Raw genomic sequence first — 53535 nt, forward strand, 5'->3', positions numbered from 1 at the left:
AAACTGCGGCGTATCTGGCAGGAAACGATGAACGTCTGCCTGGCCCACAATGCCGAGCTGTCTCATCACCACGGCGGCGGGCTGATTCGCTCCCCCTACGCCCGCCAGTCGCTGGGATCGGCACATCTGCTGCTGCGTCGCGTCAAGCAGGCGCTCGATCCTAATGCCATTCTCAATCCCGGCAAGCTGGGTTTGTAACGGAGGATTGGCGCCATGTGGTTTCTCGGCATTGATATCGGCACCACCCATATAAAGACCGTCGGCATGGATGAAAATGGCGGCGTGCTGGCGGTAAGAAAATGCCTGACGCCGGTGCTTCAGCGCGACGGCCTCAGCTTTCATGACGCGCAGTCGGTATGGCAAACCCTAACGGGATTGATTGCTGAATATGCGCGCAATGACGCCAAAGCCCACGGCCCGCTGGCGGCGATCTCGATTGGCACCTTCGGCCAGGAAGAGTCGGTGGCGGTCAATAGTCGCGGCGAGGTGATCTATCCGTCGCTGGCGTGGTGGCAAAACTATGGCGACGACGCGCTTGCGCCGCAAACGCAACAGTGGCTCGACAGCGCCGGACATTACGCCATCTCCGGCATGCGTTCACGGCCCAATCAAAGCCCGTCACGCCTGGCATGGCTGCGTAAGCATCAGCCGGCAATCTGGCGGCAAACGGCGCGCTGGGTGGATTTCGGTAGCTTTATCATGTGGCGCTTAACCGGTGAATGGCGCGCCGCCAGTTCGCAAATTACCCATTCACAGTGCTTCGATCTGCGCAGTATGCAGCCGCATCAGCCGACGCTGGAACGGCTCGATCTGCCTGCGGAGCTGTTTCCCCCGGTCGCCAATACCGGCGAGTGCTGCGGAGAAATCCTCAGTGCCAGCCTGCCCGGCGTGAGGCTGGCGCCCGGCGCCAGCCTGTTTATCGGCGGTCACGATCAAATTCTCGCCGCCTGGGCGGTGCAGAGCCGCCAGCCGACCAACGTGTTTGATTCGATCGGTACTTCGGAATATCTGATGGTGCTGACGCCGCATCTGCCGGACAGCGCCATCGCCTGGCAGCTGGGCGTGGATATTGAGCGCACCTGGCAGGCAGGCGAATACGTCATGGGCTGTGCCACGCCGTCCGGTAAAATTATTCAGACGCTGGCGGAACTGCTGTACGCCGGCGATTATCAGCGGCTGTTTGCCGACCTGCGGCGCGGCGACATCACGCCCGAGCTAACGGTTTCCATTAATGAAGATGACGATCGCGGCCTGTTTTCACTGCACCATCTTAACGCTGGCCTGACGCCTGCCGACGTGGTTCATGCCACGCTAAATCATATCGCTGATCGTGCCTTTGACCTGCTGGGCCGGATGTGCGAAATCGGGGCGATCCGCCCGCAGGATGCGGTGCTGATGGGATCGCTGTTTCAACGCGCGGAAATGTTGGAGCACCGCCAGCGCCGCTGGCAGATACCGCTGTTTATTAGCGAACTTGCCGAGCCGGTCGCCACCGGCGCCGCGATGGTCGCCCGCGAAAGCTGGCTCATCGCCAGCAACCAGGAGGATCGCCTGTGAAGGTACTTATCGCCTCGCTGAATACCGCCATCGAACGCCTGCTGCTGGTGGAAGAACAGCATCCAGGCCAGGTACATCGTCTGCTGGATGACAAAACCCTGGCCGGCGGCAAAGGCGTTAACGTTGCGCGGGTGCTGCGCCAGCTGCAAAGCCGGCTGGACAATGCCCCTGCCCCGCTGCTTTTAGGGTTTCTCGGCGGCGCAAGCGGCCAGCTATGCCAGGAACTGCTGGCGCGCGAGGATCTGGCCGGATGCTGGTGTCAAATCGCCGCCGATACCCGCATTTGCGAAGTCATCACTGAGCGTAAAAACCCGCAAAAAGCCAGCGTCTACAACGCTGCCGGACCCGCGATCCAGCCGGAGGAACGCACAGGTCTGCACGCCATGCTAAGCGATGAGCTTGACCGGGCCGGGGCGCTGATCTGCACCGGCTCGCTGGCGCGAAATCTGGCGCCGGATGAATACGGCTTATGGATCGATCAGGCCCGTAGCCGGGGTGTTTTGACGCTGCTGGACAGCCACGGCGCGGCGCTGCTGCAGTCTGCCCGCGCGCTGCCTGACATTATCAAAATTAATCGCGATGAATTGCGTCAGGCAAGCCTGGAATCCGGGCTGGATTTGCCCGGCGCGTGGCTGGCTCAGGGAGTACACTGCGTGATTATTACCGACGGCCAGCAGCCTACGCTGGCGCTGACCCCCGACGGAGATTATCAGATAACACCGCCAACGGTGACGACGCTCAGCCCGGTCGGCTCCGGCGATGCTTACTGCGCCGGTCTGGTCGCCAGCCTGCTTTCCAGACCTGACGAGGGCTGGGCGGCGCATCTGACGCTGGCCGCCGCCTGCGGCGCCGCCAATGCCGCCAGCCCGACGGCGGGCCTGGCGGAGGGGAGCGATATCTTTGCCTTACAACAACGCTGCGCGGTACGCGCTGTTTCGACCCCGCGACGCTCACCTGCTTAACGGAGAGTACTTATGGTCAGTCATGCAGATATCACAGCAAAAACCGGCTGGATGCGTAACGTCCTGCTGATCTCACTGGTTACCGCCGTCGGCGGCTTCCTGTTTGGTTTTGATAACGGCAGCATTTCCGGTTCGGTTGGCTTCCTGCAAAGTAAATTCGCCCTCGATGCCGACAGCACCGGCTGGGTAACGTCGTCGATCATCGTCGGCTGTATCATCGGCGTGGCGCTGGCTGGCCCGCTCTGCGATGCCATCGGCAGAAAAAAGGTCCTGCTGCTAACCGCGCTGATTTTCATCTTTGGCGTGCTGGGAGAAGCGATGGCCAGCTCGGCAGAAATGCTGGTCTGGTTCCGCATTCTGGTCGGCGTTGGCATCGGGGTGGAAACCACCATCGCTCCGCTGTATATCGCCGAGGTTTCTCCTGCGGCTATTCGCGGACGGCTGGTTTCGCTTAATCAACTGTTTAACTGCATCGGCAACCTGGCGATTTTCTCCATCGCCGCGCTAATCGCTAACGGCGCCAGCGAGGCCTGGAACGTTGAGCACGGTTGGCGCATCATTTTTGCCACCGGCATCGTACCGGCCATCCTGTTCCTGCTATTGCTGGCGAAGGTACCGGAAAGTCCGCGCTGGCTGATGCGCAAAGGCCGTGAAGCAGCCAGCCTGGCGGTACTGGAAAAAATAAATCCGGATCAGGCCAGCGCGGCGCAGCAGATGGCAGCGATTAAAGCGGCGTTGCACAGCGAACGTCAGCCGCGCCTGAGCGATTTGTTCTCACCACGGCTGCGTAAAGCGCTGATGGTCGGCTTTGGCGTCGCGCTGTTTCAGCAAATAACCGGCATTAACGCCATTTTCTATTATGCCCCGGAGATATTTAAAACCGCCGGGGTAAACCTCAGCGGCGCCATGTCTTTTACCGTACTGATTGGCCTGACACTGGTGCTAGCCACGCTGGTATCAATGTGGATTATTGACAAAGTCGGCCGCCGTTCGCTGCTCATTTTTGGCTCCATCGGCATGGCACTGACCCTTGCCGGCGTCGGCCTGCTGTTTCGCCTCAACGGTTCAACCACCCTGCTACTGATTTGCATTCTGACTTACGTAGCGGTATTTGCCGTTTCCTACGGCACCGTTGCCTATGTGGTGATTTCAGAAATATTCCCGATTCACGTACGCGGCGTAGCGGTTTCCGTCGCGACCTTCGCTCTGTGGGGCGGTAACTTTTTCGTCTCACGTTTTTTTCCGCTGCTGGTAGAACACATCAGCGCCGCCAACACCTTCTTTATTTTTGCCGCCATCGCCGCCGTCGCCCTGATTTTCGTACTGGCGATGGTGCCGGAAACCCAGGGGAAAACCCTGGAAGAAATCGAACTGGAAATGCATCACTAACGGTCAGGAGATAAATCATGAGACGCGATCGCATTCTGCATCCGCAGCTGGCGCAAGCCTTAGCTACCCTGGGCCACTCCGACATTTTGCTGGTTACCGACGCCGGTTTTCCTATTCCCGCCGACGCCCGGCGCATCGATTTGGCTTTTTATCCCGGCATGGTCGACGTACTGGATATTTTGCAGGTGCTGCGCCAGGAGATGTTTTTCGATGAGATCCGTATGGCCAGCGAAGTACCGCAGTGCAACCCGCAGCTGTATGACGATGTGCAGCGCATTTTTACCGGCTCCGGCGCCGATTTTTCCGCTCTGCCTCATGCACAGTTTTTACAGCAGGTTCCGACACGCGCCAAAGTGGTCATTCGCTCTGGCTCTCTCAATCCATGGGCAAACTTCGCCATGACCGCCAGCACCGATCCGTTCGCCTGGTTTAGCGAGGGAATGACGCCGCTGGCGGAGTACGTCGAGCGCTGTCGACGCATTGAAGAAAACGTGGTGCCTGAGCTGCACTGATCCTACCGACAGTAACGCCCACAACAGCCAATGCGATTGGCGCACTCCTTAACCTGTAAAAGAGGCGAACCCATGAAAACGGTGAATTTCCAGCTAGCGCTGATCGTATCGCTGGGCGGACTGCTGTTTGGCTACGATACGGCGGTAATTGCCGGCGCGATTAAAAATCTGACCCTTTACTTTTCCCTCAGCGACGGTGAAACCGGCTGGGCAGTTTCCAGCGCGCTGGTTGGCTGTATGGCGGGCGGGCTTATCGGCCAGTATCTGACTGACCGCTGGGGACGTAAAAAAGCCCTGATCTTTACCGCCTGGCTGATCTTTATCGCCGCCATCGGCACCGCCGTGCCGCGTACTTTCAGTGAGCTGGTGCTGTTTCGGATCGCCGGCGGCGTCGGTATCGGCATGGCCTCACTGGCCGCCCCGGTTTATATCAGTGAAATCTCGGCAAAAGAAGTGCGGGGAAAAATGTCCGGTCTCTATCAGCTCATGATTTCCGGCGGCATGCTGCTGGTATATATCGTTAACACGCTGATTTCCGAACTGAGCGACAGCCCGCAGTGGGCGATTAACGCCTCCTGGCGCTGGATGTTCGCCTCGGAAATAATTCCGGCGGCGCTGTTTCTGGCACTACTCTATCGGGTTCCCGAATCGCCGCGCTGGCTGGTAAAAAAGCGCCGCGATGCAGAGGCCGCCAGCGTTTTGCGCCAGATCAACGGGCCGCAGTGCGAGGCAGAATCGCTTATTCGTCAAATCAGGGCAACCTTTGAGGACTCACAGGGTAAGGTCATCCGCGAGCCGCTGCTGGCGAAGCACAACCGCCGCGTGGTATTCGCCGTGCTTTGCATGGCGACGCTCGCTAACCTGTGTGGTATTAACGCCGTGCTCTACTATGGCAACGTGCTGGTAGAAAGCATTGGCATCGCCAGTGAAAAAACCGCCTTCTGGCAGCAGGTGATCATCGGTCTGGCGTTCTTTCTCGCCGCAGCCTGGGCGGTAAAAGAAGTGGAAAACATCGGGCGGCGCAAGCTTCTGCTGTACGGCAACCTTGGCTGCCTGGCGAGCATCCTGCTGCTTGGCGTACTGGTGTGGATGAAAATCACCAGCCTGTGGATGCTGGGCATCATCGTGGTCTATATCCTGCTGTTCGGCGGCACCGTCGGTCCGGTGCTATGGATTATCCTGCCGGAGCTATCGCCAAACGCCATCCGCGACCGGCTGATGGCGCTGGCGGTATTTCTTATCTGGGCCGCGAACTTTGTGGTGGCGCAAACCTTCCCGCTAATGAATGGCGATCCCTGGCTGCGAGCCACCTTCAACGGCGGTTTCCCCTTCCTGGCCTACGGTTTCTTCTGTCTGCTGTGGTATCTGCTGACGCTGTTTTTCATTCCGGAAACGCGCAATAAAACCCTGGAGCAGATTAGCAGCGAAATGCAGCGCGGCGTCGGTAATACATCGCCCGCGACGCCGCAAAGGGGATGATGATTTCGCACTCAGCCCAGCACGGCGGTACTTAACCGGCAGGTGCAGGTGCGCCGCCCACGCTCATCAAACAGCGCCACCTCCCAGCTTTGATGCTGGCGGCCAAGGTGCAGCGGCTGGCAGACGCCGCGCACTTTGCCGCTGGTGACCGCGCGGTGATGGGTGGCGTTTAGCTCCATGCCGACCACGGTTTGCCCTTCGCTGGTCATCATATAACCCGCCATTGAGCCGAGGGTCTCCGCCAGTACTGCCGAGGCGCCGCCGTGCAGCAGGCCAAACGGCTGAAAGGTACGGCTATCCACCGGCATTTCAGCTTCAAGAATGCCATCCGCCACGCGGGTATAGACGATCCCCAGATGCTCGACCAGAGTATCGGCACTGGAGGCGTTCAGTTCCTCAAGCGTATAAGGGCGTTTCCAGTTCATTTATGCTCCCAGAGTTGAACCACCATCGACCACAATGTCCTGCAACGTTATATGGCTGGCGTGGCTGGATGCAAGAAACAAAATCGTATTAGCGATTTCTGCCGGACGGGCGATCTTGCCCAAAGGGATGCCCAGCTTGAACTGTTCGCCAAAGCCGCGAATACGCTGCTGCTCAGCATCGTCGCTGCTCCAGAGCGTGCGCTGCATATCGGTATCGGTTGAGCCCGGCGAGACGATGTTACAGCGCACGCCGTACGCCGCCAGTTCAAGCCCTACCGTCTGCGTCAGACTTTTCAGCGCCGCTTTTGACGCGCCGTAGACGCTCATACCAATACGCGGCGTATGCGCGGCATCAGAGGCCACCGTGACGATCGCCCCGCCCTGCTGGCGGCGAAACTGCGCCATGGTGTGCTGATAAAGATTGAAGGCGCCGCCGACGTTAACGGCAAAAGTTTGCTGCCAGTCTTCCGTCGACAGCGTATCGGTAACGCCCATGCGCAGAATGCCTGCCGCGTTGACCAGCACGTCCAGCCGCTTGCCCTCTGGCAGCAAACGGCGGCACACCTGCGCCACCTGCGCGCCGTCGGCCACATCCATAATTTCGGTCACAAAAGGGTAAGGCCCAGCGGAAAAAGCCAGATCGAAGCCGGTAACCTCGGCCCCTGCTTCAGCAAACGCCAACGCGGCAGCGTAACCGATCCCTTTGCCCGCACCGGTTACCCATACCCGCTGACCGTGAAAATCCAACGCCGCCATTACTTCACCTCACGCGACAGCAGCGCCCACCAGGCATCAATGGTGGGATTTTTCGCCAGCATGACAAAATCAATATCCTGATGGGCTTTGCGCCAGCGCGCCGCCAGCGCCATCATACGTACGGAGTCGAGACCGTAATCAATCAGATTTTCGTCATCCAGCGGCTGGTCTGACTCATCAAGCAGCGGCAGGATCAGCGCACGCAGCGCGGCTTTGGAACCGGGGAGCGGCAGCAGTTCTTCGGTCATCACCACGCGACCGGCGCGGCCGGCAACGAATTTCAGCGCCATTAAATGCTCGTCGCGGCTAAAGTCCGCCAGCGCATCGGCTACCATAAAGGGCTTGATATCGCGCATAAATGCATCGATGGCGGTCGTCATGCAGCCGATGTGGGCGTAAACCCCGGTAATAATCAGCTGGTCGCGCCCGGTTTCTTTGAGCATTTGCTCCAGCGGCGAACGGTGAAAAGCGCTATAGCGCCATTTGACCAGCATGGTGTCCGATTCATCGGGCGCCAGCGCCGCCACGACCTTTTGCTGCTGCGGCGAGCGGGTCAGACCCGGTCCCCACATATCGTTCAGCAGCGCGCGATCTTCATCGCTCTGCGTTGAAGGCTGCGCGGTATAGTAAACCGGGATATTTTGCTGCTTACAAAATTGGCGCAGCGCCGCGATATTCGCCACCACTTTGTCCATCATCGGGCTGTCATCGCCCCAGAAGTTGAGAAAGTAATCCTGCATATCGTGGATCAACAGCGCGGCGCGCTGCGGCTCGAACGTCCAGCTGACTTTATTCAGCGGCACGTCTTGCGCCGAGGGCAGCGTGTAGGACTGTAATTTTGGAATAGCCATGATAATTCTCTCTGATTCAGGCCTGCGGGCGGCGATCCAGCCGCTGGCGTAAGCGTTTTTTATCTACTTTACCCACCGGCGTCAGCGGCAGCTCATCCACCAGCTCAACGCGATCCGGCAGCTTAAATTCGGCGACGCCCTGCTCGCGCAAAAAACGGCGCACGTCTACCGCGCGCAGCGGGGCTTTCACCACCAGATAAGCGCAGCTTTTCTCACCCAGCAGGCTGTCGTCGATGCTAACCAGCGCCGCGTAGATCACCGCGTCATGGCGCAGCAGCAGGTTTTCGATCTCTTCTGCGGCGATCTTCTCGCCGCCGCGATTGATCTGATCTTTTTCCCGTCCCTGCACGGTGATGTAGCCCTGCTCGTCGATCGAGATCAGATCGCCTGAGCAGTAGAAACCGTGACGATCAAAAGCCTGAGCATTATGTTCCGGGCTGTTGTAATAACCGCGAAAGGTATAGGGTCCACGCGTCATCAGCCGTCCGACTTCGCCGTTTGGTAAAGGGTTGCCGTGTTCATCGGCGACCCATACTTCATCATCAGGGCTCATTGGCCGGCCCTGCGTATTGATAATGCGGTCCGGAGGATCGTCCAGCCGGGTATAGTTAACTAACCCCTCCGCCATGCCGAAAACCTGCTGCAGCTGACAGCCGATTTCATCCTGAATACGCGCGGCCAGGGTGGCAGACAGCCGCGCGCCGCCGACCTGTAGCAGCGTCAGCGAAGCCAACGGCTGATTGCCTCCCCACTCCCTGATGGCTTGCAGCCACAGGCTTACAGCAGGTGGTACCAGCGCCGTCACGTTAATCTGATGGCGTTCAATCAACGCAAAACACAGCGTTGCGCTGGGATCGGCCGCCAGCACTACGCAACCTTGGGCGAGAAAAACCCCCAGCGCGCCCGGTGAACTCAACGGATAGTTATGGGCGGCGGGCAGCGCGCAAAGATAGCGCGTATTGTGATCAAACTGGCAAATCTCGTTACTGCGGCGAATGCTGTAGTCATAATCGTTGTGGGTGCGGGGGATAAGCTTCGGCGTGCCGGTGCTGCCGCCGGACAGCTGAAAAAAAGCCACTTCATCGCTGGCAGATGGCGAAGCGACAAAATCAACGGCCGGTCGTTCAATGGCAGCATCCAGATTATATTCACCGCTGTCGTTGCGCAGCAGCACCACGCGCAGCGAACGCTGCTCATCAACTAAGACGTTCAAAAACGCGTTATCGGTGAACAGCGCGTGTTGGCGATCGGCAATCAGCAGCGCCGGTTGAATTTGCGTGGCATAGGCGGTCAGCTCGCTGCGCTGATGGCTAAACAGCGCATTAACCGGCGCAACACCGATTTTCAGCAGGGCAAACAGCGTAATGTAGAACTCGGCAACGTTGCCAAGCTGCACTAAGGCCGTTTCCCCCGCCTGCAAACCCGCACGTTTCAGCGAGCAGGCCAGGTTATCAGCCGCCTGGTTTACCTGGCGATAGCTGAAATGCCGTTCACCCTCTATCAGCGCCAGCGCATCGCTTTCACCGTGGCGGGAAAGGATGTCGGTCAGCGGTAAATCCTGCCAGTAACCTTTTTCACGATAGCGCGCTGCCAGATCGTCCGGCCAGCGGCTGTAAGGAATACGCATATTTTGCCTTTTATTTATTAGTGCAAACCGAAAACGTTAAGCATGGTGGCCAGCTTGACGCCGGTTTCCCGCCACTCGGACTCCGGGGAGGAGGCCGGTACAATGCCGGCGCCGGCAAACAGACGCACCTGATTTTCACGCAGACGGGCGCAGCGGATGGTAACAACCCATTCGCCGTTGCCCTGGTCGTCGCACCAGCCAACAATGCCGCCGAACAGCTGGCGGTCAAAAGGCTCAAGCTCATCAATCAGCCGTTTCGCCGTCTGATGCGGAAAGCCGCTTAGCGCAGGGGTAGGATGCAGCAGACAGGCAAGCGCCAGCGCGTTTTGCCCGGCATGGGCAGTGCCTTCAATCAGCGTTGCCAGATGCCAGAGTGTGGGCGTGGTGATCAGCTGTGGAGAATCGGGAACGCTCAGCCGTTGGCAGCAGGGATCCAGCACCCGGCGCATCGCCTGGATAACCAGCTGATGCTCATGGCGATCTTTTTCTGAGGCCAGCAGCCTGTCTCCCGCCTCTCTGTCCAGCGCCGCATCGCCCTGCCGGCGTGCCGAGCCTGCCAGCGGCAGCGAACTGAAGCGGTCCCCTTGTTTACGCAGCAGCAGCTCCGGGCTGGCGCCTAACAGCACGCCGCCATCCGGCAGCGGTACGTGAAAATTAAAGCTGGCCGGATTCTGCGCAACCAGCCGCGTCAGCAGCTGGCGGCTGTCGGGGGCTTTATCAGTAGTAATGTCAATCAGCCTTGAGAGCACCACCTTATCCACCTCTGGCGTGGCGGTCAGGCCGGCGGCGCTGGCTACCATCGACTCGAAGCGCTGCTGTGCCGGAATTTCCTTACGCTCGATAATATTCATCGCCGCAGGCTCTGGCGCCTGTGCGGCCGCCTGCTGTTCTTCGCTGCGCGTGAAGGATTCACAGCGTTGCGGTATGAACAGCGCCGAGGGCTGGCTGGTATCGAAAGGAATCGCGCCGACGACAACCGGATTAACGATGCCGGCCGCTCTGGCCTGTGAAAAGGCCTCAGCTGTCTGCCGCTGAAAAGCGCCGTCCATATTACCGCCATCGGCAGCAGGCAGAGACAAGCGCCGGAAGCAGCCGGAGGTGGTAAAACAGCGATGGGGCGACATAAAGAAAAAGCTGTCGGGCTTCAGCGATGCTGAAATCCCCCGGATGGTGCCTGAACTTGACGTTTCCATACTACCCCCACAGAAACGATAACGGTATTAATAATGGTTATCATTTTTATTTTGGTTTGGTAACCTAAATTTAAACGTCCTGTATGTCAACCTTCTGACCGCATACAGCGCGAACGAAGCTTGCTTCTCCAGCAGCTGATAACCAAAATGCGATGTTTTCATCGGCACAATAAGGATCTTATCCGTGAACTTCTCTTCTTTATGGCGCAACGTCTGGCTGGCAGCGGCTCTGCTGGTTGTCGGAACTGGTGCCGCCCGGTCTGCTGACTGGCCACGGCAAATAACCGATAGCCACGGCAGCCATACGCTGGAACATAAGCCGCTGCGTATTGTTTCCACCAGCGTCACCCTGACGGGATCGCTGCTGGCCATTGATGCGCCGGTCATCGCCAGCGGCGCCACCACGCCCAATAATCGCGTCGCTGACGACCAGGGGTTCCTGCGCCAGTGGGGCAGCGTCGCGAAAGCGCGAAAATTGACGCGCTTATATATCGGCGAACCCAGCGCTGAAGCGGTCGCCGCGCAGATGCCCGACCTGATTCTGGTCAGCGCCAGCGGCGGCGACTCGGCGCTGGCGCTTTACGACCAGCTGTCGCAGATTGCGCCAACCATTGTGGTCGATTACGGCGATGAAAGCTGGCAGGCCCTGCTCACCCGACTCGGTGCCATCACCGGCGAGGAAAAACAGGCTGCCGCCCGCATTGCCAGCTTCAATCAGCGGCTAGCCGAAGTAAAACAGCGTATTAAACTGCCGCCTCAGCCGGTCAGCTCTCTGGTGTATACCGCTGCGGCGCGCAGCGCCAATCTGTGGACGCCGGAATCGGCTCAGGGAAAACTGTTGCAGCAGCTGGGAATGACCCTCGCAACGCTGCCGGCGGGCCTGCACGGCGGCCACAGCCAGGGCAAGCGCAGCGATATTATTCAGCTGGGTGGCGAGAATCTGGCGGCGGGGCTGAACGGCCAATCGCTGTTTCTGTTCGCGGGCGATAACAAGGACGCCGACGCGATCTACGCCAACCCACTGCTTGCTCATCTGCCTGCGGTACAGCACAAGCGTGTTTATGCCCTGGGCAGTGAAACCTTCCGCCTCGATTATTACAGCGCCATGCTGATACTCGATCGCCTCAACACCCTGCTCGCCCCCGGTCAGTAATCGCTACCCGACAGGCCACGCGGCCTGTCTGGGGCTATGACTGCGGCACCATCGTCTGACGAAACCGCCGCAGCTCGCGCAGCAGTAGCAATAACATGACGCCGCACAACACCAGCGCCCAGCCGCTGGCGCTGGCCGATCCGGCTGGCGTCATAATCGCGCCCAGCCCGCCGATCAGCGCCGCGCCGATAGCGTCGCCGGTCACGTTTTGCGCCGTCCACAGGCCGTTAATCCGCCCCAGCATCGCTTCCGGCGTCTGAGTTTGGATCAGCGTGTATTGCAGCAGCGAGCTAATGGCGCTGAGCCAGCCGAACGCCGCCAGAAACAACGCGCCCAGCCCCCAGAACGGCATCAGGCTGAACAACGCAATAGCGATAAACGAGCCAATAGTGGTTAACAGCATCACCCGGCCGGGACGAGATGTTTGCGCCAGCTGCCCGCTGGTCAGCGCGCCCAGCGCCGCCCCCAGCGGAATGGCGGCATACAGAATGCCAATCGCGGCGGTGGACATCTGCCAGTGAATAGCCAGCGCCGGGTAAAGCACCCGCACCGCACTGGCCATTGTCAGCAGCGCGCCCAGCAGCGCAATACCGCCAATCAGCGGGCTGTTGAACAAAAATCTCACGCCCTCAAGCAGCGACTTCAGGGGATGAACGCGCTGCTGAGGCGGCGGCGGGATCGCGGGTAAACGCAGCAGCGTCAGGGTGGTGATAAAGGTGCCGGCGGCGGCAAGGGCGTAGTTCCAGCTCAGCCCGCAGGTCGCCAGCAGCAGGCCGCCGATCATGGGTGAAATCACCGATCCTAAACGCACGGTCAGCATGGTAATCGCCCCGGCCTGCATCAGGTTATCCCGGCCAACCAGCGCCGGCGTGGCCGCCAGCAGCGCCGTTACCCCGATAGAGGCGAAAAATCCATCCCAGATCCCCAGCAGATAAATGGCAATCAGCGAAGGCTGAGGCAGCTGAGCATTTAGCCACAGGCCGATAAAGCCGAGGCCGCAGGTAGCGCGCGCCAGCAGGATGAGCTTTTTGCGCTCGTAGCGGTCCGCCAGCACCCCGCCGGCCATCATGCCGATAAACATCGTGCAGCCGGTTAAGGTGACCGCCAGCCCGACCTGCCAGGTAGAGTGCGTCATCATCTGTAGCTGAACCGGTACCGCCACCCCTAATAAGCCCAGCGATAAAATGGAGATAAAACGTGCCAGAAAGACCGCACGAAAAGCCGGATTGGTTTTCAGCAGGCTCATATTTAACAGCCAGGATTGTCGATTCATCTACTGCGCCCTGATACTTTTTTCATACTGTTCCGCAAGCGCGCATGCTAACATAAACGAATAAGATAAATAACGATAACTATTATCATTATCAATGCCACGGAAGCTGTTATGTTGTTTTCTCCGACCGTGATGCGCATCGTTAACGTATCCGCGTTGCTAATATTGTTGCTGCTAGCCGTCTTACTGAGTCTGGCTATCGGCGCAAAACCTTTACCCCTGTCGGTGGTGACTAACGCTCTGGTCGGCAGTTGCCAGAGCTCAGATTGTATTATCGTGCTGGACGCCAGGCTGCCGCGTACTCTGGCCGGCCTGCTGGCCGGCGGCGCGCTGGGCCTTTCCGGCGCGCTGATGCAGACCCTGACCCGTAATCCACTGGCCGACCCGGGTATTCTGGGGGTCAACGCCGGCGCCAGCTTTGCCATCGTGCTCAGCGCAGCGCTGCTGGGCGTTTCCTCGCCGCAGGGGCTGCTGCTGGTCGCCTTCTGCGGTGCCCTGGCCGCCTCGCTGCTGGTCGCCTTTACCGGTAGCCAGGGCGGAGGACAGCTCAGTCCGGTGCGCCTGACGCTGGCAGGCGTCGCTTTCGGCGCCGTGCTGGAAGGGCTTTCCAGCGGTATCGCCTTGCTCAACCCTGACGTATACGATCAGCTACGTTTCTGGCAGGCCGGTTCGCTGGATATTCGCACCCTGCAAACGCTGAAAATTGTCTTAATTCCGGCGCTGATTGCCGCCGCGCTGGCGCTGATGTTAAGCCGCTCGTTGAACAGCCTGAGCCTGGGCAATGATGCCGCCACTGCGCTCGGCAGTCGGGTGGCGCGTACCCAGCTTGCCGGTCTGCTGGTGATTAGCGTGCTGTGCGGCAGCGCCACCGCGCTGGTCGGTCCCATTACCTTCATCGGCCTGATGATGCCCCATATCGCCCGCTGGCTGGTGGGCAGCGATCACCGCTGGTCGCTGCCCGTCACCCTGCTGGCCACGCCGGTTCTGTTGCTGTTTGCCGATATCATTGGCCGCCTGCTGGTTCCCGGCGAGCTCCGCGTCTCGGTGGTCAGCGCCTTTATCGGCGCGCCGGTGCTCATCTGGCTGGTGCGCCGCCAGGCGGGAGGACGCAGACGATGATCGCCACCTCCCGCCGCTTAATCATCAGCGGCTTGCTGCTGCTGAGCGCCAACCTCTTGCTGAGCTTATGGAGCCTGCGCAGCGGCAGCGTGTCGCTGGAGCTTAATCAGGTGCTTGATGCGCTGCTGGGTAACGGCCCGCACGCGGTCAGGCTGGTGGTGACCGAGTGGCGCCTGCCGCGCGTGCTGATGGCGCTGTTAATCGGCGCCGCACTTGGCGTCAGCGGCGCCATCTTTCAGTCATTGATGCGCAACCCGCTCGGCAGCCCTGATGTGATGGGCTTTAACACCGGCGCCTGGAGCGGCGTACTGGTGGCGATGGTGATGTTCGGCCAGAACCTGACCGCCATCGCGCTGGCGGCGATGGCCGGTGGCATACTCACTTCGCTGCTGGTCTGGCTGCTGGCCTGGCGCAACGGAATTGAAACCTTCCGGCTGATTATTATCGGCATCGGCGTGCGCGCCATGCTGATTGCCTTTAATACCTGGCTGCTGTTACGCGCGACGCTGGAGACCGCGCTGTCGGCTGGCTTGTGGAATGCCGGTTCGCTCAACGGACTGACCTGGGCGAAAATCTGGCCCTCAGCGCCGATAATGGCCTTAATGCTGCTATGCGCCGCGCTGCTGGCCCGTCGCATGCGCATGCTGGAAATGGGCGATGACAGCGCCTGCGCGCTCGGAGTGCGGATCGAACGTTCGCGCCTGCTGCTGCTGCTGGTCGCCGTTACGCTGACGGCCGCGGCCACCGCGCTGGCCGGGCCGATCTCCTTCATTGCGCTGGTGGCGCCGCATATCGCCAGGCGCATCAGCGGCAGCTCACGCTGGCTGCTGCTGCAGTCGGCGCTGTGCAGTGCTTTGCTGCTGCTGCTGGCAGATTTTTGCGCCCAGCGGCTGCTCCTTCCCTACCAGCTGCCCGTCGGCGTCGTGACGGTCAGCATCGGCGGCATTTATCTTATCGCGTTGTTAATTCAGGAGTCCCGTAAACGATGAGCGAAACCGAGACGCGCCTGCGCGGCGAGCGGCTAACGCTGGCGTATGGCAAAAAGCGCATTGCGGAAAATCTGACGGTCGCCATTCCCGACGGTCAGTTCACGGCGATTATCGGCCCTAACGGCTGTGGTAAATCAACGCTGCTTCGCACGCTGAGCCGCCTGATGACCCCGCAGCACGGGCAGGTTTATCTTGATGGCGAACAGATCCAGCGCTACGCCAGCAAAGAAGTAGCCCGCCGCATCGGCCTGCTGGCGCAAAACGCGACCACGCCGGAAGATATTAGCGTGCGCGAGCTGGTGGCGCGCGGGCGCTATCCGCACCAGCCGCTGTTTACCCGCTGGCGCGACGAAGATGAACGGGCGGTAGTCCAGGCGATGGAGGCTACGTCCATCACCAGTCTGGCAGAGCAGAGCATGGATACCCTGTCCGGCGGCCAGCGCCAGCGCGCATGGATCGCCATGGTGCTGGCGCAGCAGACCGCCATTATGCTACTGGACGAACCGACCACCTGGCTTGATATCAGCCATCAGATCGATCTGCTGGAACTGCTGAGCGAGCTAAACCGCGAGCGCGGCTATACGCTGGCTGCGGTGCTGCACGATCTTAATCATGCCTGCCGCTACGCCACACATCTGATTGCACTGCGCGATGGACAGGTGCTGGCACAGGGCGCGCCCGGCGACATTGTTACCGCCGGGCTAATCGAGGCAGTTTACGGCCTGCGCTGCACCATCATCGACGATCCGGTCAGCCACACGCCGCTGGTTGTACCGCTGGGGCGCCGTCAGTGACAGCCCTGGCGATCATACCTGCGCCCCGCCGCCGGGTCTGACGGCAATCTCGCAGGCGGGCAGCTAAGCCGCGCCCGGCTGCGCCGCTGCTATCTTTTACGCCACTAAGCCTGATTCAGCAGCTGACTTAACACCGGTCCAATCGCCTCAAACGCCGCTGGCGAGATAATATCCACGTGCGCGCAATCCTGACGGTAGATATCCAGCTCAGCGATCCACGGCGCCCAAACCTCCGCCGGGTCCATGCCTGTCTTAAGCGTGCGCTCTGCCACAAACAGCGTGGCTTTCCCGGCAAAGTTGGCGCTGCGGGCCGTGGTTAACAGCCGCACCGCATCGTCATAATTGCCTTCAATAGCGCTGAACAGCGCTTCAGAGGTCTGCCCCTGCTGCTGCGCGGCCAGAAACGCCTCGCGCTCGCGATTAATTTCCGCCAGCACTGCCGGGTCCGGCCCTCTGGCTTGTTTATCCGTCCAGTTCTGCGACTCTGGCGGCCAGGTATCCAACAGCCCAAGGAAAGCCACCTTTTCGCCACGGGCGCCAAGCCGCGCGGCGATACCCTGAGCCAGGGTGCCGCCCAGCGAGTAGCCGAGCAGATAATAGGGACCGCGCGGCTGCTGCTCCAGCAGGGTCGCCAGATGGCGATCGCACACCTCATCAAGGGTTAACGCTTGCTGCATCGGTCCATCCGGGCGCGGCGACTGAATGCCGGTAATCGACCAGCGCGCATCGAGATAGCGCGCCAGCACGCTAAACTGCCAGGCAAAGCCCGAAGCGGGATGAAAACAAAATAGCGTCGGCCCGCTACCTTCACGCAGCGGCAGCAGCGCTTCATGCCCCAGACGCTGAGCCTGTTCGTCGCTGAGGGCGGAGTCCAGCAGCGCGCTCAGCTTCGCCACCGTCGGTGCCACCATCACCTGCCCCGGCGTGACCTGGCGCCCGCCTGCCCGACTGAGCTGCGCCGCCAGCCGCATGGCCAGCAGCGAATGGCCGCCCAGGGCGAAGAAGTCGGCGCCCACGTCGTTAATTACGCAGCCCAGCAGCTGACTGAACGCCCGGGCAACCAGCCGCTCATTATCAGACTGCGGGGCAACGCCGACGGCGTTTGTCTCCAGCGTCGGTAACGGCAGCGCCTTCCGATCCAGCTTGCCGTTGGCGCTGAGCGGCAGCGCCTCAAGTTGCAGCAGCACCGCAGGCACCATATGCGGCGGCAGCTGCTCGCTCAGCTGCTGACGAAGCTCGCTCAGCGCCAGCGGCTGCCCCGACGCGGAAACCAGATAGCCCACCAGCTGACGCCCGTCGCCGTCGCCGGCGACCGCCTGATTAATCACGCAGGCGTGAGATACCGCCTGCGCCACATCCGACAGCCCGGACATTACCCGGTCAATTTCACCAGGTTCGATGCGCTGGCCGCGGATTTTCAGCTGATCGTCGCTGCGCCCCAGATACTCAACCGCGCCGTTCTCCAGCCAGCGCGCTACGTCCCCGGTGCGATACATCCGCTCGCCGGGTGCAAAGGGGTCAGCGATAAAGCGGCTGGCGCTGAGATCCGGTCGTCCCAGGTAGCCCTGTGCCAGCTGGACGCCGGTCAGGTAAAGGTCGCCGGCTACGCCAAACGGCGTCGGGCACATCATGGCATCAAGAATGCGCAGGCCTGTGTTCCACACCGGATAGCCGATCGGCACGCTGCTGCCGCCAACCGCCGCCAGCCCGTCGCCGTACGCCGGATACCAGCTCACATCCACCGCCGCTTCCGTCGGACCATACAGATTATGTAATGCCACCCCAGTAAGCTGCTGCCACTGCCGGCACAGTGCCGCAGGCAGCGCTTCGCCGCTGCAAAAAACGCGCTTCAGCGTGCGGCAACAGCCGCTGTTTTCCGACGTCAGCGCCGCCACGAACGCCGCCAGCATTGAAGGCACAAAGTGGGTGGTCGTCACGCCGAAGCGCTGAAAGAAGCGCTGCATAGCCAGCGGATCGCGGTGGGCGTCCGGCGGCGCCATAACCAGCTGAGCGCCGGCGATAAACGGCCACCAAAATTCCCAGACCGACACGTCAAAGCTGCTGGGCGTCTTTTGCGCCACGACGTCCTGCGCCGTCAGCGGATAGCTGTCCTGCATCCAGAGCAAGCGGTTAACAATAGCCGCTTGTCCCACCATGACGCCTTTCGGTCGCCCGGTAGAGCCGGATGTGAAGATGACATAGGCGCTATGCTGCGGTCGCGACAGCGCCAGCGGCGAACCGTTGTCGGCTGACAGCGGTTCCTCATAGCAAAGGGTTTCCAGCCCGGCAAGATGACTGAAACGGGCTCGCTGATAGGCCGAGGTTATCAGCAGCGATGGCCGGGCATCCTCCAGCATCATCTGCAAGCGGTCATCGGGATAGCCGGTATCCAGCGGCAGCCAGGCCGCGCCAGCCTCAACCACGCCGTGCAGTGCCAGGGTTAAAAATACCGAGCGCGGCAGCGCCACCGCCACCACGTCGCCGGGCTTCACTCCGCGCTGGCGCAGCAGGTTAGCCAAGGCAACCACCTGTTCGCGCATTTCCCGATAGCTAAACTGCCAGTGGCCATCTGTCAGCGCCGGCGCATCGGGGGTTTTCTCCACCTGCTCCGCGACCAGCGCGCTAAGGGTAATTTCCCGCACCGGGCGCGCGGTGTCATTAATCCTTGTCAGCCGCTGATGTTCCTCAGCAGAGAGCAGATCGACCTCGCCACAGCACAGCTGCGGCTGGCGCTCAAACTGGGCGATCATCGCCTTCAGACGCGCGACCTGTGCAGCCAGCGTCGGCTGGTCATAGCGTTCACGGTTAGCCAGTACTTCGATAATCAGCGCCCCGGACTCCTGCGGTAGCAGCGCCAGCTCAAGATCGTTGACCGGACCTGAGGCGAGGGTATGGGTGACGGCGCTGATGCCCTCAAGCCCCAGCTGATTTTCAAACACTTTAATATTGAATACCGGCCCGAATAGCGCTTCACCAACCCCGGCTTTACCGCTGTCGCGCACGATTTGCTCAGCATCATAGCGCTGATGACGACGTATTTTTTTCAGCTGCGCGGCAAGGCGTAGCGCCAGCTCCGGCAGGGTTTCCGCCGCGTTCAGGCTGACCGCCAGCGGCAACACGTTTAGCACCGGACCGCTGGCCGTTAACGCCACCGACCCCATGCGCCGCATAAAAATAAAGCCCGCAGCGTAGTCGGTGCGGCCGCAAAGGCGGCCTAACCAGAGCGCCGTTAGCGCCAGCGCCAGATCGGTCAGTTGACAGCCGGGGGCTTGTTCAGTCAGGCGCTGAAGCCCCTGACCGACGGGGAACTTCATACGCCAGACGGCGCTGGTTGACGGCCGTCCCGGCAGCGGCGCGGAGGATAACGATGCCGGGGCGGGCAGCGCGCGGCGCTGCTGCGCCCAAAACAGCTTATCGCGCTGCCAGGCCTCGCTCTGGTAGTAGCGCTGATACTCTTCCACCACCTCTTCAAACGCAACAAAAGGCGAAGCTGGCGTCGTTTCTTCCCGCTGCCAGGCGCGATAGATGGCGGCGATCTGGCGACTGATAGCGGCGAAGCTGAAACCATCGACTAAAAGATGGTGATAACGCTGATACCAGAACCAGCGATTATCGCCCAGCCGTAGCAGCTGATGTTTCACTAACGGTCGGCCGCTTTCAATGCGCAGTTCAGCGGCAATATCCGCCTCCATCAGCGCCAGCGCAGCCGCATCAGGCTCTGCTTCGGCGCGCAAATCACGCCACTGCGGCAGCGCAAAATCCGTCGTCTTATCGACCCACTGCCAGACTTCCCCCTCCTCTGCGGTAAATCTCATGCGCAGGGTATCAGCCTGTTCAAGCCCGGCGGCAATCGCCTGACCAAACAGCTCGACGTCCAGGTGCCCCTCCAGCTCAACGTAATGCGCGACGCACCAGGCATTTGGCAGGTTTGACAGTTTTTCCGCCATCCAGATGCCGGGCTGCGCCGCCACCAGCGGTAAACGCTTCATCATTACGGCTCCTTAGCGGGCAAAACTGGCGGGTGACAGGGTTGTCCAGTGGCGATTAAGCCATGCCTGGCAATCCTCTGCCGATTGGGGTTGCTGAACGATGTCCCATCCCGCCGGCAGAGCGCACTGCTGCGGCCAGAGGCTGAACTGCTGGTGAGCGTTGCGTAAAATATAGAAGTGCCCTTGCGCATCATCGAAAGGGTTAGTGAATTGCATAGCGATCTCCTGTCGTCGCTGCTGTTTGTTACGCCGCAGGGAGCAACGGTTGCCATAGCTGCATCAGTCCGGAGGTCAGCCCTCCGCGCCAGCAGAGCGCATCGTGGCCGCCGTCGACCTCACGCCAGAATACCGGCTGTCGCAGGCGCTTCAGCTGCGTCAGCAGCGACTGATTAGCAGCAAAAATGATCGGCTCACGCACGCCAGCCTCCAGCCAGATACGTAGCCCCTGGGGCTTAAGCTCTCCGTTCTCAAGCTGCTGAATAAGCTGTCCGGACTGATGACCGTCGCGCTGCGGCCACCAGTAAGATCCCGACTGGCTGAGCACGCAGCCAAAGCGCTGCGGCCAGTTCAACCCGGCAAACAGCGCCGCCAGCCCGCCGAAGCTTTGCCCGGCGACCAGCGTGCGTTCCGGGCGATCGCTAAACGGCGCGATAGCCGCCACCTGCGGCAGCAGCTCCTGTTGCACAGCCAGCCAGAAATCGTTATTGCAGGGAAGTTCAAGGCCGCGCCGGGCGGTATCAATCGCATCGATCAGCAGATAAACCGCCGCGGGCAGCTGATTGTCAGTGGTCAGCGACGCCAGCGCAGGCCATACCGGCATGCTTTGCGCCCAGAACTGACCGTCGAGCAGGATGGCCAAAGGCCGCTCTTCCACGGCCTGTTCTCCGGTGGTGTAAATCCACACCCGGCGTACGTTATTAAGCCGCGCGCTGCGCCATTCAATCTGTCGCGGCGGCGTAAAGGCGACGTCATGGTTCTCCCAGCCGGGCTGTTGCGCCGCCTGCGGCATGGTCAGCGCCGATACGCCATGTCCGCGCCCGCCCTGCCAGCTGTGAGGATTTAACGGATCGGCCACGGCGCGCGGCAGCAGATGGCGCCAGCCTGCGCGCAGCGCTGCCGAATCCGGCGCGCCGGAGAACGCCTGCGGGGGAAAATCATCCTCCCGCGTGGAAGGAATAAAGCAGTAGCTACCGCGCCAGCCCGGGGTCATACGCGTCTGCCAGCGCCAGACGTCGGTACCGGCAATGCGCGCTAAGCTTTGCGGAACCGCATTTTGATGGTGATCGGTAACGCCCGTAATGTATATCCACACGCGGCGAACGGACGACGTCTGCTCCGTTCCCGCCGGGTCTCGCCACCAGAAAGTTACCTGACAGTCGCCATTTTCCTCGCACCACTGAGGCCCATTCAGGGTATCCCACCAGGCGTCACTTCCGATCGTTAACAGATCCCGCACTATAACCCCATGTTTAATCTGTGTTTTCCATTATACCATTCAAAACAATTGATAATATTATTGATAAGTATTTGCATTTGCAATAGCGTATTACCGCGCTTTTACCATAGGCGCCAGAAAACATAATCATGTCAGGGATTGCCTGTGCTCTCGTGGTGCACTTACGCAAATTTCTGACGTTCATTGAGTCGTCGCCCTTCCCATTCGGGACGGAGTCGCAGGGACAGACGCAATCGAAAGCAGGAATGACAATGAAAAAAATTAGCTCCCTGACCTTATTGGTCAATCTGGGAATTTACGGCGTGGCATTGCCTCTGCATGCCGGGGAAACGAGTAGCAGCAGCACTCCTCCGGAAGCGACCATGGTAGTCACCGCCGAGCAGCAAAACCTTCAGGCACCGGGGGTTTCAACCATTACCTCCGATGAAATTCGCAAACGCCCACCGGCGCGCGATATATCAGAAATTATTCGCACCATGCCGGGCGTTAATTTAACCGGTAACTCAAATAGCGGTCAGCGCGGTAATAACCGCCAGATTGATATTCGCGGCATGGGTCCGGAAAACACCCTTATTTTAATTGACGGCAAGCCCGTCACCAGCCGCAATGCGGTACGCCTTGGCTGGCGCGGCGAGCGCGATACCCGTGGCGATACCGGCTGGGTACCGCCGGAGCTTATCGATCGTATTGAAGTCATCCGTGGTCCGGCCGCGGCGCGCTACGGCAACGGCGCTGCCGGCGGCGTGGTGAATATCATCACCAAAAAAGGCGGCGATGAATGGCATGGTTCCTGGAATACCTACTTCAACGTCCCGCAGCATAAGGATGAAGGCGCGACCAAACGCACCAACTTCAGCCTCAGCGGCCCGCTGGGCGACGATTTCAGCTTCCGCATGTACGGTAATCTTGCTAAAACGCAGGCCGATGCCTGGGATATCAACCAGGGACATCAGTCCGAGCGTACCGGCATCTACGCTGACACCCTGCCCGCCGGGCGCGAAGGCGTGGTGGATAAAAATATTAACGGCGTGCTGCGCTGGGAATTTGCGCCGATGCAGTCGCTGGAACTTGAAGCCGGTTACAGCCGTCAGGGCAACCTGTACGCCGGCGATACGCAAAACACCAACAGCAACCAGCTGGTAAAAGAGAACTATGGCAAAGAGACCAATCGTCTCTACCGCCAGAACTACTCGCTAACCTGGAACGGCGGCTGGGATAACGGCGTCACGACCAACAACTGGGTGCAGTACCAGCATACCCGTAACTCGCGCACTCCCGAAGGCCTGGCCGGCGGCACGGAAGGGATTTTCGATCCGAACGCTACCGAAAAATATACCGATATCGATCTCAATGACGTCATGCTGCACAGCGAAGTCAGCATTCCGTTTGACCTGTTGGTCAACCAAAACCTGACCCTCGGCAGTGAATGGAGCCAGCAGCGGATGAACGATACCTCATCCAACACCCAGACTTTTATGGGCGGCAACATTCCAGGCTTCAGCAGCAACGATCGTAGCCCCTATTCACGCGCAGAGATCTTCTCGCTGTTCGCCGAAGACAATATGGAGCTTACCGACACCACCACCCTGACGCCAACGCTGCGCTTTGATCACCACAGCGTCGTCGGCAACAACTGGAGTCCGGCGCTCAACCTGTCACAATTGCTGGGCGACGACTTTACGCTGAAAATGGGTATCGCCCGCGCCTACAAAGCACCAAGCCTTTACGAGACCAACCCTAACTACATTCTCTACAGTAAAGGACAGGGCTGCTACGCCAGCGGCAACGGCGTTGGCTGCTATATGATGGGGAACGATAACCTTGATGCCGAAACCAGCGTCAACAAAGAAATTGGCCTGGAGTATAAGCATGAAGGCTGGTTAGCCGGCGTGACCTGGTTCCGCAACGATTATCGTAACAAGATTGAAGCGGGCTATGCGCCGATCGGTCAGACCTCTGTCACCGGCCGCGGCGGCACAACCTATACCGATATCTACCAGTGGGAGAACGTGCCGAAAGCGGTGGTCGAAGGGCTGGAAGGGACCTTTAACATTCCGGTCAGCGATAGCGTCACCTGGACCAACAACATTACCTGGATGCTGCAAAGCAAGAATAAGCAAACCGGCGAGCGCCTGTCGATTATCCCGCAGTATACGCTCAACTCCACCCTGAGCTGGCAGGTGCGCCAGGATCTGTCGTTGCAGTCGACCTTTACCTGGTACGGCAAGCAGCAGCCGAAAAAATTCAATTATCAGGGACAGCCTGCCACCGGGCCGGAGACCACCGAGCTTAGCCCTTACAGCGTTGTCGGTCTGAGCGCCACCTGGGATGCCACGAAGAATGTCAGCCTGACCGCCGGCGTGGATAACCTGTTCGACAAGCGCCACTGGCGCGCCGGTAATGCGCAAACCACCGGCGGCGATCGCGGCTACATGGACGGTGCTGGCGCAGCGACTTACAATGAGTCCGGTCGGACCTGGTACCTGAGTCTCAATACTCACTTCTGACAGGGTTGCGCCCTCCTCCTTGCGGGAGGGCGCAGTAAAATCATCGCTGGCAAAGAAGGGTAAATATGGACGTGCAGCACACCGTCTTCTCTGTTGCCGGTTACCCGCTTCACCGTATCGATTTTAATCCGCAAACCTTCAGCGACGCGGATTTGCTCTGGCTTCCCCATCACCATCAGTTGCAAAACGCCGTCAGAAAGCGCAAAGCGGAGCACCTTGCCGGACGCATTGCTGCGGTCCACGCCCTGCGCGATCGCGGCCACAATCAGATACCTGCCATCGGCAGCCAGCGCCAGCCGCTGTGGCCGCCCGGGCTGTTTGGCAGCATCAGCCACTGCAATAGCACGGCGCTGGCGCTGGTTGCGTCTCATCCCGTCGGCGTGGATATTGAAAACATCATGACGCCGACGCTATGTGAGGAGATCGCCTCCATCATCCTCAACGAGGATGAACGCCGAATCCTGCTCGCTTCGCCGCTTCCCCTGACAACTGCGTTAACCATCGCTTTCAGCGCCAAAGAGAGCCTGCTTAAAGCCTTGTGCGCGCTGGCGCCGCCGCTGGGAGATTTTACCGCTGCGCGCCTCGTTGCCATCAGCGCAGACAGCGTTCAGCTGATTATTTACCCGACTGAAAACCCGCGCTTTAACGGACGCCGCTATCGGGTATGCTGGCAAAGCGACCACCACCATATCGTCACCCTCTGCGCCGCCGCCTGAATCCGGCCCGCCCGCTTAGCGGACGTTGCTATCGCGCGCCATGCAGGCTATCTCTATTACGATGGCAAAACCAGCGCGCAGCCTAAACACCGGACGGGAATAGCAATGCAAACCTATGACGTTAAAAGGATCCTGGAGAAAGCGGCGCGACCGCAGGCGTTTTATCCCTTTTTCACAAGCTATATCCGCCGGGACGATATCAGTCTGGCTCACGCCCTGGACGTTTTGCGCGTCTCAGGCATTTATCTCAACCGCTTTTCAGTGCAAACGCTAACAGCTTATAACGATAATTTCAGGGTTTGCATCGACGCGCTGTTGCAGGTTTTTCCGCAGCAGCATCAGGAAATAGCAGCCTTCGAACAGCAATGTCGGATGATGCACGATCTCAACAACGCCTTTTTCCAGTCAATTACCGGCAATAACATCTGGAATAAACGTCACAGCCAATCGCGCTCGCTGGCGGTCAATTTCATTGTCTTTTGCGAAATATATCTGTCATCCATCAATGCCGTACTGATGAGAGCCGACCCGCGCCGGGTTGAAAAGGCCTTCCCGCTGTTTATTCTGCCGCCGAACATTGCCAACGAGAGGCATGCGGATGTGGAGAAACTGAAGGTTATCAGCCGGGCAATTGATGAAATCGTTTTCTATACCGGCAAAATATTCGCCTTTATTCGCGGCGCCGACCCCATGAAGCTGAGCGTTGCGCTGGAAAAAAGATCCCTGCTGTCATCGGTGAAATATCTCAACGAGTGGAACCAGTTTGATTCACTGAGCCGCATCAGCGATTACTTCCGCTTAAGCAAGGCGACAATTACTCCGCTAAACGATCGGGAATACCGCCTCGATACCGATAATGCCTGCCTGTACAAAGATTACGAAGTCGCCCGCTGCCGGCTGATGATGCGGGCGATAAATCTGGATAATGAATTGCGTAATGCGATGGGCAATAACGAGCCGATCGTCGACACCGTGCCGTCTTACCTAACGCGCGACGGCCTGTTCGACGCCGTCTTGCTAAGCCAGCTGGAAAACATGGCTCCGCAAGATCTGCACGAGCAGTACGGCGGCGTATCGCTGTATGACTGGGTTCATGCCTACCGCAGCCTGGTGGCGCTGGCGGCGGCGGAAATGAAAAGCAGGCTGTCCGCCAGAAAGCCTATCCCCCTTGATGCCCACCGCTGGCTGATAGTAAAAAGCCGCCGCGGCTGGATAGATCTGTTTTGCAAACGGGGCCTGTCAGCAGCGGCCGCCGCGCTGGTCACCGATTACTTCACCTTCAACAAGCAGGCTCAGGATCTCAACGACTGTCCGTTTATCGCCTGCGAAGGCGGGCTGTGCCTGATGCCGGCGCTGGTCGCCAGCAGCTCGGCCACCCGCTCTTTAATGTCACTCTTCAGCGCGAAAAAAATTAACCTGACCCGTAAAGGCAAGTTTCACGAACAGCAATTTCTGCAGATGGTGCAGCAAGCGGGGATCCCGGCCCGATCGCTTGATGCTCATAAAGATTTTGAATGCGATTGCCTGATGATTATCGACGATCATCTGGTGTTTACCGAACTGAAATCGAACGGCAATCCCCTCCATTACGGCAGGTACTACCAGACAGTCTGCAATATTACCGGCGACGCTTCGCGCATCCCTGACAACAAAAATAAAATGATGCGCTCCTGTGTCGACCAGCTTAACCGCTGCGCCGATCATTACCTGCAGCATCCCGAGGTGATTACCGCAGCCTTTGGCCTCGCCGCTTCATGGCGGGCAAAAGGCGTGGTAAAAGTCATTGTCACCACCACCACCCTCGGCGGCGTCTACCATGTTGATGACTGCTATGTTATCGACAAGCTCTCAATAACCAGCTTTTTTCACCGGGCGTCGGGAACGGTTTACCGCGCAGCAACCCGAGAAGAGGTGGCGAAAATTCAGCAGCCGGGCTATCAGTTCTGCGAGGGCAGGATAACCATCGACAAACTGCGAGGCTACCTCGCGGCGCTGCCCAGCATTAACTTTACCCGCCAGCATGTAAAAAAGCTGACTTATAACGTCGGGTTCGGCGACATACTGATCCATTATCCTTACTACGACCCCTGGCCCGCGGCGCCCTTTATCCAGACTGGCGAGCTGAACAGCGCCGACGATCGGTAACGCGCCAGCGCGGCGTCGGCCCGGCAGCAACATCACATCCCGCTGACGTAGCCGCCGTCAACCGGCAGAACCGCGCCGGTAATATACTGCGCCGCATCGCTGCTGAGAAATAAGACCGCGCCGACCAGATCTTCAGCCCGTCCCCAGCGTTTCAGCGCGGTGCGATTGCTGATATGTTCTGCCGCCGCGGGATCGCGCCACAGCGGCTGCGTCATATCCGTTTTATGGTAGCCCGGCGCTACGGCATTGACGCGCACGCCCTGCGGACCATAGCGATGCGCCAGCGCGCGCGTTAAGCCCGTTACGCCGCTTTTGCTGGCGCAGTAGGCCGGCACCAGCGCATCGGCCAGGTAGCTCAGCATCGAGGCCACGTTGACAATCGATCCCCGACTGGCCAGCAGCTGCGGCATGACCTGCTGACTCAGCCGCATCACGCTGTTGAGGTTGACCTCCATCACCTGCATAAAGGTCTCCTGCTGGTATTCGGCCTCCGGCCGGGCAATGCCGGCCGCGTTAACCAAAACATCCAGTCGCGGCAAATCCTTCAGCGCCGCGTCAACCTGCTGCCCATCGCTGACATCTATCAGACGAAACTCAATGGCGCGGTCCGCCGCGTCCTGGCGCCGGGAGGCCAGCTTCTGCGCCGAGCTTCCGCTCGCTATCGTTGTGGCCCCCAGCCGGGAAAAGCCACGCGCAATCTCCAGCCCGATACCGCTGCTGCCGCCGGAAACCAGTACCGTTTTACCGGCAAACAGGCCGTGGTGAAACACCTCTGCAAACATGCTGCCTCCTCTTAGTTCCGCAGTTGCTCCAGCGCGGCAATGACTTTTTGCGGCGTGATCGCCACCGCCTCGTTATAGATAATCTCGCCGGGCCGGCAGGCGCGTTCAGCGATCAACGCCAGCTTTTCCGGCGTCGCGTCGGCGATCCCCAGCTGAGCAAGGCTAACCGGCAGCCCTACGCTTTGGCAGAACTGTTTAACCTGCTGAAAAAATGCCTCGGGCGCCTGCTGGAGCTTCAGCTCGGCCAGGGTACCGAGCGCCACCTTTTCGCCATGCAAAAAATCGTGCGTTTCATGTAGCTGGCACAGGCCATGATGGATGGCATGCGCCGCCGCCACGCCGCCCGATTCAAAGCCGATGCCGCTCAGCAAAATATTGGCTTCAATAATACGTTCCAGCGCATCGCCCGGCCGCTGTTCGCGGCACTCTGCCAGCGCCTGCGCCCCACAGGCAAACAGCGTATCAAGGCACTGGCGCGCCACGGCCCAGGCAACCGGCAGCCCGCGAACGCCAAAAGAATTATTGCTGTTGCTCAGGCGGCAGGCCTCTGCCTCGCAAAACGTCGCCAGCGCATCGCCCATGCCGGCGACCAGAAAACGCGCCGGCGCCTGGGCAATCAGCGCGCTGTCGACCAGCACTAAATCAGGATTGCGCGGCAAAAACAGATCATATGCCACGCTGCCGTCCGGGTTATAGATCACCGCCAGCGCGCTGCAGGGCGCATCAGAAGCGGCGATGGTCGGCACGATAATGCTGGCGCAGCGCTGATGCCAGGCCACCGCTTTGGCGGTATCCAGCGCCTTGCCGCCGCCGAGGCCCACCACAACGTCGGCCTGATAGTCCACGGCTGCCTGACGCAGGCGGTTAATCTCCTGTTCCGTGCAGTCGCCGCCGTGGCGCTCAAGCTGCACCGCCGCCAGATTTTTACAGGCCGCGCGCAGCGGCTGCTGCCAGTTATCCCAGACCCCGCGATCGACAATCAGCAGCGCCCGCTGGCCGAAAACCGCGATTTCCTCGCCCAGCCTCGCCAGCGCGCCGGCCCCCTGCAAGTAGCGTCCGGGAAAGCGAGCGCCTTTAATCGGTGTGAGGTTACCAGCAGACATAGCCACCATCCGCCAGCACGATTGAGCCGGTCATCAGGCTGGCGGCCTCGCTCGCCAGAAATAACACCACCGATGCCACCTCATCAGGGCGCCCCAGGCGCTGCATCGGCGTACCGCCCACCCAGTAATGATGCATCTCAGGATCCTCGTTAACATAGGCAGTCATCTCGGTAGCGATGTAGGTCGGCGCCACCGCATTGACGCGCACGCCGCGTCCGGCCCACTCAGCCGCCAGCGAACGCGTCAGATGATGTACCGCCGCTTTCGAAGCGTTGTACTGCGACTGCTCCTGCGGCCGGTTGACGATATAGCCGGACATTGAACCGATATTCACCACCGCGCCGCCGCCCGCTTCCAGCATGCCCTTGCCGAAAGCGCGGCAGCACCAGAAGACACCGTTCAGGTTAACGTCGATCACCTTCAGCCAGTCGCTGTCGCTCATGGTTTCCGCTTTTTCGCAGATAGAAATGCCGGCGTTATTCACCAGAATATCGATGCGCCCATAGCGCTGCGTCAGCCGTTCGCTCAGCGCATTCACCGCATCCGGCTTGGTCACGTCCAGCCCGTAGCTGTCGACCTCGTACCCTTTATCGCGCAGGCCGCTTGCCGCGGTTTGCGCTCGCTGCTCATCAATATCGGTAATCGCCAGCTTTGCGCCCGCCTCAGCCAGCGCCTCGGCAATCGCCAGACCGATACCGCGCCCCGCGCCGGTTATCACCGCACGCTTGCCGCTGAGATCAAATTTTTCCAGATACATGTTTTCTCCTGTGGATCAGTCGCCGTTTAGCGCCAGCGCATCAAGCTGGTGGTACAGGGCCTGACTATTGAAATAGATCTGATTGAACACCGGCTGCATACGCTGATAGATAGCCTGCCACGCCGGATCGGGTTGAATTTCGTCGCTGTAACGCACGAAGCGGTCCGCCGCCTGCTGTGCGCTGGCGGCGTGCCCTACCGCCACCGCCGCCAGCGCGGCACAGCCCAGTACGCTGCATTCCGCCTCCTGCGGAACCACGATCGGCACGCCGTAAATGCTGGCTTTGATTTTCAGCCACAGCGCCGAGCGCGCGCCGCCGCTCGACGCGACAATGCGCTCCAGCTTTTGTCCGGTGGCCTGCTCCATCACCGCAATGTGGCGCGCGGCGGCAAAAGCAACCCCTTCCATCACCGCCCGGTGCAGCTCAGGCAGATGATGGTTCGCCGCCAGACCAAAGAATTGCGCGCGGGCATTACGATGCTGCCCGAGTCGCTCACCGGTCAGATAAGGCAGGAAGAACAGACCGCGAGCGCCCGCAGGCGCCCGGGTCGCCAGCTGGTTTACTTCGGCATAGCTCAGAGTGTTGTCATGCAGGGAGCGTCGCGCCCAGCGCATACCGTCACCGCCGGTTTCCAGCAGCACAAAGGGACCCCAGTCGCCCTGACAGGTGGCGACGTTGGAGATTTCGGCGTCCAGCAGCGGCTGCGACGCGATAGTGGTGATAATGCAGGAAGTACCGGTAACGTCGGAGCCAAGACCGGGACGCGAAACGCCCGAGCCGAGTAGCGCCATCGGATAGTCGCCGCCCCCCACCAGCACCGGGGTCTGCGGGCGCAGGCCCAGCATGGCGGCCACCTCTGGCAGTAATCCGCCCAGCAGCTCGGCCGGCTGGCGGATCGGCGGCAGCAGATCCGGCGACAGACCCATTCTGTCGAGCATCACGCCAGACCAGTCGCCGGTTTGCGGATCCATCAAAAAACTGCAGGAGGCTTCGGTGCGATCCTGCGCCAGCTCCCCGGTCAGACGAAAGTTAATAAAATCTTTCGGCATCAGCACCACGGCGGTGCGCGCCAGCGCGTGCGGCTGATGATCACGCAGCCACTGCAACTTAAATCCGGGCCAGGCCGGCGTGGCGGGGTTACCGCTGTGCCGCAGATAATCCTCAGCGGCAAACTGCTGTTCAAACGCCTGTACCTGCGGCGTGGTGCGCTTGTCATTCCATAGCATCACCGTGGGATTTACCAGTTCGCCATGGCTATCCAGCAATACGGTACCGTGCATCTGACCGCAGGCGCAGATGGCGACGATGCCGTCGCGCGCGTCGGGATACTGGCTGATCAGTTGGCGGATGCTGACCACCACACCTTGCCACCACTCTTCCGGCGCCTGTTCTGACCAGCCGTACTGCGGCACCCGCTGCTCATGCTCGTGGCTGGCAATCGCCACAATATCGCCCTGGCGGTTAACCAGCGCCGCCCGGGCGCTGCCGGTGCCGACATCTATTGCGAGGTAGTAATCCATCATTCACTCCTCAGCGTTTCAGCCAGCCGGTGCCTTTTTGCAGCAGCATCGCCACCACGATAATCACGCCCATGCAGACCTGCTGGTGATAACCCGGCACGTTGATCAGATTCATAATGTTGCCGATCACGCCGAACACCAGCACCCCGAGCAGGGTATTGAACACCCCGCCACGTCCGCCTGCCAGGCTGGCGCCGCCAATCACCACCGCCGCAATCACGTCCAGCTCAGCGCCGACGCCAACGGTGGCGGAACCCACGCCGGAGCGGCTGGTGATAATGATACCGGCCAGCGCCGCCAGCGCGCCGGAAATGGCATAGACCGCCAACACGTAGCGCGCCACCGGAATGCCGGAGAGATGTACCGCTTCTTCATTCGATCCAATGGCTTTGACCAACCGGCCAAAGCGGGTGAGATTCAGCAGCACGGCGGCGGCGGCAAAAATCGCCAGCATCAGCACCACCGGTAGCGGCACGCCCAGCACGCTGCTGGTGCCAAAATCAGTAATCACGTCGCCTTTCTCGCCCATCATGATTGGCTGACCATTGGAGATGATCAGCGCCAGCCCACGCGCAACCGCCATCATCGCCAGCGTCATCACGAAAGGCTGTAGGCGCAAATAGGCCACCAGAAAGCCGCTCATCAGGCCGCAAAGCATGCCGGCAATCAACACCATCAGCACTGAGGCGCCGGGGCTGTACTGATTGAGGATAATCGCCGACAGCACGCTGCCCAGCGCGGCAATCGATCCGACCGAAAGATCGATGCCGCGCGTGAGGATCACCAGCAGCATGCCAACCGCCATAATGCCGGTGCCGGACACCTGGCGCAGCACGTTCATAATGTTGCGTTCGCTAAAGAACGAGGAAGAGAGCGAGGAAGCGAAAATCACCAGCACCAGAAAGATGATGGCCGTACCATAGCGACGAAAAAAATCACCGGCGTCGAAGCGGACCTTACGCCCGCTGGAGCTTACAGAAAGGGAGCTCATCAGAAATTCTCCGCATTTAAAAGGGATGTACGATTGGTCATCGCCATAGAGAGCAATTTTGCTTCGGAATAGTCGGCAGGCTGCAGCTCGCCGCAAATAGCCCCTTCAGACATCACCAGTACGCGATCGCAAAGGCCGAACAGCTCAAGGTGTTCTGAAGAGATAACGATCACCGCCAGCCCCTGATCGGCCAGTTCAGCAATCAGCTGATAGATTTCACGCTTGGCGCCAACGTCCACGCCGCGCGTTGGCTCATCAAGGATGATGACCTCGCCGCCGTGATTAAACCATTTAGCCAACACCACCTTCTGCTGATTACCGCCGGAAAGGGATGAAACCGGCGCATGCAGTCCGGCGCACTTGAGGCGCATCTGCTGCGCCAGCTTGCCGACCACCGCGTTTTCACGGCCGGACTGAATGAAGCCCAGCGGCGCCATAACCTCGCGGTCATTTGCCATCGTCACATTGGCTTTGATCGGCATATCCAGCACCACGCCCTGGCGTTTACGATCCTCGGGCACCAGCGCGATGCCGGCGCGCACCGCATGTTGCGGCGTCCGCAATGCAACCTGCTTGCCGTGAAGAAAAATGCTGCCGCTGTCGCTGCGATCGGCGCCGAAAATCAGCCGGGCAACCTCGGTGCGACCGGCGCCAACCAGTCCCCCCAGCCCGACCACCTCACCGGCATGAACGCTGAAGCTGACGTCACGGACTTTATGGCGGGCATTCAGCCCCTCAACCCGCAGAATCTCCTTGCCGCGCTGCCGGTTTTCCCGCTCGCTGAACAGCTGATCGACGGGACGGCCGACCATCTGGCGAATCACCTGCGACAGGCTGGTTTGCTGCGGCGTTTCGGTGGCGATCCACTGACCATCTTTCATAATGGTCATGCGGTCGGCGATGCGAAACACTTCATCCAGTCGGTGGGAGATATAGACGATAGCCACCCCGACGCTGCGCAGATCGCTGATGATATCCAGCAGGCGATTGGCATCCTGGGTAGAAAGAACGGCGGTCGGCTCATCAAACACGATCACTCGCGCATCCTGCGACAGCGCCCGGGCGATCTCGACGATCTGCTGATGCGCCACGCTCAGATCGCCGACGGTCGCCGCCGGGTCGATATCAAAACCCAGCCGGCGCAGAATATTGCGCGCTTTGGCCCGCAGTTTCGGCCAGGAGATAAACCCCGGCAGATCGTGCAGATAAATGTTTTCCGCGACCGTCAGCTCCGGCGCCAGCGCCATCTCCTGATGGATTAGCGTGATGCCGCGCGCCATCGCCTGCTTTGGCCCTTTAATCTGCACCGCTTCGCCGTTATCAAACAGGGTGCCGCTATCCGGGGCAATCTCCCCGCCCAGTACCCGCATCAGGGTGGATTTTCCGGCGCCGTTCTCCCCCAGCAGCGCGTGGACCTCGCCTTTTGCCAGCTGCAGTTGAGCACCTTTCAGGGCATGAATGCCGCCAAAAGATTTGCTGATATCTCGCAGTTCAATCAGTGGCTGAACCATAACGCTTTTTCCCGGTTGCAGGCGGCGGCAATCAGGCCGCCGCCGGTTAATCAGAAGATGGAATCAGCTTTGTAGAATTTATCCACATTCTGCTGGGTTACCGCCGCCGGTTTGGTATAAAACACCTTCGGCTGATCGGCAGGCAGCTTGCCCTGCAGCGCCTGTACGCCAAACTGTGCGGCCAGCGTGCCGATCTGGTTTGGATCGTTAACGCCGGTGGTACCGTACTTGCCTTCTTTAATCAGACGATAAGCCTCTTTCTGGCCGTCAGCGGCGGCCATCAGCACCACTTTGTCGGCCTTACCGGCGGATTCAAGCGCCTTGCGCGCCCCCAGCACCATCGAATCATTTTCGCCCAGCACCACGTTAATATCCGGGTGAGCCACCAGCAGATCTTCCATCGCCTTCAGACCGCCCTCCTGGGTCCAGTCGCCCCAGCCCTGTCCGACGATCTGAAAGCCGGCGGCGCCGCCCTGCTGCAACTGCGCTTCAGTCAGCCCGCGCACCACGCCGAGACGGCGCTCTTCGCCAACTACGTTGCCCTTACTGCCGGAAATCAGGGCGATTTTCATCGGCTGGCCTTTCATCTTATTCGCCAGCCATGCGCCGGTCAGGCGGCCGTTCTGATCGTTAGAGGATTGCACCAGGGTAATGTAGTTAGCACGCTGATTCAGCGCACTGTCGAACACCACCACCTTAATGCCAGCCTTGCTGGCCGCATTGACCGCCGGCACCAGACCTTCCGGATCGCGCGGGTCGATCAGCAGCACGTTGATACCGCGCGCCACCATGTCTTCCACGTCGCTAATCTGCTTGGACATATCGTTACGGCCGTCGGACGTGGTGACTTCGCAGCCCAGCGCTTTGGCTTTTTTACTGGCGGCATCCAACGCAGCGGCATAGTAAGGCGCGCCGAGCGTAAACATAGAGATACCCACCAGGCAGGAATCCGCAGCGCGGGCGGTACCGGCAAACAGGCTGGTGAGCGCAAGGGCATAACAAGAAAGGCGGTAGGGCAGTCGCATGATGTTCTCCTGTGTCATCGGGGAAAGGCAACCCCGGACGCGTATCGTTATTGTGGTTCACTCACTTGCCTTTCGGTATTATTATTACCAAATAGAAAACATAAAAAATCATAATTGTTAAAATTATGCTCAAAATCACAAAAAAACACCCTTAATATAAAATTTAACTGTGATTAAAAATCCTTTTATGTATTTTTATTACCAAATGAACACAACAGGAGTGCCGGACGATGAAATGGGTTGAACCAATTAGCTGTCAGGTTGACCTGCAGCAGGGGCTGATGCACAACGCCAGCGGTCATTATCAGAAGCGGCTCAGCGATTTGGCCGGGCTGTACGCCGATGATGCGGCGTTTAAAGCGGAGCTTAGCCATGGCGGAGACCGGGTGGTTTATGAAGTGACCGAATGGCGACCGCCGGCGCGCAGCGGCGATATGATCTTCGGTCTGACGCGGATGAGTCCGGGAAAAATCGGCGAGGAGTTCTATCTGACGCGCGGCCATATTCACGCCGTCGCCGATCGGCCGGAAATTTATTACGGCCAGCGCGGTGAAGGGCTGATGCTGCTGGAATCGCCGGACGGGGAAACCCGCATCGTCGAGATCAACGCGCAAACCGTTTGTTATGTCCCGCCCTACTGGATCCATCGTTCGGTAAACACCGGCAGCGATGAGTTTGTCATGCTGTTTTCTTATCCGGCCGATGCCGGTCAGGACTATGACATCATTGCACACTCCGGCGGCATGCGCCGCCGCATAATGGCTGATGGCACGGGCGGCTGGAAGCAGGTGGATAATGCCGCATGGCAGGCGCGCAGCGCGCAAACGGTAGCAAAATTACTGGATCAGCAGAGCGCGGGGGTAACCTTATGAGCGGCATATTTGAACGCATTGCCGCCATCGGCGTGGTGCCAGTGATTGCCATCGATCGCGTCCAGGATGCCCTGCCGCTGGCCGATGCTCTGCTGGAGGGCGGCCTGCCGCTGGCGGAAATTACCTTTCGCACCGAGGCCGCCGCGCAGGCGATCGCCGCCCTGACGGCACAGCGCCCGGAGCTGCTGGTTGGCGCCGGCACGCTACTGGACGCCGGAGCGGTGGCGCAGGCGGTATCCTGCGGCGCCGCTTTCGGACTGGCGCCGGGCTTCGACCCGACAGTGCTGGATGCCGCCAGCCGCCAGCAGCTGCCCTTTGCGCCCGGCGTGATGACGCCCAGCGATCTCTCGCTCGCCGCCGCGCGCGGCCTGCGGGTGGCGAAGTTCTTTCCGGCGGGCATCGTCGGCGGCCCGGCGGCGCTCACCGGCATCAGCGCGCCCTTTTCCCACCTCGGCATGCAGTTCATTCCTACCGGCGGCGTAAGCCAGGCGACGCTGGCCGACTGGCTGCGCCTGCCACAGGTGCTGGCGGTTGGCGGCACCTGGATTGCCCGCAGCGAGGATATCCGCGCCGGTCACTTTGGCGAGATCACCCGGCTGGCGCGCGCCGCACGTCAGCAGGTTGCGCAAATCAGGGAGAATGCATGATGACCGCCTATGTTCCCGCAGAGCGCCCGACGCTCTATTTTATTGGCGTGACCACTACCCGCAGTTCGATCATGAAGGTCTTCCCCGCCTGGGCGGAACTGCTGCAGCTGGGCGAGGTGGCGATTAAAGGTATCGATTTCCCGCCCGGCGCGCCGGCAGAGGAGTACCGCGAGGCGGTACGGTTTATCAAACGGGACCCGCTTTCACTGGGGGCGCTGGTCACCACCCATAAGATCGATCTGTTTAATGCCTGTCGCGATCTGTTTGACGTCATCGATCCGGTGGCCGGGCTACTGGGTGAAACCAGCTGCCTGGCAACGCATCAGGGGCGTCTGCACTGCTATGCGAAGGATCCGATCTCATCCGGCCTGACGCTGGCGCGCTTTCTGCCGCCGCAGGCGTTTGCCGCCAGGCCGCCAGCGCTGATCTTCGGCGCCGGCGGCGCCTGCATCGCCATCAGCCAGTATCTGATGCAGCCCGAACGCGGCGCTAACCGGCCGGCCAGTCTGATCGTCAGCGATCGCAGCGCATCGCGGCTGTCTGAGCTAAAGCGCCTGCACCAGCAGTTTGACGCCAGTTTTCCGGTCAGCTATCAGCACATCGACTCCACCCGTCAGAGCGATGCGCTACTCGCCGGGCTCCCCGAGGGCGCGCTGGTCATTAACGCCACCGGCATGGGGAAAGATTTGCCCGGCTCGCCGATCGGCGATGAGGCGTGCTTTCCGCAGCGCGCCATCGTCTGGGAGCTTAACTATCGCGGCGAACTCACCTTTTTGCAGCAGGCGCAGGCGCAGCAAGCCAGCCGTCAGCTACAGGTGGAAGATGGCTGGGACTATTTTATTCACGGCTGGACCCAGGTCATCGCCGAAGTCTTTGAGCTGCCCGCCGACGCGGTAGCAGGAGACGCCTTTAATGCACTTTCCGACTGCGCACTGCGCGTTACCCGTCAGGGAGCCACATCATGAACCGTATTCTGGTTACCCCACGCTCGCTGACCAGCGGCGGCCATCCGGCGCTGGATATGCTGACTCAGGCTGGCTTTGAAGTGGTATTCTCACCGGCGGGCAGGCTGCCCGATGAGCAAGCGCTGCTTGAACGACTGCCGGACTGCGTTGGCTGGCTGGCGGGCGTCGAACCCGTTTCTGAAAGGGTGATTGCAGCGGCGGCCCATCTGAAGGTTATCAGCCGTAACGGCGTCGGCGTAGATAATCTGCCCGTCGATGCGCTGCGCCAGCGCGGCATTCAGGTCTGCACCGCTGACGGGGCCAATGCCTCCGGCGTGGCGGAACTGGCTATCGCACTGATGTTTGCCAGCCTGCGCCATATTCATTCCACCAGCAGCGGCATTAAACAGGGCGAATGGCCGCGCTTTCAGGGTAATGAAATTCGCGCCCAGCGGCTGGGGGTGATCGGCTGCGGCGCCATCGGGCGCGAAGTCGCCCGGCTGGCCTGCGCGCTCGGCTGCAAGGTGCTGGCCTTTGACCCGATGCGCCCGCCGCTCGATCTGCCCCCCACCCACTTCCGCTGGGCCTCCCTTGAGGAAATATGGCAGCAGGCAACCCTGCTTACCCTGCACTGTCCGCCGCCGCGCGACGGTACGCCGCTGATTGGCGCGCAGCAGCTGGCGCAAATGCCGCGCGGGACGATTATCATCAATACCGCCCGCGCCGGCCTGGTCGATGACGACGCGCTGATTGCCGCCCTCGACAGCGGTCATCTTACTGCCTACGCCGCCGACGTATTTAAAGAAGAGCCGCCGCGTTCAATGGCGCTGGCCGGTCACTCGCGGGTGATCGCGACCAGCCACATTGGCGGCTTCACCACCGAAAGCGTCGATCGCGCCACTGAAATGGCGGTCGCCAACCTGCTGCAGGCATTGCAGGTCAATCAGCCATGAGTATTCAGCAGGCAGCAATCCCCTTTGCCGGTGCGCTGGCCGACTATCTTGCCGCCCACCCGGCGCCGGCGCGCGGCGTTGAGCTGTTCTGGCTCGGCCAGGCGGGTTTTTTGCTGCGCAGCGCTGCGCACCTGCTGGTCATCGATCCCTATCTTTCCGATTCGTTAGCGGAAAAGTATCGCGGCAGGCCGCTGCCTCATCGCCGCATGATGGCGGCGCCGATTGCCGCACAGCAGCTGGGTGACGTGCAGCATGTGCTGGTCACCCATCATCACAGCGATCACCTTGATGGCGCGACCCTGCAACCCCTGATGGCGGCCGCGCCGACGGCCCGGCTGATTGCGCCGCGCGCCGCGCTGGCGCTGGCGGCGGAACGCAGCCAGGCCGGCGAGCGTCTGCAGGGAATCAATGCCGGCGAGCAGCTAACGCTGGCGGAAGGGCTGAGGTTGCAGGCGGTGCGCGCCAGCCATGAAACCCTTGAGCAGGATGACGCCGGTAACTTTCGCTTTCTCGGCTATGTTATTACCTTGGGCGAGGTGCGCATTTTTCACGCCGGCGATACCGTGCCTTTTGACGGTCAGGTTGATGAGCTAAAAGCGCTTAACATTGATGTGGCGCTGCTGCCGGTTAACGGTCGCAGCGTAAACTTACGCGCGCAGGGCGTACCGGGTAATCTGACGCTGGCGGAGGGGCAACGTCTTTGCCAGCAGTGTAATATCCGTTATATGATCGCCCATCATTACGGGTTGTTCGACTTTAACACCGCTGACCCCGCCGAGATCGACGCGGCGGCCCGGCGCGTAAAGGAACCGTCTCTCATACGGGCACGGCTTCAGACCCGCTTTTACTTTGCAAGCCCATTGTCAGCGAGATAAGTGAATGGCCCATGACCCAAACCAGGTTCGCGAACCCGTCCAGAATATCCTGGAGATAATCCGCACCTGCCGCGCTGATTTGCGCAAATCCGACCGCAAGGTCGCCAACGTGGTGCTCGACGATCCCAAGCTGATTCTTAACGATACCGTCGCCGAACTGGCGGCGCGTGCCGAGGTCAGCCAGCCAACGGTATTACGCTTTTGCAATGCAATAGGCTGTAGCGGCTACCCCGACTTCAAACTACGGCTGGCGCAAAGCCTGGCCTTAGGTATGCCGGCGACGCACTCGGTTCTGGCCGGCAGCGATACGCCGGATCAGGTGGTGGAAAAGATTTTTGACTACACCCTGACCAGCCTCGACTGGGCGCGTTATCACCTGGATAAAGCGGCAATTGGCAACGCGATTGAGATGCTGATCGCCGCCAGGCGCATTGAATTCTTCGGCTTCGGCGCCTCCGGCATCGTCGCCCGCGACGGCCAGCAAAAATTTCCGCTGTTTGGCGTGCCCTGCGGCGTTGAGGTGGATTTTCATCAGCAGATTATGCAGGCTTCGATGCTGGAGGCCGGCGATACCTGCGTGCTGATCTCCAACACCGGCGTCACCCGTACCCTGATGGACGTGGCGCGCATCGCCAAAGAGCGCGGCGCCGCCGTGCTGGGCATCGTTGGCGCCAGCGACGCACCGCTGAAATCTTACTGCGACGTGACCCTGGTGGTCGAGACGCTGGAAAATACCAGCATCTACACGCCGATGACTTCGCGTATTGCCGCGCTGGTGATTATGGATATTCTGTCCACCGCCGTTGCGCTGCGTCGGGATGAAGATCAGGACCATCAGCAGGCGTTTATCGCCATGAAGCAGCGGCTGAACGAAGCGCGTTTTAACTAGCTTCAGCGCCGGTGCGCCAGCGAGCGCACCAGCCGGTCGCCCAGCTTCTGAATAAGCTGCACCAGCAGCAGCAAGACGATTACCGTACCGGCCATCAGGTTATTATCAAAACGCTGATAGCCGTAGCGAATCGCCAGGTCGCCCAGCCCGCCGCCGCCGACCACCCCCGCCATTGCCGAAAAGCCGATCAGCATCACGATAGTCAGGGTAATGCCGGCCACCAGCGCGGGCAGCGCTTCAGGCAGCAATACCCGGCTGACAATATGCCAGTGGCTGCCGCCCATTGATTCCACCGCCTCAATGCGACCGCGATCCACCTCATCCAGCGCGTTTTCGACGATACGGGCAAAAAAAGGAAAAGCGCCCAGGGTGATCGGCACAATGGCGGCAGTGCTGCCAAGGGTGGTGCCGACAATCAGCCGGGTAAAGGGGATCAGCGCGATCAGCAAGATAACGAACGGCAACGCACGACCGATGTTCACCACGCTATTAAGCAGCAGCGCCACGCCGCGGTTGGGTAAAATGCCGTCTTTGCGGGTCAGAAACAGCAGCACGCCAGCCGGCAGACCAAGCAGCACGGTAAACAGCGCAGCCAGCATCACCATATACAACGTTTCCAGCGTGGCGTTGATCATTAATTCCTGAAAACGTTCCCAGCTTACGCCACGCATCGGGCCGCTCCCTGCGCGTGAAAGCGAGCGCGGAATGCGCGATCGGTTTCACCATCCTGCAATAACATCTGGCGCAGACGTCCCTCTTTACGCGCCATAATCTGCTGCAGCGAGCCGCTCTCAACCAGCTGGCCCTGCTCCAACAGCGCCGCGCCCTGGCAGATACGCTTAACCACGGCCATTTCATGGGTGATCAGCACGATGGTAATACCGAGCTGCTGCTGAATATCCGCCAGCAGATCGAGTATTGAAGCGGTGGTTTCCGGATCGAGCGCGCTGGTCGCCTCATCGCACAACAGATAACGCGGCTGCGCCGCCAGCGCGCGGGCAATGCCGACGCGCTGCTTTTGCCCGCCGGAGAGCTGCGACGGCCAGGCGCCAGCAAACGCGTCCAGCCCGACCAGTTGTAATACCGCCTCCACCCGCTGGCGGCGGACCTTGCGCGCTACGCCGGCAATTTCCAGCGATAAATCGATATTATCGCTCACGTTACGTGAATGCAGCAGATTGAAGTGCTGAAAAATCATCCCCATCTGCTGACGCTGCCGGCGCAGCTGCGCCACGCTGAGCTGGACAATATCCTGCCCGTCGATTTCCACCCGGCCCTGGGTTGGCTTTTCCAGCCGGTTCAGACAGCGCAGCAGCGTACTTTTTCCCGCGCCGCTGCGGCCCAGAATGCCAAATATGGTCCCGGCTTCGATCGACAAACTGACGTTGGCTAACGCTGGCGCAGAGGCGCCAGCATACTGTTTACTGACATTTTCCAGCTTAATCATGCTGAGAATCCGCAACCGGGATCACCGAGCCCTGGTAGTTTTTCCGGATAAAGTCGGCCACCTGCGGCGAGGTCAGGTCTTTGGCTAATTGCAGGATGCGCGGATCTTTCGCCAGCTCCGGCCGGGTGACCAGCAGGTTGGCATAGGGATTTTGATGCGCCGACTCCAGTCCCAGCGCGTCTTTTGCCGGAACCAGACCAGCCTCCAGCGCATAGTTGCCGTTGATAATCGCCGCATCAACGTCATCCAGCGAGCGCGGAATCTGCGGCGATTCGATCTGTACGATCTTAATCTTCTTCGGGTTATCGATAATATCTTCCGGCGTCACCAGCGTGTTGCTGCCATCAGCCGATTTTTTAACTTAATCAGCCCTTTATCCTGCAGAAGATACAGTGAACGACTCAGGTTAGTGGTGTTATTCGGCACGCCGATGCTGGCGCCGGTCGGCAAAGCCGCCAGCGACTTCACCTTATGGGAATAGATCCCCAACGGTTCAATATGCACCTTCGCCACCACGCTGAAGGTTTTACCCAGCGCTTTTTCCTGATCTTTTAAATAGGGAAGGTGCTGGAAATAGTTGGCATCGACGTCGCCTGCAGCCAGCAGCTCATTCGGATTCGCCCCACCACCGGCGCTCATCTCAACCACTTTAAGATCTAATTTCGGGTCGATCTTTTGCACATATTCCAGTATTTCAGCGTGCGGGACGGGATCGGCCGCCACGCGCAGCGGCGCGGCCTGTAAGCTCTGTGCTACCAGCAATGCAAGACCTGCCATGGTATAAATCGCAGTTTTCATCATTATTTTTTACTCTTATTGTTTAAGGACGCTTTTCGTTATTGAGGTATTCCGCATAAAAGCGGTTTGCTACATCGGGATGAGAGCGCAGCCGGCCTTTTAAATAATTCCAGCCCACTTCGCGTAATAAGGGATTTAATGGATCGCTGGTCGGCCCCGTGGCTAAGCGGGCAAGATGCGGCGCCAGCTGATATACCGGCACCACGCCGCTTAGCTGCGCGCCGAGGAAAAAGGCCACCGACAGCCGTTCACGATCGGCCTGCGGCGACACCACCCGATGCACGGTAGCGCGCAGGTAGCCGTTCGTGGCCAGCTCCAGCAGCTCGCCAATATTCACCACAAACGCCCCGTCGAGCGGCACGGCATCCACCCAGTTATCTGGCGTCAGCTCCACCTGCAATCCCCCTTGCTGGTCCTGTAGCAGCAGGGTCAGAAAGCCGGAATCTTTGTGAGCGCCCACCCCCTGACGCGATTCGTCGCTGGTGCGACCGGGATAGCGGATAAGCTTGACGTGTTCGTTAGGGTATTCGCCGTACAGATTGTCAAACGCATGGCGCGGCAGCGACAGCGCCTCAGCAAAGGCGCGCAGCAGCTCCAGCGCAACGGCCGTCATCTGCTGCTGCCAGCGGGTGATCACCGTTTGTAACGCCGGCAGCGCGGCGGGCCACTGATTCGGCCCCTGCATCCTTAGCCAGACCGGCGCGTCCTCCTGCGTTACCGCCTCCCGCTCGGCGCCGATATCAAACTGCTCGCGGTAGTCAGGCTGGCTGCGGGTAATTTCTAAACCGGCACGGTTGTAGCCGCGAAAGTGCGGTGAATTCGCCATCTGCACGCTAAGCTTATCTGCCGCCGACAGGGCAAAAAACTGCCGGGAAACCTGCTGTACCTGGGTCAGTAATTCAGCGGAAATACCGTGGCCGGTCAGGTAAAAAAAACCCACCTCACGTGCCGATTTTCCCAGTTTTTCCAGCACGGCCTGACGCGACTGCGGGCCGCTATTCAGTTGTGAAAAATCAATCACTGGCAGTGACAAAGCGCGGGTTGTAGACATTGAATCGGTCCTGCTGATGAATAGGGTTTCACCATGCCATTACGCCAGAACCTTAACTACGAAAATATCCTGCTATTAATATGCACAAACCAGGAATAATATTTTTATGCAGCAGCTAGCCATAAAAATAAATAATTGCCCGCTCAGTTTGAGAAATTATTTTCTTCCTTCGCTAAAACAATAAATCGCGGCGGTGACCAGGCAGTTATTTCCGGCAGCGGAGGTTCAAAGCGTTCGATTTCGACAAAGCAGGTTTGCGCGCTGCACCCCAGCCTGGATGATATTCGCCATAATCCGATGCCAATAGATAGTCTCACCGTTATACTCACCTGTGGTTTTATCGGCAGCAGACCAGAAAAATACCCGGCTGCCGGCATAACCTCGCAGAAATAAATCGTCAACAGGACGCCATAAACATATGCCGGAGGAGCAATGCCCGATTCTTTTTACTGGATAAACGAACCCCAACAATGGCAGCGCAATGACGCAGCTCTGCGGGTAGTTACCGATGAAAATACCGATTTCTGGCGCAAAACCTGGTATGGTTTTGAACGCTTTTCCGGCCACATTTTCGCCACCGACGTCGACAACGATTTTACTTTCCAGGTCAGGCTCCGCGCCGAGTTTACTGAGCTTTATGACCAGGCCGGTATTATGTTTATGTCCGATAGCCAGCACTGGTTAAAAGCCGGCATTGAATTTAACGACGGCGCGCCAGCGATCGGCAGCGTGCTGACGCTGGAAAACTCGGACTGGGCAACCGGCATCTTTACCGGTAACCCCCGTGACTTCTGGCTGCGCCTGACGCGCAAGGGCGACAGCCTCAGGCTGCAATACTCCAGCGACGCGCAGCATTGGCCACTGCTGCGCCTGTGCCACTTCCCGCACGGCAGCGCAAAGGTCGGCGTAATGTGCTGTACGCCTGAGCGGCGCGGGTTAGTGGTGGATTTCCAGGATATAACCCTCACCCCACCACTTGATAAGGCGCTGCATGATTTGAGCTAACTTAGCCGGGCGCCGATTATTTAATTAACAGGCGTATCCCCAGAACCGCCATCAGCCCGCCGCTTAGCCTGTCGATAACACGCCGGTAATGCAGATAAACCCGCCGGGGTCTTTCGGTGGAAAGCGCCGTGGCAACCATCACATACCAGATAACGTCTATCAGAAAAGCCATCACCGGCAGCGCGACATAAAGCCAGGGTGAAAAACTTGCGCTTAACGTTGCAGTAAAAATACTGGCAAATACCAGCGCGGTATGCGGATTGCTCATCTGGGTAATGACGCCGGTGATAAACGCGCGTGAAGAACTGGCTTGCGGTGCGCTGGATAAATCCGGCGCGCTGCCCGCCGGGCGGCGAAACATTTTCATTGCCAGCCATAGCAGATAGCAGCCGCCGGCAATCTTCAGCGCCGTATAAAGCCAGGGAACCAGCGTCAGGAGCGCATGCAAACCCGCCAGTGCGATAATAGCAAACAGCATCGCGCCGACCCCTAGCCCGAAGGATACGCTGATTGCCGCGCGACGAGAGGAAACCACGGCGGTACGGGCTACCAGTAAAAAACTTGCTCCGGGACTCATTGCGCCCAGCAAGATGGCCCCGCTTATAGCCAGTAAGGCCAGAATGTCATTGCCCATGCTCTTTCCCTCAAAGAATGACGCCGCCATAGCAGAAGATTTTATTAAACAACTTTTTTTGTTGCTTGGACAGAAAATCGCGCGCGCAAGCCGCCGCCTTTTTTAATTTTTCATAGAAGTGGCAGGCAGTACGCATGCCTGTCAGACGGAGGAGAAATAGCCTGCACCGGGATTGGCGGAACAGGCTGATAATGCAGTCGTCGTATTCAGAACGCTCAGTTAGAAAGTTAACTCCATTGATAATCTGATGGTTTTTCCGGGAATCGGCATTGAGACTATCGTGCCAGGATCATACGCATACTCATTCGTCACATTATCTCTATTAAAATATGCCGTTGCATTTTTGTTCACCTTCCACTCAGTGAATAAATTAATGGTACTGTAATCATCCCGCTAAACTCTGTTAAGAGGTGGAGTCTCACCAAATTTCGCAAGATAGCGCTGAAAAAACGTCTGTTCAAGTTCGCCGGGATTATCACTGACCCACATGAACATTTTAAGGTGCTCATACGGATAACGCTTCTGATAGCGCTCATCACGCCAATAACGCTGTCCGGTCTGGTGCTTACTCTGCAGATATTTAGGGCTAAAGGAGCGAGCCAGATCGCCTGTACGATGGCAAAATAATTTAGCCATGCCTATGTATAAAATCCCGTCCTGATCATTGTCTAATACTCGCGGTATGGTGAGCGCTTGCCCATCATCGTCGAAGCTCCGTAGAACATAAACCCCGCCAGCATTCAGATATAAAGGGTTTACCGTAGAGTAAAATTCTTGAGTCGGCAGCAGAAGATCTGAAAGTTGTTGCTTGAAGCTGTACCCACTGAGATCCATTTCCTCTAATTCCCATTTCATTGGTTATCAGTTCGCTACGCAAGTCCCGTAGTATTGAGAAGCTAAAATGCCATTACCTTAACCGAGATGGGCTTTGGCTGATCATCAGTATGACCGTATCACTTTTGCTGGTACGGGCTACATTTAGCGATTACGCTGTTGAATAGGGCTAAAGAACATATCCCATAAATGTTCTGCCATGCCTTCGTTAGTCAGCAACGAATCCATTGAATTGCTGTACCCCAATCCCATCATGGTGCGGAACCCAAGTGTTTGCCCATTATCCGCAACACTAAGACTTTCATTGCAACTATTACGAGTCACACCACTTTGACTGTAGCTGATATCCCCGAATCCCATATTACGACTGCCACACCAAACTCCGCACTGACCAACATTGCTACCGTTGATATACACAGCACAAGTGAAAGAATCTGCATCAGGCCGATGGAAATCGACGTCTAACCCTGCATGGCGCTTTTTGAGTTCGTCCAGCGAGTTTGCAAAATAACGAGCTACATACTCAAAACCCTCACGACGGGCCCGATCTTTATCGAGGTCAGTAAAACTCTTTGGTAAAGAAAGATTGCTGGAACGCGGTGTAAAAATCGTTTCCGGAGTTTGAAGCAATGGATTGGCCGAAGGCTGGGAAGGAATAAGCGTGCTCTGCTGTGGTTTTCTCGCATTCATATCAGCAATAGCACGAGAAACAGCATTTACGACCTGAACATAGCCTTCATCGTGGCTGGAGAATTTGGTAATGGGCTTTCCGTCAGTTGTTGCTGCCATAATGCTGCCGAATGGCAACTGTTGCCAGGCACACTCTCTTAAGATCACAGGAATGACCACGGCCTCGTCTCGTTTATGCCGCGCCAACGCATTGGTCATCTCTACTTCATAGCAATAATCAGAAGCAATAAAATCACTGCTAATAAGCAGTAAGATTATATCTGCTTCGGAAAAATACTGATCAATCCGGCGTTCAAACTCTTGCCCAGGAACAATGCGTCGATCGTGCCATGTAGTGATTTTCCCGGCTCGCTTCAGAGGTGACAGATGCTTCTCCAGTTCATTGCGAAGTGCTTCATCTACATGAGAATAAGAAAAAACGAGAGTGGTCATAATGGTGAAATGCTCCTGACTGTTACTGTCTTTAGGGCTATTCTGAGCCCACAATATAAAAAAATCACGCTATCGACTTTAATTAATAGATGCTTGGTCTATTTAAAGTTGTTACAGCAGCCGATTCATAGCCTCCCATATGCCATCCAGCTCACTCCGTCAGCAAATTTAGTGTGATATTCTTTCCAGAAATCCTGTTGTATCGATGACATAAGGCAATGATTGATGGAGCAGTCTCTCAATTTTGAAATGTTGCGTAGCCAGTGGCCAGAACTGGCAGAGCTGGGATTAATGGCAGAACGCTATGTTCACACCGACCCGGAAAGCAGTCTGGTGAAGCTTCGCAACTACACCGAATTAATGGTGCGTTGGTTGTACCGTCAGGAACGATTGCCTGAAGGTATCAGAGCGAATCTTTACGATTTAATGAACGCTGATGTCTTTACTAGCATGATGCCAGAAGCCATCATCATGAAAATGGATGCGCTGCGTATCCACGGCAACCGCGCCGCGCACGGTGGACGTATCAAAGCCAAAGATACCTACTGGCTGCTTAAGGAAGCGTATTTGTTAGGGGTCTGGCTGTATGTTCGTTACGCCCACGGTAATGTTGATAACTGCCCCAAATTTTCACTTCCTCCGTTAACACAATCGTCAGGTCGTGCAGAAGAAAAACGTCTGGAAGATGCTATCAGGGCTCAGGATGAAAGCCGCGAGCGCGAACTGGCACTACAACGCGCACTACAGCAGGAACAAGAAAAAGCTGAACACCTCACTCAGCGCCTGAATGAAGCCAGAGCACGTAACCAGCATGTTGCTGATATCCTTTCCATTGATGAAGCGGAAACCCGCCGCCGCCTGATTGACTCCCGTCTGCTTGCTGCTGACTGGAATGTAGGCGAAGAACTTAACAATACCGATCAGGTTACACAGGAACATCCAGTTAGAGAACAGCCTACCGCGACCGGTGACGGTTATGCGGACTATGTCTTGTGGGATGAGGCACACAAACCGCTGGCGGTGGTGGAAGCAAAAAAAACCAGCGTTAATGCCGAGCAAGGGCGAATTCAGGCCCGGTTGTATGCAGACTGGCTGGAAAAAGAATATGGTCAGCGTCCGGTCATCTTCTACACCAACGGCTACGATATCTGGCTGTGGGACGACCATAAAACTCATGGTTATCCTCCGCGTCGGGTATTTGGCTTCTACAGCAAGGAAAGCCTGCAATACCTTATTCAGCAGCGTGAAACCCGTCTACCGCTGAACAGTGTGTCGCATGTTAAAGATAACGAAGGTAAGACAGTTGCCGGACGTTTGTATCAGCTTGAAACCATTGCCCGCGTCAGCGAACGGTTTACTAACAAGTACCGGCAATCGTTAATTGTTCAGGCTACTGGTACAGGCAAAACTCGCGTGGCAATTGCGCTAAGCAAACTGATGATTGATGCCCGTTGGGTAAAACGCGTTCTGTTCCTTTGCGACCGTAAAGAGCTGCGCAAACAGGCGGCAAATGCCTTCAATCAATTCACCAATGAGCCGCTGTATGTGGTCGGGAAATCGAAAAAAGCAGACAGGCAGAACGCTAGGATCTACATTGCCACTTATCCCGGCATGATGAAAATCATGGACCATTTTGATGTCGGTTATTTCGATCTGATCATCGCCGATGAATCCCACCGCTCTATCTACAACGTCTACGGCGACCTGTTTAAGTATTTTGATGCCCTCCAGATTGGCCTGACGGCCACGCCGATCGACATGGTGAGTAAAACAACTTTCGGCCTGTTTGGTTGTGAAGGTCGTATCCCTACCGCCAACTACAGCCTGGAAGATGCCATCGCCGATAACAATCTGGTTCCCTATGAGGTTGTTACGCACACCACGGAATTCCTGCGCGAAGGCATCAAACGGGAGAAGTTAAGCGACGCACAAATCCGCGAACTGGAAGAACAGGGTATCGATCCCAATACGCTGGAATTTGATGGCAAGGCGCTGGATGAGGCGATCTACAACAAAGACACCAACCGCTATATCCTGCGTAACCTGATGGAAAATGGCCTGAAAGATCGGGACGGCCAACTGCCAGGTAAAACCATCATTTTCGCCCGTAACCACAAACACGCACTGCTGTTGAATGAATTGTTCGACGACATGTATCCGCAGTTTTCCGGACGCTTCTGCCAGGTCATCGACAACTACGATCCCCGCGCCGAGCAACTGATTGACGATTTTAAAGGGCTGGATGAAAGCACCAACAAAGAGCTGACCATTGCTATTTCCGTTGACATGCTTGATACCGGCATTGATGTCCCGGAAATTGTGAATCTGGTCTTTGCCAAGCCGGTTAAATCGAAAGTGAAGTTCTGGCAGATGATTGGCCGAGGTACGCGTCTTTGTTCAGGGTTGTACGGCTACGATGAAAACGGCAAACCGCTGGATAAACAAAAATTCCGTATCTTCGATCACTGGGGCAATTTTGAGTATCACGAGCTGCATACCGAAGAGGCCGAAGTCACAGCGACAAAATCGCTGGCGCAAAAACGCTTTGAAGCGTGGGTTATGCTGGGGGCTGCTGCGCAGCGCAAGTTCGACAAACAGGCGGTGGATTTAGTCGCTCACCAGCTCCGCGAGCAGATCAATGCGCTGGATGAAAAGTCGATTGCCATACAGGAAAAGTGGCAGCAAAAAGCGCAGTACAGCGATGAAAAAGTACTGCGCCAGCTTTCCCCGAAAACACAGCAGGATCTGCTATCTGTCCTGGCCCCGCTGATACAGTGGCTGGACGTGCGCGGGCAAAGCGATGCCATGCGCTTTGATATGGATATTCTGGCGGCGCAAACTGCCCGTTATACCAACCCGGAAGAGCTGGATTTGCTCTGGCCGGTCATCATCGAGAAAGTGGAACGTCTACCGCCGCATCTGACTCAGGTGCAGCAACAGGGACAGCGGATTAATCAACTTCGTGATTTAGGCTGGTGGAAGCAAGCCAGCCTGGAAGAACTGGAGGATATCCGCATTCATCTGCGCGGCATCATGCACTTGATGGAAAAAGATGCGACGCCGAAATTTGGTTCGATACAGGTGGATATTACTGAAGATGCGAATCTGATCCAGACGGAGGCCCGCAAAACCAACATCCGCTCGATTGATTTCAAACTGTATCGCCAGCAGGTTCAGGGAGCGCTGGAGCCGCTGTTCCAGCAAAACCCGGTGCTGAAAAAAATCCGCAACGGCGAGCCGGTAACACAAGGCGAACTGGATGAGTTGGCAAAACTGGTGCTGATCCAAAACCCCAACGTTGATATCCGGGCGCTGAAAGAGTTCTATCCGCAGGCGACCGCCAGCCTGGATAAACTTTTACGTACCATCATCGGGATGGACAGCGATGCGGTAGAAGTACGTTTTGCACAGTTCGCCGCTGATAACAGCCTGACCAGCCAGCAACTGCGCTTCCTGTCACTGCTGAAAAACCACATCCGCGATTACGGCACCATTGAAATTCGGCAACTCTTTGAACAGCCGTTTACGCACATCCACAACGAAGGCGTTACTGGCGTATTCCCGGATCTAGAGCAGATCGTCCGGTTGCAAAAGATAGTCGAAGAGCTGGGTGTTGTGACCGACGCAGCGACGGTATAATACACACATGACAAGCCCCGGCAGCGGGGCTTTTGTATTTAAAACAGGATATAAACGCTAACAATGATTACCGGTGACTTAAAAAGTAAAATCGACGGCCTGTGGGAAGATTTCTGGGTGGGTGGTATCACCAACCCGCTGACCGTAATCGAACAGATCACCTATCTGATGTATTCCCGGATGCTGGATACCCAGGAACAACGCGACGAGAAGCTTAAACAAATCGCGGGTATTGATTTTAAACCGCGTTTTGCGCCAGAACAGCAGGAGTTCCGTTTCAGTCACTATAGCAACCTTGGCTCGGATGAGATGATGGAAGTGGTGCGCGATGGCGTATTCCAGCATTTCCGTCAGCTCGGCCAAGCCGATGCGTCGAAGGTAACGCTGCTGGGCAACTTTATGAAAGATGCCCGTCTGGAGATTGTTAAGCCGTCACTGCTGACCAAAGCGGTTGAGGTGATCAAAAACCTGCCATTGGATCGCGGCGATACCAAAGGCGACCTTTACGAATACCTGTTAAGCAAGCTGACAACTGCCGGAATCAACGGCCAGTTCCGCACGCCGCGCCACATTATCCGCACGATGGTTGAAATGATGGAGCTGAATCCCGCCCGCGGCGAGACGATTTGCGATCCTGCCTGTGGCACCGGTGGCTTTCTGGCGACCAGCTATGAATATCTGCTGGAAAAATACAGCTCGCTGGAATCCATTCATACTGAGATTGGCACCAACGAACGTGGCGAGCTGGAAGAGCAAAAAATCTTTACCGGCGATCTGCTGACACCGTGGCGTAACCATGTAGATAACAATATGTTCCACGGTTACGATTTTGATACCACCATGCTGCGTATCGCCGCTATGAACCTGATTATGCACGGCGTGGAAGCGCCGGATATCCACTATCAGGACACCATGAGCCAGAGCTTCAGCACCAATTTCCCACAGGCCAGTAAAAACGCCTTTAACCTGATCCTCGCGAACCCGCCGTTTACTGGTTCTCTGGATGAGGAAGATATCGACGCCACACTGTCGGCAATGGTGAAAACCAAAAAAACCGAGCTGTTGTTCCTGGCGCGTATTCTGCAAATGCTGAAAGTGGGCGGGCGCAGTGCCACTATCGTGCCGCAGGGCGTGCTGTTTGGTTCCAGTAAGGCGCACCAGTCACTTCGCAAAACGCTGGTGGAAGATAACCAACTGGAAGCGGTGATCAACCTGCCTTCCGGCGTATTTAAACCTTACGCTGGCGTGGCGACGGCGATCCTGATCTTTACCAAAGGCGGCCAGACGGATGAGGTCTGGTTCTATGACCTGCAAAATGATGGCTACAGCCTGGATGACAAGCGTAACCCGATAAAAGACAACGACCTGCCGCATCTGCTGGCAAGCTGGAAGCATTACCGTACTTTACGCGGGCTACCGGTTGATAACTTTATGGGTGAGAAATTAGCCTCATTGTTGAAACAACAGTCCCCGGAAAGGATTGATGCTGGCGTTGATTTTAAAGATCGCACGCAGGCGGTGTTTGTGGTGCCGAAGGAGGAACTTGCGGCGCAGAAATACGATCTCTCCATTAACCGTTATAAAGAAGTCGTATATCAGGCGGAGGAGTATGAAGATCCGAAGGTGATGCTGAAACGATTAAAAGATCTGGAAAAAGAGATTCAGGCGGATCTGGATGAGCTGGAGGGGATGCTGTGAGTGGGCGTTATTTAAAAATTGAGGATTTTTGTAGCACCGGTAGTGGTGGAACACCCAGTAAGTCAAAGCCTGAGTATTATGAGGGGGGAGATATCCCTTGGGTTAAATCAGGAGACCTTAAAGATTCAACAATTTATAAGGCGAATGAGTATATTACAGCCGCAGGGCTAGAAAATAGCAGTGCAAAAATAGTTGAGAAAGACTCAATCTTAATAGCAATGTATGGAGCCACTGTTGGCCGCTTGGCCATTTTAGGAATTAATGCAGCGATTAATCAAGCCATCTGCAACATCAGGCCAGATACGACAATCGCTGATATGAGGTATCTCTATTACTTCTTGAAGAGCAAATTCAGTTATTTTGTCGAAAATGCGGTTGGTGGGGCTCAACCTAATATTAGCCAAGGATTTATTAAGTCATTGGAAGTTCCTCTTCCTTCCTTAAGTGAACAAAAACGTATCGCAGCTATTCTTGATAAAGCCAATGGTATATATCAAAAACGCCAGAAAGCTATCAAATTGGCTGATGATTTTTTACGTGCTACGTTTTTGGAGATGTTTGGCGACCCTGTGTCCAATCCAAAGGGGTGGAAGGTAAAACCTTTAAAAGAACTCTCTGTAAAAATAGCTAGTGGTTCTACACCTAAAGGTGGGAGCAAGGTTTATGTTGATAAAGGGATTACCTTTTTTAGAAGCCAAAATGTTTGGAAAAATGATATCAGGCTAGATGATGTCGCGTACATTGATGAAAAAACCCATAATAGTCTAAAAAAAAGCAGTCTAAAAAATAAAGATATATTGATGACTAAAACGGGGCGATTCAATACAGAAAACAGTAGCCTTGGTCGTGCAGCTTTGTTTTTGGGAAAGGACGACAGTGCAAATGTCAATGGTCACGTTTATTTAATAAGACTAAAATCAGGGATGCTACATGAATTCATTGTATATATTTTAACTTCGAATGAATATCGTGAACATATTCGTGAGGTTTGTGTGGGGGGAATAGATAAAAGACAAATAAATAAGGAACACATTGAAGACTTCCCTATTATCTGTCCGCCAGATGATCTCCAAATTGAGTTTATGAGGAAGCTAAATCTCATTCAAAAAATACGCTCAAATGCTATGACTGGGTTGAAAGAGGTTACCCCTCTATTTAACACACTCAGCCAAAAAGCTTTTTCTGATGGATTTTAAAAAGTGGGAATGTTCGGTGAAACTCAGATAAATCCACCACCGGTAGCCAACCGTTTGAATTTAGTGAGATTTGGCGATTTGTACCACACTAATTATCTTTTTAGTGCGCACCATACTGGTAGTGTGCTGTAGCAAAATTATGGCTTGGTAGAGGCTAGGAAGTGATCTCTTCCCTTTAAACAGTACCGGTGTAAAGTAGTGTTTCTGGCTTTTCTTCGTTCGAAAAGGAACTGAAATACGATGAAAAAGACCCGTTATACCGAAGAACAGATAGCGTTTGCGCTGAAACAGGCCGAAACCGGCACCCGGGTGGAAGAGGTGTGCCGTAAAATGGGGATTTCTGAGGCCA

The 53535-nt window shown here is 57.8% G+C and carries 46 protein-coding genes and 1 pseudogene (1 of these 47 only partly in view); 24 read left to right on the top strand and 23 right to left on the bottom strand.

Going from position 1 to position 53535, the window contains the following annotated elements; all coding sequences use genetic code 11:
- The 6 genes from BTJ39_RS17560 to BTJ39_RS17585 all read left to right on the top strand — a co-directional run.
- Nucleotides 1–198: the final stretch of an FAD-binding oxidoreductase gene (locus BTJ39_RS17560; protein ID WP_078003985.1), read on the top strand. 1200 nt of this gene lie to the left of the window's left edge; only the last 198 of its 1398 coding nucleotides appear in the window; the start codon falls outside the window, past its left edge; the stop codon is at nucleotides 196–198.
- Between the two features lie 15 nt (nucleotides 199–213).
- On the top strand, nucleotides 214–1557 hold the full coding sequence (locus BTJ39_RS17565) for an FGGY-family carbohydrate kinase (protein ID WP_078003986.1): 1344 nt from the start codon (nucleotides 214–216) through the stop codon (nucleotides 1555–1557).
- Nucleotides 1554–2519, top strand: a complete 966-nt coding sequence (locus tag BTJ39_RS17570; RefSeq protein ID WP_078003987.1) for a 1-phosphofructokinase family hexose kinase — start codon at nucleotides 1554–1556, stop codon at nucleotides 2517–2519. The genes BTJ39_RS17565 and BTJ39_RS17570 overlap by 4 nt, the downstream gene beginning before the upstream one ends.
- Before the next feature lie 12 nt (nucleotides 2520–2531).
- Complete coding sequence (locus BTJ39_RS17575) at nucleotides 2532–3908, top strand: sugar porter family MFS transporter (protein ID WP_078003988.1); 1377 nt, start codon at nucleotides 2532–2534, stop codon at nucleotides 3906–3908.
- Nucleotides 3909–3925: 17 nt separating this feature from the next.
- Nucleotides 3926–4420 (top strand): D-ribose pyranase, encoded by a 495-nt coding sequence (gene rbsD, locus BTJ39_RS17580; protein ID WP_078003989.1) that lies wholly within the window; start codon nucleotides 3926–3928, stop codon nucleotides 4418–4420.
- A gap of 72 nt (nucleotides 4421–4492) precedes the next feature.
- Nucleotides 4493–5899: a sugar porter family MFS transporter gene (locus tag BTJ39_RS17585; protein WP_078003990.1), complete on the top strand. Its 1407-nt coding sequence runs from the start codon at nucleotides 4493–4495 to the stop codon at nucleotides 5897–5899.
- An 11-nt stretch (nucleotides 5900–5910) separates the two neighbouring features.
- Here the strand turns inward: BTJ39_RS17585 and entH are convergent, their stop codons facing one another.
- Genes entH through entC form a run of 5 tightly spaced genes read right to left on the bottom strand, consistent with a single transcriptional unit; the run spans nucleotide 5911 to nucleotide 10751 of the window.
- The gene (entH, locus tag BTJ39_RS17590) at nucleotides 5911–6324 is read right to left on the bottom strand and encodes a proofreading thioesterase EntH (RefSeq protein WP_078003991.1); all 414 of its coding nucleotides are present in this window, start codon (nucleotides 6322–6324) and stop codon (nucleotides 5911–5913) included.
- Complete coding sequence (gene entA, locus BTJ39_RS17595) at nucleotides 6325–7080, bottom strand: 2,3-dihydro-2,3-dihydroxybenzoate dehydrogenase EntA (protein WP_078003992.1); 756 nt, start codon at nucleotides 7078–7080, stop codon at nucleotides 6325–6327.
- Nucleotides 7080–7931, bottom strand: coding sequence for an isochorismatase (locus BTJ39_RS17600; RefSeq protein ID WP_078003993.1), 852 nt, complete (start codon nucleotides 7929–7931; stop codon nucleotides 7080–7082). The genes entA and BTJ39_RS17600 overlap by 1 nt, the downstream gene beginning before the upstream one ends.
- 16 nt (nucleotides 7932–7947) lie before the next feature.
- Nucleotides 7948–9558 carry a (2,3-dihydroxybenzoyl)adenylate synthase EntE gene (gene entE, locus BTJ39_RS17605; RefSeq protein ID WP_078003994.1) on the bottom strand — a complete coding sequence of 537 codons (1611 nt, stop codon included), beginning with the start codon at nucleotides 9556–9558 and terminating at the stop codon, nucleotides 7948–7950.
- Between the two features lie 17 nt (nucleotides 9559–9575).
- Nucleotides 9576–10751, bottom strand: coding sequence for an isochorismate synthase EntC (gene entC, locus BTJ39_RS17610; RefSeq protein WP_078003995.1), 1176 nt, complete (start codon nucleotides 10749–10751; stop codon nucleotides 9576–9578).
- Nucleotides 10752–10935: 184 nt separating this feature from the next.
- Here entC and fepB point away from each other — a divergent pair, with 184 nt between their 5' ends.
- Nucleotides 10936–11904 carry a Fe2+-enterobactin ABC transporter substrate-binding protein gene (fepB, locus tag BTJ39_RS17615; protein ID WP_078003996.1) on the top strand — a complete coding sequence of 323 codons (969 nt, stop codon included), beginning with the start codon at nucleotides 10936–10938 and terminating at the stop codon, nucleotides 11902–11904.
- A 34-nt stretch (nucleotides 11905–11938) separates the two neighbouring features.
- On the opposite strand, the gene entS is transcribed toward fepB, so the two are convergent.
- A complete protein-coding gene (gene entS / locus BTJ39_RS17620) occupies nucleotides 11939–13177 on the bottom strand; it encodes an enterobactin transporter EntS (protein ID WP_078003997.1) in 1239 nt (412 codons plus the stop codon).
- Nucleotides 13178–13288: 111 nt separating this feature from the next.
- On the opposite strand from entS, the gene fepD reads away from it, so the two are divergent.
- The 3 genes from fepD to fepC are packed head-to-tail and all read left to right on the top strand — an operon-like array spanning nucleotide 13289 to nucleotide 16079.
- Complete coding sequence (gene fepD, locus BTJ39_RS17625; protein ID WP_078003998.1) at nucleotides 13289–14296, top strand: Fe(3+)-siderophore ABC transporter permease; 1008 nt, start codon at nucleotides 13289–13291, stop codon at nucleotides 14294–14296.
- Entirely contained in the window at nucleotides 14293–15285 is a 993-nt protein-coding gene (gene fepG, locus BTJ39_RS17630; protein WP_078003999.1) for an iron-enterobactin ABC transporter permease, read from the top strand. The genes fepD and fepG overlap by 4 nt, the downstream gene beginning before the upstream one ends.
- Nucleotides 15282–16079 carry an iron-enterobactin ABC transporter ATP-binding protein gene (fepC, locus tag BTJ39_RS17635; protein ID WP_078004000.1) on the top strand — a complete coding sequence of 266 codons (798 nt, stop codon included), beginning with the start codon at nucleotides 15282–15284 and terminating at the stop codon, nucleotides 16077–16079. The genes fepG and fepC overlap by 4 nt, the downstream gene beginning before the upstream one ends.
- Nucleotides 16080–16183: 104 nt before the next feature.
- Here fepC and entF read toward each other — a convergent pair whose 3' ends face one another.
- The 3 genes from entF to fes are packed head-to-tail and all read right to left on the bottom strand — an operon-like array spanning nucleotide 16184 to nucleotide 21515.
- On the bottom strand, nucleotides 16184–20071 hold the full coding sequence (gene entF / locus BTJ39_RS17640; RefSeq protein WP_078004001.1) for an enterobactin non-ribosomal peptide synthetase EntF: 3888 nt from the start codon (nucleotides 20069–20071) through the stop codon (nucleotides 16184–16186).
- Nucleotides 20072–20080: 9 nt separating this feature from the next.
- Entirely contained in the window at nucleotides 20081–20284 is a 204-nt protein-coding gene (locus tag BTJ39_RS17645) for an MbtH family protein (RefSeq protein ID WP_078004002.1), read from the bottom strand.
- A 28-nt stretch (nucleotides 20285–20312) separates the two neighbouring features.
- Nucleotides 20313–21515 (bottom strand): enterochelin esterase, encoded by a 1203-nt coding sequence (fes, locus tag BTJ39_RS17650; RefSeq protein WP_096777760.1) that lies wholly within the window; start codon nucleotides 21513–21515, stop codon nucleotides 20313–20315.
- A 260-nt stretch (nucleotides 21516–21775) separates the two neighbouring features.
- Here fes and BTJ39_RS17655 point away from each other — a divergent pair, with 260 nt between their 5' ends.
- The 3 genes from BTJ39_RS17655 (at nucleotide 21776) to BTJ39_RS17665 (ending at nucleotide 26892) form a co-directional block, all read left to right on the top strand.
- The gene (locus BTJ39_RS17655; protein ID WP_078004004.1) at nucleotides 21776–24031 is read left to right on the top strand and encodes a TonB-dependent siderophore receptor; all 2256 of its coding nucleotides are present in this window, start codon (nucleotides 21776–21778) and stop codon (nucleotides 24029–24031) included.
- A gap of 65 nt (nucleotides 24032–24096) precedes the next feature.
- The gene (entD, locus tag BTJ39_RS17660; protein ID WP_078004005.1) at nucleotides 24097–24747 is read left to right on the top strand and encodes an enterobactin synthase subunit EntD; all 651 of its coding nucleotides are present in this window, start codon (nucleotides 24097–24099) and stop codon (nucleotides 24745–24747) included.
- A gap of 105 nt (nucleotides 24748–24852) precedes the next feature.
- A complete protein-coding gene (locus BTJ39_RS17665; RefSeq protein ID WP_078004006.1) occupies nucleotides 24853–26892 on the top strand; it encodes a hypothetical protein in 2040 nt (679 codons plus the stop codon).
- Between the two features lie 32 nt (nucleotides 26893–26924).
- On the opposite strand, the gene BTJ39_RS17670 is transcribed toward BTJ39_RS17665, so the two are convergent.
- From BTJ39_RS17670 to BTJ39_RS17700, 7 genes are read right to left on the bottom strand one after another with little or no spacing between them, the layout of a single operon-like run.
- Nucleotides 26925–27674 carry an SDR family NAD(P)-dependent oxidoreductase gene (locus BTJ39_RS17670; RefSeq protein WP_078004007.1) on the bottom strand — a complete coding sequence of 250 codons (750 nt, stop codon included), beginning with the start codon at nucleotides 27672–27674 and terminating at the stop codon, nucleotides 26925–26927.
- Nucleotides 27675–27685: 11 nt separating this feature from the next.
- Nucleotides 27686–28777: a glycerol dehydrogenase gene (locus tag BTJ39_RS17675; protein WP_078004008.1), complete on the bottom strand. Its 1092-nt coding sequence runs from the start codon at nucleotides 28775–28777 to the stop codon at nucleotides 27686–27688.
- The gene (locus BTJ39_RS17680; RefSeq protein WP_078004009.1) at nucleotides 28764–29534 is read right to left on the bottom strand and encodes an SDR family NAD(P)-dependent oxidoreductase; all 771 of its coding nucleotides are present in this window, start codon (nucleotides 29532–29534) and stop codon (nucleotides 28764–28766) included. Before BTJ39_RS17680 ends, BTJ39_RS17675 begins: the two co-directional genes overlap by 14 nt.
- A 15-nt stretch (nucleotides 29535–29549) precedes the next feature.
- Nucleotides 29550–31058, bottom strand: coding sequence for a xylulokinase (locus BTJ39_RS17685; protein ID WP_078004010.1), 1509 nt, complete (start codon nucleotides 31056–31058; stop codon nucleotides 29550–29552).
- 7 nt (nucleotides 31059–31065) lie between these two features.
- On the bottom strand, nucleotides 31066–32046 hold the full coding sequence (locus tag BTJ39_RS17690; protein ID WP_078004011.1) for an ABC transporter permease: 981 nt from the start codon (nucleotides 32044–32046) through the stop codon (nucleotides 31066–31068).
- Nucleotides 32046–33557 (bottom strand): sugar ABC transporter ATP-binding protein, encoded by a 1512-nt coding sequence (locus BTJ39_RS17695; protein ID WP_078004012.1) that lies wholly within the window; start codon nucleotides 33555–33557, stop codon nucleotides 32046–32048. Before BTJ39_RS17695 ends, BTJ39_RS17690 begins: the two co-directional genes overlap by 1 nt.
- Before the next feature lie 50 nt (nucleotides 33558–33607).
- Nucleotides 33608–34582 (bottom strand): sugar ABC transporter substrate-binding protein, encoded by a 975-nt coding sequence (locus tag BTJ39_RS17700; RefSeq protein ID WP_078004013.1) that lies wholly within the window; start codon nucleotides 34580–34582, stop codon nucleotides 33608–33610.
- A 230-nt stretch (nucleotides 34583–34812) separates the two neighbouring features.
- Here BTJ39_RS17700 and BTJ39_RS17705 point away from each other — a divergent pair, with 230 nt between their 5' ends.
- Genes BTJ39_RS17705 through BTJ39_RS17730 form a run of 6 tightly spaced genes read left to right on the top strand, consistent with a single transcriptional unit; the run spans nucleotide 34813 to nucleotide 39762 of the window.
- Entirely contained in the window at nucleotides 34813–35454 is a 642-nt protein-coding gene (locus tag BTJ39_RS17705) for a glucose-6-phosphate isomerase (RefSeq protein WP_078004014.1), read from the top strand.
- Nucleotides 35451–36101, top strand: coding sequence for a bifunctional 4-hydroxy-2-oxoglutarate aldolase/2-dehydro-3-deoxy-phosphogluconate aldolase (gene eda, locus BTJ39_RS17710; RefSeq protein WP_078004015.1), 651 nt, complete (start codon nucleotides 35451–35453; stop codon nucleotides 36099–36101). The genes BTJ39_RS17705 and eda overlap by 4 nt, the downstream gene beginning before the upstream one ends.
- The gene (locus BTJ39_RS17715) at nucleotides 36098–37066 is read left to right on the top strand and encodes a hypothetical protein (protein ID WP_198412955.1); all 969 of its coding nucleotides are present in this window, start codon (nucleotides 36098–36100) and stop codon (nucleotides 37064–37066) included. Before eda ends, BTJ39_RS17715 begins: the two co-directional genes overlap by 4 nt.
- The gene (locus tag BTJ39_RS17720) at nucleotides 37063–37998 is read left to right on the top strand and encodes a phosphoglycerate dehydrogenase (RefSeq protein ID WP_078004016.1); all 936 of its coding nucleotides are present in this window, start codon (nucleotides 37063–37065) and stop codon (nucleotides 37996–37998) included. Before BTJ39_RS17715 ends, BTJ39_RS17720 begins: the two co-directional genes overlap by 4 nt.
- Nucleotides 37995–38873: an MBL fold metallo-hydrolase gene (locus tag BTJ39_RS17725; protein ID WP_078004017.1), complete on the top strand. Its 879-nt coding sequence runs from the start codon at nucleotides 37995–37997 to the stop codon at nucleotides 38871–38873. Before BTJ39_RS17720 ends, BTJ39_RS17725 begins: the two co-directional genes overlap by 4 nt.
- Before the next feature lie 4 nt (nucleotides 38874–38877).
- Nucleotides 38878–39762, top strand: coding sequence for an SIS domain-containing protein (locus BTJ39_RS17730; protein WP_078004018.1), 885 nt, complete (start codon nucleotides 38878–38880; stop codon nucleotides 39760–39762).
- Between the two features lie 2 nt (nucleotides 39763–39764).
- Here the strand turns inward: BTJ39_RS17730 and BTJ39_RS17735 are convergent, their stop codons facing one another.
- The 4 genes and pseudogenes from BTJ39_RS17735 to BTJ39_RS17750 form a co-directional block, all read right to left on the bottom strand.
- On the bottom strand, nucleotides 39765–40433 hold the full coding sequence (locus tag BTJ39_RS17735) for a methionine ABC transporter permease (protein WP_078004019.1): 669 nt from the start codon (nucleotides 40431–40433) through the stop codon (nucleotides 39765–39767).
- Complete coding sequence (locus BTJ39_RS17740; protein ID WP_078004020.1) at nucleotides 40421–41209, bottom strand: methionine ABC transporter ATP-binding protein; 789 nt, start codon at nucleotides 41207–41209, stop codon at nucleotides 40421–40423. Before BTJ39_RS17740 ends, BTJ39_RS17735 begins: the two co-directional genes overlap by 13 nt.
- A pseudogene (locus BTJ39_RS17745) lies at nucleotides 41202–42007 on the bottom strand (MetQ/NlpA family ABC transporter substrate-binding protein). The gene BTJ39_RS17740 and the pseudogene BTJ39_RS17745 overlap by 8 nt, the downstream one beginning before the upstream one ends.
- A 22-nt stretch (nucleotides 42008–42029) precedes the next feature.
- On the bottom strand, nucleotides 42030–43058 hold the full coding sequence (locus BTJ39_RS17750; protein WP_078004021.1) for an isopenicillin N synthase family dioxygenase: 1029 nt from the start codon (nucleotides 43056–43058) through the stop codon (nucleotides 42030–42032).
- 432 nt (nucleotides 43059–43490) lie between these two features.
- Between BTJ39_RS17750 and BTJ39_RS17760 the strand changes: the two genes are divergently transcribed.
- Nucleotides 43491–44063 (top strand): DUF1349 domain-containing protein, encoded by a 573-nt coding sequence (locus tag BTJ39_RS17760; RefSeq protein WP_078004023.1) that lies wholly within the window; start codon nucleotides 43491–43493, stop codon nucleotides 44061–44063.
- Nucleotides 44064–44079: 16 nt separating this feature from the next.
- On the opposite strand, the gene BTJ39_RS17765 is transcribed toward BTJ39_RS17760, so the two are convergent.
- The 3 genes from BTJ39_RS17765 to BTJ39_RS17775 form a co-directional block, all read right to left on the bottom strand.
- On the bottom strand, nucleotides 44080–44697 hold the full coding sequence (locus BTJ39_RS17765) for a LysE family translocator (protein WP_078004024.1): 618 nt from the start codon (nucleotides 44695–44697) through the stop codon (nucleotides 44080–44082).
- 393 nt (nucleotides 44698–45090) lie between these two features.
- Entirely contained in the window at nucleotides 45091–45552 is a 462-nt protein-coding gene (locus tag BTJ39_RS17770) for a hypothetical protein (RefSeq protein WP_078004025.1), read from the bottom strand.
- A gap of 123 nt (nucleotides 45553–45675) precedes the next feature.
- Nucleotides 45676–46653, bottom strand: a complete 978-nt coding sequence (locus BTJ39_RS17775; protein ID WP_078004026.1) for a toll/interleukin-1 receptor domain-containing protein — start codon at nucleotides 46651–46653, stop codon at nucleotides 45676–45678.
- Nucleotides 46654–46878: 225 nt separating this feature from the next.
- Here BTJ39_RS17775 and BTJ39_RS17780 point away from each other — a divergent pair, with 225 nt between their 5' ends.
- The 4 genes from BTJ39_RS17780 to BTJ39_RS17795 all read left to right on the top strand — a co-directional run.
- Nucleotides 46879–50292 (top strand): DEAD/DEAH box helicase family protein, encoded by a 3414-nt coding sequence (locus tag BTJ39_RS17780; RefSeq protein WP_078004027.1) that lies wholly within the window; start codon nucleotides 46879–46881, stop codon nucleotides 50290–50292.
- A gap of 63 nt (nucleotides 50293–50355) precedes the next feature.
- The gene (locus tag BTJ39_RS17785; protein WP_078004028.1) at nucleotides 50356–51990 is read left to right on the top strand and encodes a type I restriction-modification system subunit M; all 1635 of its coding nucleotides are present in this window, start codon (nucleotides 50356–50358) and stop codon (nucleotides 51988–51990) included.
- Entirely contained in the window at nucleotides 51987–53186 is a 1200-nt protein-coding gene (locus tag BTJ39_RS17790; protein WP_078004029.1) for a restriction endonuclease subunit S, read from the top strand. Before BTJ39_RS17785 ends, BTJ39_RS17790 begins: the two co-directional genes overlap by 4 nt.
- A 240-nt stretch (nucleotides 53187–53426) precedes the next feature.
- The coding region (locus tag BTJ39_RS17795) for a transposase (protein ID WP_139356375.1) at nucleotides 53427–53535 on the top strand (109 nt) is incomplete at its 3' end.

Source organism: Izhakiella australiensis (assembly GCF_002006995.1).
GTDB lineage: Bacteria > Pseudomonadota > Gammaproteobacteria > Enterobacterales > Enterobacteriaceae > Izhakiella > Izhakiella australiensis.

Bases quoted from the DNA above. Each gene is read 5' to 3' on its own strand.
- BTJ39_RS17565 (WP_078003986.1), top strand. From the start codon at position 214: ATGTGGTTTCTCGGCATTGATATCGGCACCACCCATATAAAGACCGTC.
- BTJ39_RS17575 (WP_078003988.1), top strand. From the start codon at position 2,532: ATGGTCAGTCATGCAGATATCACAGCAAAAACCGGCTGGATGCGTAAC.
- rbsD (WP_078003989.1), top strand. From the start codon at position 3,926: ATGAGACGCGATCGCATTCTGCATCCGCAGCTGGCGCAAGCCTTAGCT.
- BTJ39_RS17585 (WP_078003990.1), top strand. From the start codon at position 4,493: ATGAAAACGGTGAATTTCCAGCTAGCGCTGATCGTATCGCTGGGCGGA.
- entH (WP_078003991.1), bottom strand. From the start codon at position 6,324: ATGAACTGGAAACGCCCTTATACGCTTGAGGAACTGAACGCCTCCAGT.
- entA (WP_078003992.1), bottom strand. From the start codon at position 7,080: ATGGCGGCGTTGGATTTTCACGGTCAGCGGGTATGGGTAACCGGTGCG.
- BTJ39_RS17600 (WP_078003993.1), bottom strand. From the start codon at position 7,931: ATGGCTATTCCAAAATTACAGTCCTACACGCTGCCCTCGGCGCAAGAC.
- entE (WP_078003994.1), bottom strand. From the start codon at position 9,558: ATGCGTATTCCTTACAGCCGCTGGCCGGACGATCTGGCAGCGCGCTAT.
- entC (WP_078003995.1), bottom strand. From the start codon at position 10,751: ATGGAAACGTCAAGTTCAGGCACCATCCGGGGGATTTCAGCATCGCTG.
- entS (WP_078003997.1), bottom strand. From the start codon at position 13,177: ATGAATCGACAATCCTGGCTGTTAAATATGAGCCTGCTGAAAACCAAT.
- fepD (WP_078003998.1), top strand. From the start codon at position 13,289: ATGTTGTTTTCTCCGACCGTGATGCGCATCGTTAACGTATCCGCGTTG.
- fepG (WP_078003999.1), top strand. From the start codon at position 14,293: ATGATCGCCACCTCCCGCCGCTTAATCATCAGCGGCTTGCTGCTGCTG.
- fepC (WP_078004000.1), top strand. From the start codon at position 15,282: ATGAGCGAAACCGAGACGCGCCTGCGCGGCGAGCGGCTAACGCTGGCG.
- entF (WP_078004001.1), bottom strand. From the start codon at position 20,071: ATGATGAAGCGTTTACCGCTGGTGGCGGCGCAGCCCGGCATCTGGATG.
- BTJ39_RS17645 (WP_078004002.1), bottom strand. From the start codon at position 20,284: ATGCAATTCACTAACCCTTTCGATGATGCGCAAGGGCACTTCTATATT.
- BTJ39_RS17655 (WP_078004004.1), top strand. From the start codon at position 21,776: ATGAAAAAAATTAGCTCCCTGACCTTATTGGTCAATCTGGGAATTTAC.
- entD (WP_078004005.1), top strand. From the start codon at position 24,097: ATGGACGTGCAGCACACCGTCTTCTCTGTTGCCGGTTACCCGCTTCAC.
- BTJ39_RS17665 (WP_078004006.1), top strand. From the start codon at position 24,853: ATGCAAACCTATGACGTTAAAAGGATCCTGGAGAAAGCGGCGCGACCG.
- BTJ39_RS17670 (WP_078004007.1), bottom strand. From the start codon at position 27,674: ATGTTTGCAGAGGTGTTTCACCACGGCCTGTTTGCCGGTAAAACGGTA.
- BTJ39_RS17675 (WP_078004008.1), bottom strand. From the start codon at position 28,777: ATGTCTGCTGGTAACCTCACACCGATTAAAGGCGCTCGCTTTCCCGGA.
- BTJ39_RS17680 (WP_078004009.1), bottom strand. From the start codon at position 29,534: ATGTATCTGGAAAAATTTGATCTCAGCGGCAAGCGTGCGGTGATAACC.
- BTJ39_RS17685 (WP_078004010.1), bottom strand. From the start codon at position 31,058: ATGATGGATTACTACCTCGCAATAGATGTCGGCACCGGCAGCGCCCGG.
- BTJ39_RS17690 (WP_078004011.1), bottom strand. From the start codon at position 32,046: ATGAGCTCCCTTTCTGTAAGCTCCAGCGGGCGTAAGGTCCGCTTCGAC.
- BTJ39_RS17695 (WP_078004012.1), bottom strand. From the start codon at position 33,557: ATGGTTCAGCCACTGATTGAACTGCGAGATATCAGCAAATCTTTTGGC.
- BTJ39_RS17700 (WP_078004013.1), bottom strand. From the start codon at position 34,582: ATGCGACTGCCCTACCGCCTTTCTTGTTATGCCCTTGCGCTCACCAGC.
- BTJ39_RS17705 (WP_078004014.1), top strand. From the start codon at position 34,813: ATGAAATGGGTTGAACCAATTAGCTGTCAGGTTGACCTGCAGCAGGGG.
- eda (WP_078004015.1), top strand. From the start codon at position 35,451: ATGAGCGGCATATTTGAACGCATTGCCGCCATCGGCGTGGTGCCAGTG.
- BTJ39_RS17715 (WP_198412955.1), top strand. From the start codon at position 36,098: ATGATGACCGCCTATGTTCCCGCAGAGCGCCCGACGCTCTATTTTATT.
- BTJ39_RS17720 (WP_078004016.1), top strand. From the start codon at position 37,063: ATGAACCGTATTCTGGTTACCCCACGCTCGCTGACCAGCGGCGGCCAT.
- BTJ39_RS17725 (WP_078004017.1), top strand. From the start codon at position 37,995: ATGAGTATTCAGCAGGCAGCAATCCCCTTTGCCGGTGCGCTGGCCGAC.
- BTJ39_RS17730 (WP_078004018.1), top strand. From the start codon at position 38,878: ATGGCCCATGACCCAAACCAGGTTCGCGAACCCGTCCAGAATATCCTG.
- BTJ39_RS17735 (WP_078004019.1), bottom strand. From the start codon at position 40,433: ATGCGTGGCGTAAGCTGGGAACGTTTTCAGGAATTAATGATCAACGCC.
- BTJ39_RS17740 (WP_078004020.1), bottom strand. From the start codon at position 41,209: ATGATTAAGCTGGAAAATGTCAGTAAACAGTATGCTGGCGCCTCTGCG.
- BTJ39_RS17750 (WP_078004021.1), bottom strand. From the start codon at position 43,058: ATGTCTACAACCCGCGCTTTGTCACTGCCAGTGATTGATTTTTCACAA.
- BTJ39_RS17760 (WP_078004023.1), top strand. From the start codon at position 43,491: ATGCCCGATTCTTTTTACTGGATAAACGAACCCCAACAATGGCAGCGC.
- BTJ39_RS17765 (WP_078004024.1), bottom strand. From the start codon at position 44,697: ATGGGCAATGACATTCTGGCCTTACTGGCTATAAGCGGGGCCATCTTG.
- BTJ39_RS17770 (WP_078004025.1), bottom strand. From the start codon at position 45,552: ATGAAATGGGAATTAGAGGAAATGGATCTCAGTGGGTACAGCTTCAAG.
- BTJ39_RS17775 (WP_078004026.1), bottom strand. From the start codon at position 46,653: ATGACCACTCTCGTTTTTTCTTATTCTCATGTAGATGAAGCACTTCGC.
- BTJ39_RS17780 (WP_078004027.1), top strand. From the start codon at position 46,879: ATGGAGCAGTCTCTCAATTTTGAAATGTTGCGTAGCCAGTGGCCAGAA.
- BTJ39_RS17785 (WP_078004028.1), top strand. From the start codon at position 50,356: ATGATTACCGGTGACTTAAAAAGTAAAATCGACGGCCTGTGGGAAGAT.